Source organism: Thermostichus sp. MS-CIW-25, assembly GCF_054060015.1.
Window position 1 is genome coordinate 1 of the sequence record NZ_JBSSCS010000004.1, and the last position, 55,763, is coordinate 55,763.

The window sequence follows — 55,763 nt, forward strand, 5'->3', positions numbered from 1 at the left end:
TGGCTTGCCAACTGCAGGGCTACCGTTCGCGCCAGCGGGCCGGAGGCCTTAAGCCCGCCCTGTACTGCGAAGCAGTCAGGGTCGGGTAGTTTACAACCCCATCCTTGACCACAGGGATCGGTGGCAGCTCCGCACGGTGAACTGAACAAGGCCAGAACAAGCAGCGTGCTGGAGGAAGAGCCAGGTATGCAATGATTCAAGCGGATCTGCATCTAGTGTGGATCAGTTCCGAATGACTCCGTATATAGTATTGGGTGATGCGGGATCCCCACCCAAAATAGGGGCTTTGCCCCTCGACAGAGGTTGAGCAGATGTTCTAACCTTGGCTTCTAGGGTGGCCCAAGAGCGCTCTTCAAGGTAGGTGTGCCGGGGTGTTGTCAGCGATGGCCAACCGGGATCCTAACGCCGAGAGTGTGCCGCATCGCTAGCCTAGGCCCTGTCGAGCAGGTTTAATCTGGGCAGCTTCTGCTCTGCCCCAGGCTGTTGGTTAGTACTTAAGGGATCTGACCCCATAGCAACCAGAACGAGGCGCGATGCCGGGAGTTGAGATGAGAATGATGCGCTGTAATGTAGTATCGTCTGCGCGATTCCTCTGCCGCCGTGCAGCTCAGGTGAGCAGCATAGCCGGGATCCTGATCGGGACGGCTTGGGGGGGCTTGGCTGTGACTCCCGTTTGGGCTCAGGAGAGTGCTCTACTGGCTCAGGCTGCGGCAGGCCCCATGAGCCGGCAAGAGGTGGCGGAACGGCTGAATCTGGTGCCTGTTTTTGCCATCGTGTCTCAGAACGGCACCCCTGTTGTCGCCAATGTGGAGCGGGATGGCCGCACCATCCAAGTGGTTTCCTTCTGGCTGGATCAAGCCCAAGCCCAGCAAGTGTTGGAGCAGGTGAAAGCCAGCAACCCCGAGATAGCCAGTCAAGCCCGGGTAGTGCCTCTCTCGCTGGGGTATGCCTACGAAAAATCGGAAGAGGAGCGCGCCAAGAACAGCGATCTGTATTTTGAGGTGGTGCCTCGGGCTTCTGATGTGGAGGCAGCTAAGCAGGTGCTGAAGGAAACCGGACAAGATGTGCCCCCGGAGGCAATCGGCGTGCCTCTGTTCTATGGCCGCTCCGGCGAGGGGCTGCTGACCATCGAGCAGGATGGCCATGAGGTGGTACCCTTCTTCTTCGACCGCAACGATTTGCGGAGGGCCTTGGATCGAGCGGCAGCGCAGAACCCGGATGTAGTTGGAAAGACCCAGATTGAAGTGACCTCGCTGGCCATTGTGGTAGAGCGTATGCTGGCTCCCGACGCACAGGCCGATGTGCAGAAGATCGCTTTTATCCCCTCTCGCTCGGCGCTGGAGTATATCCAATCCCTGGCCCGGCCTGCCAATCCTTCTGCAAGTCCCCAGCCTCAGCGTTAACCTAAGCCCCTGATGGGATCCCCGTCTGCTCTGGTGAAGCGGTTAACAGAGTGGCGCGCCCAGGCTCTGAGGGCGGCAAAAGCAGTTGGGATCCCTGCCGAGGAAGTGGACATTTTGCTCAAAGAACGGCTGGGGTGGGGGCCGTTGGAGCGGCTGATGGGTCGCGCTCCGGCTGGGGAGGGGGATCCCCTGGAGGAGGTGCAGACCCTTTGGCGGCAAAGGGTGGAAGAGCGCATCCCCCTACAGTATCTGTTGGGCAAAGTTGAGTGGGCGGGCTTGAGCTTACGGGTGACGCCGGCGGTGCTGATCCCGCGCCTGGAGACCGAGCTGCTGGTGGAGCAGGCTTCCCTCTGGCTGCAGGCTAACCCTCTGCCGTCCGGCTCCTGCTTTGCCGACCTGGGCACAGGTAGTGGAGCGATTGCCATTGCGTTGGCCCATCAGCACCCCCAGTTGCGGCTTCTGGCCGTGGATTCCAGCCCAGAGGCATTGGCTGTTGCGGCAGACAATGTGGTAGCCCACCATCTGCAGGAGCGGGTGAACTTGCTGCTGGGATCCTGGTTTGTACCTTTGGATCCCTGGCGAGGACGGCTGCGCGGCCTGGTTTCCAACCCTCCCTACATTCCCTCTGCCGAGCTGGCCTCTCTCATGCCAGAGGTGCGACTGCACGAGCCGCGACAAGCTCTGGATGGGGGAGAAGACGGCCTAGCCCACTTGCGACTGTTGATTCAAGCAGCACCGGATTACCTGGCCCCGAACTCCTTTTGGGCGGTGGAAGTGATGCGAGGCCAAGCCCCTTGGGTGGCGGAGCAGTTGCGAGATAGGGGCTGTTATCGGCAGATCCAAGTTCACCGAGATCTGGCCGGGATTGAACGGGTGGTCAGCGCCCACTTCGTCGGATAGAAAAGGGTAGGATCCCATAAGACAGGGTATTGCCGCAGCCCGATTGCCTCAGCGGGACGTAGTCCTCGCTGTCCAAAACTCAAAGATCCAAACCCAAGGATCTGAACCTCGACGGGATCCCCCGTCTTTCCTTCGGAGCACCTCTTGAGGAAACCCTTGCCTGCAGCCAAACCCGATCCACTCCCCCAGCAGGCTGCCTCTGCCGACAAGCAAGAGGCTGTGGATTGGCAATTTGCTTTTGAACGCTCTGAGGTGATGCGGGCCTTTCAACAAGAGTTGCTCGTCAGCATCGGCCATGAGCTGCGCAATCCCCTCAGCAGCCAGATGGGATCCCTGCAGTTGGTGTTGTCGGATCTATGTGACTCTCCCGAAGAGGAGCGGGAATACCTTCAAAGTGCCAAAGAGGCGGTAGAGCGCCTGATCAAGCTGCTTGAGGAATACACCCGCCTGGCTCGCCATGACCTGCCCATCCAACCTCTGCGACCGGAACCGACCCGACTACGCCCCCTCCTGCAGGATGTGTACAGCCTAACTCGCCTACAGGCCCAGGATCAGGGCATTCGCTACGAATGGCCGGCCCTACAACCCACCTCGGCCTTTGAGGTGCCCCTTCTCCCCGACAGCCTCACCGTTTGGGCGGATCCCCACGGCTTGGTACAGGCGCTGCTGGGAGTGTGTCGCTGGGGCATCCGCACCCTACGCTACGGTTCGATGGCTTTGCACCCCTATCCCACCGCAGAAGAAGAGGGGCGACTGTGCCTGGGGTGGAACCTTGAGGGGCGATGCCATGTGCCCATTCAAACAGAGGGCTGTGCCGTCTGGCGGGTAAGCGAGCGGCTCCTGAGAGAAATGGGAGGCCAGCTGGAACTCTGCGAAAGCGGCCCCTACCGAGTTGGCATCAAGGTGACCCTGCGCCTCGCCCATTGAACCCCAGGCCAGAGGGACTTGGGCCTATCGGCTTCTCAAAGCTGGCCAGTTGGCATCTGCCCTCTTGATCAACCCGGGGATGTCGCGCTCCCAGTTGCGCTGTACCCGCTGGTTGGCGTTCAGGTACAGCTTGTCATCGACGATTTTCCAGGCAAAGGGATCCACCGGGTAAAGGTAGTTGTGGGCCACGGCCCAGGCACAAAACCCGCCGTACTGGGGGGCAAAGCGCTCTGGGTCGTTGCGAAACCGCTCCCGATTCTCGGCGCTGGCAAACCTCCAGGTCACCCCTCCCCACTCCCATTCATACTCTGGGGATCCCTTGACCGGCTTGCCGTCGATGAAATAGGCCACCGGGTCATAGCCCCGCAGGGCCAGGCCATCCGTTGCAAAAAAGGGGCCCGGGGATCCCTCCTCGACAGCCCCAACGACCTGTCCTTGGGCTGGGAGAGACAGGAGCCAAGCTGGGTGAGAAGCAACAGCCCCAACCATCAGCAGCAGCGGGATCAAAGCCCAACGATTTTTGACCATCACAACCTCCCAAGTCCTCAATCGAAAATCGAAATGAGCAAGAAAGCCTTACTCTTCCTCTTCAGGTTCCAAAAGACATCTGACAAAAGACATCTGAGGAGATGCTGGCTTCCGGGGACTGGGAACAGTTTGGCCACAGCGAGGAGATTTGCCTGTGATTTGGATCTCGGAGATCTAAAAAAGCTCAACCTTCTCGGCGCAGGGCCAATTCGGCCCGATCCAGTTGCATTAGCACCCGCTCCACCTTTTCGGGGTTGAGAGGCCGGTTGGAAGTGCGGTACTGGGAGGCCAGCGTGTTAAACACCGTGCGCAAAGTGGTAAAAGACTGCAGCTTGTCGTAGCGATGGCCGTGGTAGCGCCCAGAAAACTCCTGGATGGCTTGCATGGCTTCCGCTCGCGCCTCCTCTGGGTTCATCAGGGGATCCCCTTCGGAAAGGACGGTGCGCAGGGTTTGAATCAAGGTCATGCTGTCTTCGTAATACTTGCCGGTGAGACGGGCAGCCTGAGCAACTGAACTCCCTGATCCCAGCAAAAGGGCTACAGACAGGAGCAGGCTGACAAGACGCCGAAAAAAAGTTTTGAGCATGGGGAACCTAATGTAACTTATTTTTAAGCATAAGCCACAGCAACACCAGAGGAGTCATCCAAAAGATGCTGTTCACGCCCTTCAGCGACTTTCTGCAGAGGCTAGGCCAGTACGGATCCCATTGGACAATGTTAGCCCTGATCTTGGGGTTTGCCTGTGCTCACAGCGGATTAGCCTACTTGCGGCCCTGGGGGGAAAGCTGGCTGGGATCCCGTCTGTACCGCATCTTCTTTGCTCTGGTGAGCCTCAGTTTGGCACCACTGTTGCTGATCTATTTTTTTAACCATCGCTACGACGGGGTGATTCTCTGGGATCTCCAAGCCGTCCCAGGCATCCGAACCACCGTTACTCTTCTGTCTGCCCTCTCTTTTTTCTTCTTGTATCCGGCCACCTTCAACTTGCTGGAGATCGCCGCCATTCGCAAGCCGGAGATCCACCTGTTTGAGACCGGGATCATCCGCATCACCCGTCATCCGCAAATGGTGGGCCAGGTGATCTGGTGTGTAGCCCATACCCTTTGGATTGGCTCCAGCTTTATGGTGGTGACCTCGCTTGGGCTCATTGCCTACCACCTGTTTGCCGTTTGGCATGGGGATCACCGCCTGGAGCGGAAATACGGGCAGGCCTTCCGCGATCTCAAGGCGCGCACCTCCGTGATCCCCGGCTTGGCCATTCTGCAGAAGCGACAGCAACTGCGCCCGCGAGAGTTTCTGCGCTGGGCCTATTTGGGGGTGTTCAGCTTTGTAGTGATTCTTTACGCCTTCCATCCACAAATGGTTTCTGCAGCCAGCCGAGTTGCCTGGTAGCATGATCCCAAAGAACTTCTTTAGTTTGGGGGCGATGATCTTGCAAGTTGCATTAGATGCTTTTAATCAAGAACTTTTGACAAGTGACGGGTTGGTTTTGGTGGATTTCGGCGCCCCTTGGTGTGGCCTGTGTCGCTTCATCCAGCCGATTACCGACCGTCTCGTAGCCGAGTGGGGAGGGGCGGTCAAGGTGCTGCGGGTGAATGTGGACGACAATTTTTGGCTGCCGCGCCGCTATCGGGTGCGCTCTTTGCCAACCCTAATTTTGTTTGAGAAGGGTCAAGAAGTGCAAAGGCTGGAGCACTTCGCCAATCGCGATGAGGTGATCCGCCGCTGCGAGCAGTTGTTTCTTGACCACCTGCGCTACCTGGGTTCGGGAGCCTGCTCATCCTCGCTTGAGCCCCAAGCTCCGCCGCCGGGCGTGTAGAGGGTGATTACGTCGCCCGCTTTTAGGGGTCGGCTGATTTTGCCGGGTAGGGGATCCCCATTGATGAGGTTGATCCCCACCTGGCCTGGCCCACCCCCCTGTTCTCCTTGGGGGGCATAATGGCGCCGGTCTGTGAGCAGGGAGAGGGTGCAATCTTGTAAAGTCTGGATGGATCGGATCAGTCCCCACCCGCCCCGCTGTTGACCATGGCCGCCGGAATCCTGGCGTAGCTCGTAGCGCAGTACCCGCAGGGGATACTCCAGCTCCAGAGCCTCGATGGGGGTGTTGAGGGTATTGCTCATGCCCACATGCACTCCGTCCAAACCCGGTCGTTGCCGGCTGGCCCCCTGACCACCTCCCAGGGTTTCGTAGTAGGTGAAGTGGCGGTTGCCCAGCACACAGTTGTTCATGGTGCCCTGCCCCTGAGCGATGCTCCGCAATCCGGCCACGGGAGCCAGAGCTTTGAACACCACATCGGCAATGCGCTGCGAGGTTTCCACATTGCCCGCCACCACTGCTGCCGGAAACTGGGCATTCACCAAGCAGCCGGGCGGCGCCACGATCTCGATGGGATCCTCCAAGCCGACATTGCTGGGGGCCGTGGGATCCAACAGACAACGCAGGGCAAACAACACTGCCGAGCGGGTGACGGCCAGCGGCGCATTCAGGTTTCCCGCCATGGCCGGAGCGGTACCGGTGAAGTCCACCCGCAGCTTCTCGCCCCTGACCTCCACCTGCACCCGGATCTCGATGGGTTCGGGCGGATCCCCGTAGCCCTCCAACCAGTCCTCAGCGGTGTAGATCCCATCTGGCAGAGCCTGAATCTGCGCCCGCATCCGTCGGCGGCTGTATTCGATCACCCCCGCAATCAACTGCCAAGCCTCTTCTTCTCCAAAGCGGGCCAGCAGCTCCCGAAACCGGCTCACCCCAACCCCGTTGGCCCCCACTTGGGCCTGCAAATCCCCCCGCCGCTGCTCGGCATTGCGCACATTGGCCAGAATTAGGCGCAGCAGATCTTCTTGCCAGTGCAACGCTCCTTCCAGAGAGAGCCTAGCCAGCCGTACCGGCGGGATCACCAGCCCCTCCTGCCAGATTTCGCTGGAGTCGGCGGGCATGGAGCCGGGGCGCATCCCTCCAATGTCGGCATGATGGGCACGGTTCACGGCATAGGCGCAAATCCGGTCGGGATCCCGCCAGCCGGGAATGGCTGCGACCACCGTGACGTCCGGCAGATGGGATCCCCCCTGGTAGGGATCGTTGAGGACAAACACATCTCCGGGGCAGGGGTCGGCTGCCACCACCGCCCGCACCGCCTGCGAGAGGGCCCCCAGATGTACCGGGATGTGGGCCGCCTGGGCAATACAGGCCCCTTGCGCGTCAAACAGAGCTGTGGAGCAATCCCGCCGTTCCTTGATGTTGGCCGAGTATGAACCGCGGATGAGGCGCACCCCCATCTCTTCGGCGATCCCCGCCAGAGCGTTGGCCATGACCTGCAACCGGATGGGGTTGGAGACAGGACGGTTGCTATCCATACCTCTCCAATCAAAGCCTGCGCCGCAGCCAAACGGCCACCCTGCGGATCCCTTGCCAGAACTGCAAACGACGCTGCCAGCGGTCAAGGGTACGGCGACTCTCGCGCAGACGGTCTCGCAGACGCAGCAACTCAGCCGGGGTGGGAGCCAAAGCCTGCTGAGCTGCTTCTCGCCAATCAGCCATGGCCCGCTCCGTAACCCCAAGAGCCGAGCGCAGGCTCAAGATGATGGGGATAAGGGCGATCAGAGCCAGAAACAGCAGCCCGTTAAGAGCACAAACTGCCCAGACGGCCCATCCTGAAACTCCCATCGGCATTTACGGAGGTCTCCGGGTAGGGATCCCGACAAGCCTCACTGCTGCTGCAGCATCAAGGGGCGCAACACCCGGCCATCCCCCACCACAACCACCGTTGACAGCACCTGCCCGCCGCGACGGAAGGTAATCGGCACCGATTGGCCCACCGGGGTGTTTTGAATGATTTGTTGCACATGCTGCACGGAGGTGACCCGCTGCCCATCCACGCCAATCAGGATATCGCCTTGGGCCAAACCAGCTCGTTGAGCAGGGCCGTCTTGGAGCAGGCCGACCACCTGCACCCCTTGAACTCGAAGTGCGGGGCCGAACAGACGACGGCTGATGGCGCTCTGAGCCTGCTCGCCGTTCACCGTTTCAATGGCAACTCCAATGAAGCCGTTGCCGACAGCAGAGGAGGCAGGCGACCACTGAACCCCGAAGCTGTTGGCGTCGCTGCTGACCTGAACCGTGGAGCTGTAGGGATTGTAAGCTTCACCCCCAACCGAGCCGCAGGGGTAGGCCACAACTGCATCTGCCAGCAAGAAGGAGATGGGCAGGGCTAGGGCAAGCTTGAACAGATGGGTTGGTTTCTGCATGGTTCGACCCTGGAAACGGTGAAGTAGAAATGAGCTTGAATCCGCGAAGCACTTGGGTGGATGCACCAGCCAGGTGTGGGCAGCTTGCACCGCCCCTCCCTCAGTGATAAACCCAAAATCGCCAACTGTCGATAGGCTTGGCCGTGCTTCTGGGCTGGCTCCCGAGGTTTTGCCGGCCTTCCTGTAGCAATTCTTCAAGTCTTGGGATCCCTGGCAGCACTGGGTTGGCTCGGCGGGGCTCACAAACCGGCAAAGCGATCGGTGGCCTCCAGCAGGGCAGCGCGGATTCCGGGCTCGGTGATGGAATGGCCAGCATCGGGGATCATCCGAAACTCTGCTTCTGGCCAAGCCTGATGCAGTTCCCAGGCAGAAATGGGAGGGCACACCACGTCGTAACGTCCCTGGACGATGACAGCCGGCAGATGGCGCAGCCGCCCCACTCCCCTCAGCAACTGATCCTCGGGATCCAAAAAACCGCCGTGGACAAAGTAATGGCACTCAATGCGGGCAAAGGCCTCGGCAAACTCTCCCCGACCAAAGCGCTCGATGAGCTCTGGGCTGGGGATCAACTTGCTGGTGCTGGCCTCCCAGACGGACCAGGCGCGAGCTGCCCTCAGCCGTACCTGGGGATCTGGGTCGTTGAGGCGGCGGTGGTAGGCTGCCAGCAGGTCATCCCGCTCTTCGGGAGGGATCGGCTCCAGGTAATGTTCCCAAGCGTCGGGGAAAAAGTAGCCGGCCCCCGACTGGTAAAACCAGCGGAGCTCAAAAGGGCGCAAGAGAAAAATGCCCCGCAAGACAAACCCTAGGCAGGATTGGGGGTGGGTTTGCCCATAGGCCAGGGCAAGGGCACTGCCCCAGCTGCCCCCGAACACAAACCAGCGATCAATGCCCAGATGCTGGCGCAACTTCTCGATATCCGCCACCAGATCCCAGGTGGTGTTCTCCCGCAGCTCGGCATAGGGGCGGCTTTTCCCGCAGCCCCGCTGATCGAACAGCACCACCCGCCAGCGGCTGGGATCGAAATACTGCCGGTAGATGGGATCGATCCCGCCTCCAGGCCCCCCGTGCAAAAACACCACCGGCTTGCCTGCCGGGTTGCCGCACTGCTCGTAGTACAGGGTGTGGAGGGAGGAAACCGCCAGAAAACCTTGATCGTAGGGCTCGATGGGGGGATAGAGATCGCGCGACATAACTTGAAGCTCTGCTGGTCATCACTCTCAGGGTCTGCGCAGGGCAATGGTGGCCTTGGGCGGGATCCCTTCCTGAAAGGTCTCGCCATCCGCGGCCAGGATGACAAATTGCAGCTCCTGACCCGGCTGGGCGCCCAAATTGCTCCAGGGGATGGCCACCTCCAAACAGGCATCCACCACCGCCTTCACTTGATGGCCGATGGCGTGCCAGGTGTGGTACTCCCCTGCCTGCAAGAGCTGGGCTTGCACCTCTGCCGGATGCTGGCCGGTGCCGGGAGGCGGCAGTGACAACCGCAACAGGTGGCGGTAGTGGTAGTTGAGAGGGGCTTCTGCCGGCAACCCCTGCAGGGGAATGGGGCTGTTGACGGTGACGCGGTTGGGATAGAACCACAGCACCAGCAATTGCCTGGGCCGCTGCACCACCGAGTTAAAATCCAGCCGCAGATAGAGGTTGAAGTGGTCAAACCCGTACCAGAGGCGGCGAACGGCGCTGTTGCGGTGCATGGTGCCTCGGGCCGCTCCAATCTCCACCCGCCCCGCTTGGCTCCACTCCCGTTCTGCCGGACGACCGTTGATGGCCGGGTGGATAAACCCCTGCGGCAGGCGATCCCCTAGGCCGTCATGATCCTCCAGGGGAAATTGCAGCACGGTCGGCACCGCCTCTCCCAAAGCAGTGTAGAGCGCCTGCAGGTGCTCCCGAAACAACTGGTCGAAAACGGCATCATGGGCGGAGGAGTGGCCTGCCCCAAACCACCAGAACCAATCGGATCCCTCGGCGGCCCAGAGGGCCTCCCAGGCTTGGGGATTGGCCCGGGGATGATCCTGAATCACCTGACGGGCTTGGGCCAGAAGCTCCCAAGCGCGGTTTTTGACGGGATCCCCAATCCAGGTGGTGAAGTCCGCCTCGATCCAGGAGCCACTGTGCAGCTGCTCTGCCGGCAAAAACTCGGTGGGCGGAAACTGATCCAGAAACTCCGAAACGGTCACCAGCCGCAGGGAGGAGTGCTGGCTGAGGCGGGTGTAAAGGTTTTCCAAGAAGGGCCGGCCATCTTGGGGGTAGTACTCCCAGCAGTTTTCCCCATCCAGAGCGATGGTAACCAGCCAGGGCTGCTCCTGGGGCAGGCGGTTGCGGATGCTCTCCAGATGGCCGATGAGATCTTTGGCGGCAGCATCGGCGGGCATGGCGCTGTAGCTGAAGCCGATCAAATCCGAAAGGCGGTGATCCCGAAAGACGATGGCCAGATCCCCCCGCTCGGTTTCCAGGCGGTAGGGGCGGTAGAGCTTCTCCGGCTCCAGAATGTGGCCCTGCCCATCGCGGTGAAACGGTTGACCCAGGCTCCACCCCAAAACCCCTTCGTCGGAGATGATCCACTCAAAGCCCTGTTTTTGCACAATCGGCACAATGGCAGGGCTTACGGATTGCTCGGAAGGCCACAGGCCCCGCGGCTCGCGGCCAAAGCGCTCCCGATAGATCTGCTTAGCCCGCTCCAGTTGGCTGTGGACATCCTGCTCCCAGTGAAAGGGGTAGCGAGGCAAAGGCAACCCTGGCCGAGCCACCCGCGCCGAGCGCTCGCTCACCAACAGGGGCAAGATGGGGTGGGTATAGGGGCTGGTGGTCAGTTCCAGTTGGCCGCTGCTCTGCAGTTTGGCGTGCTGGGGCAGGATAGCGCCGAGGATCTGTTGTTGCTTGGCGTAGATCCGTTGCCGATCCGCCAGGGTAAAACCGGATCCCATCTTAATCCAGCCCTCGATCTCAGGATCCTCCTGAAAGAGAGGATCAAACCAAGACAGGTTGTGCCAGGCCAGCAGATCGCTGAAGTCCTGCGGAGTCCAGTACTGCAGACACCAGTTCACCCCCTGAGATTCCCGTTGGTTGTAGAGCTGCCGGTAACGGGGGTAGGGCTCGATCATGGTGGGGTAGTGGCTGTCGAAAAAACGCTCGACCACAAAGCGCAGTTGATCGGGGCTGAGCTTTTCGACAGGGGATAAGGTCAGTTCCAGGTAAGGATCAAAAGCCGAGCCGGCTACGTACTCTTCGATTTGCACAATCAGGGAGGGCACCAAGTTGACCGTTTGGTGCAGGCGGGGATAGCGCTCCAACAGCAACACCAAGTCCAGGTAATCTTTGATCCCGTGTAGGCGCACCCAAGGCATGCGATATTTACCCGCCACCGGACTTTTGTAGAGGGGTTGGTGTTGGTGCCAAACCAGGGCGACGTGCAGCGGGTAAGTCATGGGCGGTACGGGATCCAACCATCACCCGGATACTAGCCCATCTGTCCGGCTGGCGATCGTAAGAAACTCTTGAATGTCTGAGCTCTGCCGGTGTCGATGGCGGTGGGGAAAAGCTTGCCATTCGCAAGATTCCTCAGGAGAATGGCGGCAAAAGGAAGAGCTGAGCCATGACTGCCGCTACCCACCTTCTGGAACAGTCGATCGTTGTCTTTTCCCAAAACTATTTGCCCATCAGCCGGGTCAATATCAAGCGGGCAATCGTGCTGCTGCTAACAGGCAAAGCCGAACCGCTCTCGATGATGGATGTGCCGGTGTGGAAGGTGCGCTCCCCCAGCCAGGTCATTGAAGTGCCCGAACATATTCGCCTGACCATCAAGGGCAAAGAGCGCGCTTGGCGCGTGCCCCCTGTGAATCGGCGGGAGGTTTTGCGGCGGGATCACCACACCTGCCAGTATTGTGGCAGCACCCACAATCTGACCTTGGATCATGTCGTGCCCCTCTCCAAAGGGGGATCCCACAGTTGGGACAATGTGGTGACGGCTTGCGAACGCTGCAATCAACGCAAGGGCAACCGCACCCCTGAAGAAGCCAACATGCCCCTGCGCAGCAAACCCCGTGCCCCTCTCCACCCGACGGTGGCTTTTGCGGAGCAGTTCTGGCGCGAACACCAAAGTCGGCAAGATCGGCAAGATTGAGGGTTGCCGTGCAAGCTAAGATCGGCGAACCCTGTTCCATCGATGAGGATCCGCGTCGGCCATGATGACCGTAATGGAGTTTTTTGCCCTCAGTGCCGGGGAGTGGATGTGCCAGCGCACCAGCCATCATTTGGCTTTTCGCCGCTCTGAGGGGGGGAGGTCGAGAGTCCAAATTGCAACGCTTTCGGCAACCGATCCGGCAGTCATACGGGTTTGCGAGTTGTTCAAGGTGGATCCCCGACGAGCTGTGGGAGCAGCGCGGGTGCAGTGGGATGGCGAGCAGGAGTGGGATAACGAAGAGTACAAGGGAGATGTGGTGCTGGTACCTATCCCCGATGAGACCGATCCCATGCGCGGGCAGTTGCTGCGGGATCAGGGCTACGCCGAGAAAGTGCCGGTGGCCGGTACCTATGTCATGGGATCCGATGGTGCCCTCACCCTCTACACCCAGTATGAGATGACCGAATCGGAAGAGCGCATTTGGTTTGCCAGCCCCAACTTGCGCCTGCGGGCCAGCACTGTCAAGCGGTTCGGCGGCTTCAGCATGGCCTCTTTCTGCTCAGAGGTGCGCAAACTCTCCGCCGGCCCTTCTCCCACCCCTACGGTGGCCGAATCCAGCCCTTTCCGCAGCTAGAGCTGTTTCTCCTCAACTGCAACGCGGGTTGTGCTATGCACCAAGTCTTGGATCTGGGGATTAACCTGCTCCACGCCAATCAACACCAGGCCGACCACAACCGGGAGCATTTTGATGCCTGGGGGGTGACCTGTCTGAACCTCATGAGCGCGCCGGGGGCGGGTAAGACCTCTTTGCTGGAGAAAACCGTGGCCGCTCTGGCTGACTCGCTGCGCCTGGCGGTGATCGAGGGGGACATGACGACCCAACTGGACGCGGAGCGGCTGCGTCGCTACGGGATCCCGGTGATCGCCATCAACACAGGGCGGGCCTGTCATTTGGATGCGGCCATGGTGGCCGGGGGCTTGCGGCAATTGGAAGCACTGCTGGATCCCCAACAACTGGATTTGCTGCTGGTGGAAAATGTCGGCAACTTGGTCTGCCCGGCGGAGTTTGAGGTGGGGGAACACGCCAAGGTAGCCCTGCTCAGCGTCACAGAAGGGGAAGACAAGCCTCTCAAGTACCCGATTATGTTTCGAGAGGCGGATTGTCTACTGATCACCAAGGTGGATCTGGTTCCTGTCTTAGAGGTGGATTTGGAGCGGATCCAGGCCAACATCCGCGAGATCAACCCTTCTGTGCCGATTTTTTGTCTTTCTGCCAAGACGGGCGTCGGGCTGGAGCCCTGGCTGGGCTGGATCCGAGAGCAGATTCTCCTGGCCCAACGCCGACAGCAGCCGCAGTGAAGGGTATCATACTGGGCATCTGGCCGTGGAACTCTCCTCACCTGAGCTGGCCAGGCAGGGGATGAGTTAGCACCTCTGGCGGGTCAATTTCAGATAACGTGTGTGGATGGAAAATCCCGGCTATGGCCAATTTAAGCGACTTTGTACAGGGCATTGAGCAGTTGATCGAGCTGGCTCAGAAGCTGGATGAGAAAAAGCAAAGTGGAGAACTGCGAACCGAAGTCCGCATCCAAACCCGTCCCCTGAGCAGTTCTATCCCCCCTTCCGGCTCCATCCCTCGCCGCCGCAGCCATGCCCAAACGGGGGATCCCCCCTGGAGCAGCGAGCCCCGAGTGGTGTCTGCAACCCGCTTTCAGGAACCATCCCAGGCTGCTGTGTCCGACTCGCCATCAACTTCTGCCGACCGCGCAGAGTCTTGGGCTGGGCCACGTCTCAAGGATGTGGGTGGGCTGAAAGAACAGTTGCAAATCCTGCGGGAGATGGTAGAGCTTCCCCTCAAGCGGCCCGATCTGCTGGCCAAGCTGGGATTGGATCCGCCCCGCGGGGTGTTGTTGGTGGGAGCCCCAGGCACCGGAAAAACCCTCACCGCCCGTGCCCTGGCCGAGAGCTTGGGGGTGAATTACATTGCCATTGTTGGCCCGGAACTGATCGGCAAGTATTACGGCGAGGCGGAGGCGCGCCTGCGACAGCTTTTTGAAAAGGCGGCCAAATCGGCTCCCTGTCTGGTTTTTATTGACGAAATCGATGCCTTGGTGCCCAACCGCGCCACCGTCGAGGGGGAAGTGGAAAAACGCCTGGTGGCCCAAATGCTGGGGCTGATGGATGGATTTGTGGCCCAAAAAGGGATCGTGGTGCTGGCAGCCACCAACCGGCCCGAGGCTTTGGATCCGGCTCTGCGGCGACCGGGGCGCTTTGACCGGGAGGTGATCTTCAAGGTGCCGGATCGGGAGGGGCGGCGGGAGATCTTGGCCATCCACACCCGCGACATGCCCTTGGCGGAGGATGTGGATCTGGACAGCTTGGCGGATCAGACCTTGGGCTTTGTGGGGGCAGATCTGCGGGGGTTGTGTCAGGCGGCAGCCTATGCAGCTTTGCGGCGGCAGGTGCCCGATTTGGGATCCCCCATCCCCGACTCGTTGACGGTCTCGGCGGCAGATTTTCAACAGGCTCTGCAACAGGTGAAGCCGGCGGTGCTGCGCTCGGTGGAGATCGAATCCCCACAGGTGAGCTGGGATCAAATTGGCGGTTTGGATCACGCCAAGCAGATTTTGCAAGAGGCCATCGAGGGATCCCTGCTGCACCCTGAGTTGTACGAGCAGGCTCAGGCCCAAGCACCCAAGGGCATCCTCCTCAGCGGCCCCCCTGGCACTGGCAAAACCCTGTTGGCCAAAGCCATCGCTTCCCAGGCTAAGGCCAACTTCATCGCCGTCTCCGGCCCGGAGCTGCTCAGCAAATGGGTGGGATCCTCCGAGCAGGCGGTGCGGGAGCTGTTTGCCCGTGCTCGGCAGTGTGCCCCCTGCGTGATTTTCATCGACGAGATCGATACCCTGGCCCCGGCGCGAGGCAGCTACTCCGGGGATAGTGGGGTCAGCGACCGCGTTCTGGGGCAACTGCTGGCAGAGCTGGACGGGATCCGCCCCAGCCAAGGGGTATTGGTGGTGGCCGCCACCAACCGCAAGGCCAGTTTGGATCCCGCCCTCACCCGGGCCGGCAGGTTGGAGCTGCACTTGAGCGTGGAGCTGCCAGATCGCAACGGGAGACGGGAAATTTTGGCGGTTCACAACCGCAAGCGTCCCCTGGGGCCCGATGTGGATTTGCAAGGGTGGGCTGAGCAAACCGAAGGTTGGAGTGGTGCCGACCTCGCCCTGCTCAGCAACCGCGCCGCCATCGCTGCCATTCGTCGCCACCGGGCCACCTCAGAGTCGGTGGATGCCAAAACCCTGGTCATCCAACAGGAAGACTTCTGTCGGGCCTTTGCCGAGCTGCAGCAGCAACGCCAAGCCGGCTGACCAGGAAAACCGGGTTCGGCGCTCCGCGCTGCTAAAACGAACAAGCCCCGACTTACCGCTACGCGGTTCGCCTTGGCGGGCCGTAGGCCTTAGCAAGCCAGTAGGGCGGCTTTTGCTTTATCGCTACGCGATGCTTTCGCGAACGCCTCTGGTGGCACAGAGCGCTATGATCTTTCTCGAGGCACTGGTGAAAGTCAGTGTATTGCGTCCGGAGCTGAAGTCAGCGACTTTCCCACAGTTGCACCAGTTGGCTTTGGCCTCTGGAGAATTGTATTTCAGAGCCCTCGTCGCCTTTTGGCGCGTGGTGCGCAAGAAAGGTCTGTGGCTCAAACCCACCGGCCTCCTGCGCTGGTTCCCCAACACCTCAGAGAATGAGCTCCATGCCCATAGCGCTGTTCGCCTCTGGCGGCGCGGAGCGCTTGAAAGAATCCCCTGCTTTTAGGGGGGAATGTCAACTCCTCTTCGGCAAATCTCCATGGCCAGGATCAACGACCATTTCCTTAAGCTCAAAGCCGGCTATCTTTTCCCTGAAATTGCCCGACGGGTACAATCCTTTGCCGCCGCCCATCCCGAAGCTCAGATCATCAAAATGGGGATTGGCGATGTCACCGAGCCGCTGCCGGAAGCCTGTCGGACAGCCATGATCCGGGCGGTGGAAGAGATGGGGGAACGGGCCACCTTCCGCGGCTATGGGCCAGAACAAGGCTATGAGTGGCTGCGCCAGGCCATTGCCCAGCACGACTTCCAAGCTCGCAACTGCGATATCGATGCTTCCGAGATCTTCGTCTCCGATGGCTCCAAGTGCGACTGCGGCAACATCCTGGATATCCTCGGCCACGACAACACCATTGCCATCACGGATCCCGTCTATCCGGTTTATGTGGACACCAACGTGATGGCGGGCCATACAGGGCCAGCCAACGAACGCGGCGAATATGAGGGCCTAGTCTATCTGCCCATCACCGCCGAAAATCACTTCACCGCCAGCCTGCCCAGCCAAAAGGTGGATGTGATCTACCTCTGCTTCCCCAATAACCCCACAGGTGCAGTGGCCACGCGGGAGCATCTGCAGAACTGGGTGGACTATGCCCGTGCCCACAACTCCTTGATCCTGTTCGACGCCGCCTACGAAGCTTACATCACCGAGCCTGGGATCCCCCACTCCATCTACGAGATTCCGGGGGCGCGGGAATGCGCTATTGAGTTCCGCTCCTTTTCCAAAACCGCTGGGTTTACCGGCACCCGCTGCGCCTTTACGGTAGTGCCCAAGTCTGTGCGGGGGCAAGCTGCCGATGGATCCTGGGTGGATCTGTGGAGCTTGTGGTATCGCCGCCAATCCACCAAGTTCAACGGGGTGTCCTACATTGTGCAACGAGGGGCAGAGGCAGTTTATTCCGAAGCGGGGCAGGCGCAGGTGCGAGGTCTGGTGCAGTTTTACCTGGAAAATGCCCGCATCATTCGCGAGCAATTGGCCGAGGTGGGGATCCAAGTCTATGGCGGCGTGAATGCCCCCTACGTCTGGGTGAAAACACCCGCTGGGCTGAGCAGTTGGGAGTTTTTCGACAAGCTGTTGCACACCTGCCATGTGGTGGGTACCCCCGGCTCTGGCTTCGGCAGCGCCGGAGAGGGCTATCTGCGCCTGTCAGCTTTCAACAGCCGCGCCAACGTGGAAGAGGCGATGCGCCGCATCGGCAGCGTGTTTGCGGGGGCTGGAGCCGTTGGTTAATTGGGTCTTGACTCTGGGATCAATCCTGAACGGGAACCACCTGCTGGGTTTGGGCAGATCGCTCGGCTGCCTCGGCCACTGCCAGGGCGTGGAGCATGTTTTCGGTATTGATGTAGAGGGGTCTGCCGTGGCGCAGGTGATCCAGCACCATGCGGGTGTCTTGCTCGAAGAGGCCGTGGCGGGATCCCGTCTCTAGAGAATGGGCGCTGCCGGGCCGCAACAACATTGCCTCTTCGCCGTTGATCAACAGGCCCCCCCGTTGGCCGTGAAACTCCAACAGCCGTTGGGAACACCACAGGGATTCCCCCTTGCCATACGTCAACACCGCCAGCAACCCATTGGCAAAACTCAGTTGGGCTGTGCAGTAGCAACTGCTGTAGCGGTGGGGCAGGTCCGGCCCGTCGTAGCGCAGTTGGCAGCTCACCCGTTCCACCTTGCCCAACAAGTCCACCAAGCGGTGGATGCGAGAAACAGCCCCTATGAGAGGGAAGCCAAACAACTCAGGCCGATAGGTCCAGCGGTCGGGGGCGGGGTGGGCGGCGGTGAGGGTAATGTAGCGGACGGCAAAGAGCTTGCCCAGCCCTTCCAGCTCTCGTTTCAGCAACAGGTGGACGCCGCTGATCAGCTCAATGTGTTCGACGTGCAGCAGCACCTGCCGCTCGGCTGCCAATTGCACCAAAGAACGTGCTTCGGCAGCGCTCAAGGCAAGGGGATATTCCACGACGGTGTGGATCCCGGCCTCCAGAGCAGCACGGGCCATGGCGGCATGATCCCGATTGATGGTGCTGACAAAGACCAGATCCAGCCGGTGATCCTGGAGCAGAGCAGGCCAATCTGGACAGGCCACCGCCCCAAATTCAGCCGCAAAGGAGCTTGCCCGCTCTGGATGTCGACCGGCAATCGCCACAACCTGCGCTCGGCCATCCTTGCTCACTGCCTCAGCCCGTGAGCGAGCGGCATAGCCAGTGCCGATGATCCCCACCCGCAAGGTCTGTTCCCTCCCCTCGCCTAGCCCTGTCTTCAGCATCACACAGCAGGGATCCTTTGTACCACCCGGCAATCCGGATCTCGCTCCGCCTAGGTTTGCCGGAAAACTCCTGCTGCACCCTTTGATTTTGTGCCTACCTCACAGAGCTGTTCGCCGGTGGGGATCCCATGGGCGTTAGGAAGAAGCTGCTGCTTCAACCTCTTGGAGTTGCGGCGAGGAAAGCGGAAAATGCCGCTCCAACAAAGCCGGGATCCCCTGGGGGGAAACGCCGCTATAACGAGCCTTGTCGGGCATAAACACCACATGGGGGCCCCGTTTACAATCTTTCATGCAGCCCACCCCCTGCACGCAAATCGAACCGGAGTAGGCGGCCAAATGGGAGTTCAAGGCTTGCATCACCGCTCCGGCCCCCCGCCGATAACAGTCGGATTTCTGGCAGACCAGCACCTTACCTTTGACCTTTGGGACAACCGGCTCCGTCTCACCCCCGGAAGCTGGAGCTGTCGTCAAAGACATACCCTCCGCCTTCTCTCCGAGGGGAACCACCCGGTAAAGCACCCATTTTTCTCGCCCTTTGTGCAGATCCACTTCTCGCTCCCCCGAGATCTGCACCGCATCGCCAGGTTTGAGGGTGCGGTAAAGGGCAGAACGCAGGGGCTTGGGGATCTTGCCGGAAAAAACGTCCGCTCCGGCTTGCCAACGCAGGTACTTGAGCTTGCCGTCTTTATCGGGAAGAAATCCCAAAAACCGGCCTTCCGACTCAAACGGGATCCCTTGCTTAGGAAACTTGCTCATCTTGACCCCCAGCCTCCGTGTTGAGCTGCCAACAAGCCTCTAGGCCATCCAATAGCTCCTGTCGTCGCGCTGTGTGCTGACGGATCACGCTGCGCACCTGTAGAACGGCCAACGGAGTACTCGCCTCCACCCGCAGACGGCCATCTCCCGTACAAACTGCCGGGATCCCCAATTCCATCAGCCGCCGACCAACGCGCCAGCGCTCGCCCAGAGGAATGTTCAAGAGATAGCCGCGCTCAGAGTCCAGAAAGACGGGGTTCATGGCCGGGATCAGCACCTCAGAGTAAAGAATAGTGAAGAGATGAAACAAATTCTCAATAGCTTTTCAAAAAAAAGCCAGAGGTCGGAAACCAGGCAGGCTCAAGCCCACCTGTGGACCTTCTGGCTAGGCTCTGCCGTTCATCAAGCCAAAGACCAGGCTGTCGTTGGCCAGGAAGTGATGGAGATGGAAGGCGCGATCCTCTGTCTTCAACAGGATCTGCTCGTAGAGGTAGCGGGTGGCCCGATCCCCAAGGCTCTCCGCCTGGGCTGCCTGCCGCCGCAGCAGATCGATGATGGCCTGCTCTGCCGCCAGGTCGTTCATCAACATTTGCCGTGCCTCAAAAGCTCCATCTGGCTCAGGGGTAAAGCAGCAAAGCTGGGCCAAGGTGGCAAAGCTGGCTACCGGCACACCTCCCAGCCCTTCTAGGCGTTCTCCCAGGTCGTGGACATGCTCCCTCGCCTGCTCGTAGTGATCTTTGAAGAGTTGGTGCAGCGGATAGAACTCAGTGCCTTCTACCACGAAGTGATGCTTCTGGTACTGCAAGTACAGCCCCTGAAAGCTGGCCAGCAGGGCGTTCATCCCCTCGCAAACCGGCTGGGTTATCTCAGTGCCAAGCAAGACAGGATTGTCGCGCACGCTGTTGAAAGACTGGCGCAGGGTTGAAGTTTCGTACATAAAATTCTCCAGCACAAGTTAAGAGGAGCTGCGAATCCTAAACTGCCCGCCATAGCGGGCCTGGGATCCTTGGGTGTTTATCTCCAAGTCTAGCATAGTGCAGAAAATGGCTCTTGTGAATAACTCTCAATAAGCCCGTTGTTGCAGATCCCTTTGGAGTGGGATCAGGGCGCGGACAGATTTGCTCTTTGCTGGGGCAGTCTCCTGTATAGGAAGAAACTTGGCGGTAGGATCCCCCCTGGGCTACCCTTGTGGGGCTATCAGCCTCGAGGAAGCCAGAGCAAGAAGCATGTCTCAGAAAAGCCCATCCCTTCTGGACAAACTGATTGACCTAACCCGCCAAACGGTTGACCGTGCCCGAGGCATCCCAGAAGCTTCTGAATCTCTCGAGAAGCCAGAAGCCTTTAAGTCTTTCTGGAATTCGGTGTCTCAGATACTACAGAAGGACCTCCTAGAGGCGCAGACAGAGTTGGGCCACTGCAACATCCTGGTCATTGGCAAAAGCGGGGTGGGCAAGAGCACCTTGGTCAATGCAGTGTTTAGAGATGAGCTGGCCCGTACCGGTGTTGGCAGCCCCGTCACCCGCCACATTCGTCAGTATTCCAAGCCAGGTTGCCCAATCACCATCTACGATACACCTGGCATGGAACTAGACGGTGAACAGAATCAGCAAGTTCGCCTGGAGGTTTCCCAGCTTATCGAGGAGCTGCGCTTTAAGGATCCTGAACATCACATCCATGTTGTTTGGTACTGCCTCCACCACGAACTGAAGCGGTTGGAGGAAGTTGAACGCAAATGGCTAAAGGAGTTGGAACTCAAAGACGTTCCCGTCATCTTGGTCTTAACCCAATGCTTGGAATATCCCAATCCTGAAGAGAGCGAGTTTTTCCGGTATTTGCAGCATCAAAATTTGCCTGTCCGCTACATTGTTCCCGTTTTGGCCCGCAACAAGGCGATTAACCGGCAAATTACCATTCCTGCCCACGGGCTGGAGCACCTAATTGGCTGCACGCTAGAGCTTTTGCCGGAAGTGGCTCGCCTTGCCTTTATCCGCCAGCAATTGCTGCGGGTGGATCTCAAAGCCGAGGCTGCCTTTAAGTACGTATCAGGCTATGTGGCCAGTGCAGCGTTTATCGGGGCAGTGCCCCTTCCCTTTGCAGATGCCCCTCTGTTGGTTACAGCCCAAGCAGGCATGATTGCCAATATCAGCTTTATTTTTGGCTTCGAGGCTTCCCCTTCTTTTTACTACTCTTTGATAGCCGCTTTGGCAGGCACTACAATTACAACAGCAATCGGGCGAACGATTGTGTCCAACTTGCTGAAGATGATTCCCGGCCCGGGGATTGTAGGCAGCGCTATCCAATCCACTACGGCAGCCACCCTCACTCTCTCTCTGGGCCTGGCCTATATCGAGCTGATGAAGGCCATCGCCCGCGCCAAAATCCAAGGGATCCAGCTATCTCCAGAAGAGATGAAAGATATCTTTATACGCGAGTACCAAAGTTATGCTGCCTCGGGATCCAAAACTCTGAAAGATGACTTTTCATCCTAGCTTTTGCGTAGGTACTGAATCTAGGGCAGGGGAAGGTCGTGGGGTCTCAAACCCAAAGGTGCCATCGACCAGGTAGAGGGGGCGGCCTTTCACTTCTTCAAAAACGCGGCCTAAATACTCGCCAATCACGCCCAAGCTGATCAGCTGGATCCCGCCCAAAAACAAGATCATCACCGCTAAAGAGGCATAGCCAGGTACATCGGAGCCAAAGAGCAAGGTGCGGATGATCAGAAAAAGACCGTAGAGCAAAGCCAGCACGGAAATCCCCAGACCCAAATAGCTCCACACCCGCAAGGGCCAGGAGCTGAAGGAGGTGATCCCTTCCAAGGCCAGGTTCCAGAGCCGCCAATAGTTCCACTGGGTTTTGCCGCGAAAACGGGGAGCCCGATCGTAAAAGATGGCCACCTGACGATAGCCCACCCAGGCAAAGATCCCTTTCATAAAGCGGGTGCGCTCCCGCAGTTGCTTAATCGCCTCCACCACCTGCCGATCCAGCAGTCGAAAATCCCCCGTATTGCGCGGGATCCGCACCTGGCTGAGTTGATCGATCACCCAATAAAACCCGTTGGCAGTCAAGCGTTTTAGCCAGCTTTCCCCTTGGCGGCTGCGGCGCACCGCATAAACCACCTGATAGCCCTGCCGCCACTGCTGCAGCATCTCCGGGATCAGCTCCGGCGGATCTTGCAGGTCGGCATCGATGGGAACGACAGCGTTGCCAGAGGCGTGATCGAGGCCGGCGGTGAGGGCGATCTCCTTGCCAAAACACCGGGAAAGGTTCACCACTTTGATGCGGGGATCCTGATGGTGAAAGGCGATCAGCTTTTCCAGTGTGTCGTCTTGGCTGCCATCGTTGACACAAATGATCTCGTAGGGAATCCCTAAAGGATCCAAGGTCTGCCGCAGACGCTCAAACAGGTGTTCCAGGTTATCCGCCTCATTTTTGCAGGGGACAACAACCGATAATTCAACCAACTCAACCGGGGGCTCAGACAACATCGAGAGGTGTCAGAAAACAATGAGGATCCCGTAGTTGGCCATCATTTTGCCATTAGGGGGTGGCCGACATCTCCGCCACAATCGAGCGCAGCTCATCCTCTGAGATGCGATAAACCTCGTTGCAAAAGTGGCAAACTGCCTCTGCCCCCTTATCGGTGTGGATCATATCGAGCAATTCGTCCCGCCCCAACATGCGCAGAGCCCCCTTCACCCGGTCGGAATTGCACTTGCAGTAGAAGCGGATGGTGCGCATTTCCGGCGCAATTTTCAGATCCAGGTCGCCCAGGCAAAGTTGCAACAGCTCCCGCAAGCCGCCGCCGCAAGCCAACATCGGGCTAAACTCTTCCACTTTGGCCAAACGGGCCTCCATCTCCGGAATCAGACTGGCCGGCGCCCCTGGCATCAGTTGCAACAACACCCCACCGGCGGCACGTACCCGCTGCGAGTCAAGGTTTACCCCCAGAAGGACTGCCGAGGGAATCTGCTCTGAGGAGGAGAGGTAGTAGGTGATATCGTCTCCCACCTCTCCCGAAACCAGCTCCACCGCGCTGGTGTAGGGCTGGCCGTACCCCAGATCCCGCAGCACGTGTAGGTAGCCATAGCGCCCAACGGCTTGGCCTACATCCAACTTGCTCTCGGCAGTGAGGGGAAGCTCAATGGCGGGGTTGCTCACATACCCGCGTACCGTGCCATCCAAGCCGGCATCTACCCAGATGTTGCCCAAGGGGCCATTTCCTTTCAGTTGCAGGTTAATCCGCGCCTGGCGCCGCTTCAGGTTGGCCGCTAGCAACAGGGCTGCACTCATGGCCCGCCCCAGAGCCACCGTCGCGACATAGGACAGCTTGTGCCGTTCCCGTGCCTCTTGTACCGCCTGGGTAGACACCAAGCCCACCACCCGAATTTTGCCTTCTGCCGCCGTGGCCCGGATCAGGTGATCCGGAAGAGATGAGGGCGTACCCTCAGAAATGCTTTTCGCTCGCTTCAATCGTTCTGACCCAGAGGCATCCGTCATCGCAACCTCAACGCATGTCTTAAGTCAAGCCTGCAGGGATCCCCTGGCAACTCAACCTTCATTCTCCTTTATTCTAACGTTAAGATTGTATCCCTCTCTTGCCGGACTTTGGGGAAGGAACTGTCCCATCGGGGCGGGAATGAGACTGTCCGCTCTGAAAGACCTACGCAACACTGGTCGCGCCAGCGGGACGGCCCTTTTCTGGGAGAGATTTTAAGAAGTGTGAAGATCTGAGATGGCAGACGGCAAGCATATCGGAAAATAGCTTGCGGGTATGCTCGTCATACTCTTTAAAAAATCGACTTGAGGATGGATATCCATGAGTGTTGTTACGAAATCGATTGTGAACGCGGACGCGGAGGCCCGCTACCTCAGCCCGGGGGAACTGGATCGGATCAAGTCCTTTGTCACCTCGGGCGAGAAGCGGTTGCGCATTGCTCAAGTCTTGACCGAGTCTCGTGAGCGCATCGTCAAACAAGCTGCCGACCAACTCTTCCAGAAGCGCCCCGACATTGTTTCTCCGGGGGGCAATGCCTACGGGGAAGAGATGACGGCGACTTGCCTGCGGGATATGGACTACTACCTGCGCCTGATCACTTACGGCATCATTGCCGGCGATGTCACCCCGATTGAAGAGATCGGCCTGGTGGGTGTCCGCGAGATGTACAACTCCCTGGGCACACCCATTCCGGCGGTGGCCGAGAGCATTCGTCAAATGAAGCAGGTGGCCATGGGTCTGCTCTCTCCTGACGATGCGGCTGAAGCTGGCTACTACTTCGACTTTGTGGTAGGGGCAATGGGCTAGTCCCTCATTGTTCTTGCCGCACAACCTTTTGCTGTTCACCGATTTGGATTTAGGAAGCTCATCATGCAAGACGCAATTACCGCTGTGATCAACAGCTACGATGTCCAAGGCAAGTATCTGGACAGCTCGGCTATGGAGAAGTTGAAAGCCTTCTTCGCCACGGGCGAGCTGCGGGTGCGGGCGGCTGCCACCATTGCTGCCAATGCTTCCACCATCGTCAAGGATGCTGCTGCCAAGGCGTTGCTGTACTCCGATCTCACCCGTCCCGGTGGCAACATGTACACCACCCGTCGCTATGCCGCTTGCATCCGCGACATGGACTACTACCTGCGCTATGCCACCTACGCCATGCTGGCCGGGGATCCCTCTATTCTGGATGAGCGGGTGCTGAACGGACTCAAGGAAACCTACAATTCGCTGGGGGTACCCATTGGGGCCACCATCCAGGCCATCCAAGCCATGAAAGAAGTGACTGCCGCTCTGGTGGGTGCCGATGCCGGCAAGGAAATGGGGGTGTACTTCGATTACATCTGCTCTGGCCTGAGCTAACTGCCAGCGTCATTGCCTCGGCGTGAGGTTCATTGTCCAACGAGCACGACGGGCGATTTGCCACAGGGATCTGGTGTGCTATCTGCGGTACGCGAGCTTTCTGAGGTGAGTCGCCTGTTCTGCTGGTCGAGATAGCCCATTTCGTTGTTGAGCAGGGATCCCATATCATGCGCATGTTTAAGATCACGGCCTGTGTGCCCAGCCAAACCCGGATTCGCACTCAGCGGGAGCTGCAAAATACCTACTTCACCAAGCTGGTGCCCTACGACAACTGGTTTCGGGAGCAGCAGCGCATCCAGAAATCGGGTGGCCGCATCCTGAAGGTGGAGCTGGCCACGGGTAAGCCCGGGATGGATGTAGGACTGTTGTAGTTCCCCTATCCAGTCGTTCCTTTCCCTCAGATACTGAGAATAGCCCTCTCCAGATCCGGTATGCCCAGCTCCAGAAGATTTGCCCTTGGGGTTGGGGTAGCGGGTCTGGCTATTTCGTGGGGGTAAGGACAGATGTCAACTGATGTTCCGACCCGGTTGGAGCCAATCATTGCCGCCCACAACCTGAGCAAAGTTTATCCAGTGGCCGTCAAGGATCCCGGAGTGGTTGGCACCTTGCGCCACTTTTTTCGTCGCACCTATCGCTACATCCCGGCGGTGCAGTCCGTGAGCTTTCAAGTTCAGCCGGGGGAGATGGTGGGATTCTTGGGGCCCAACGGGGCGGGCAAGACCACGACCCTCAAGATGTTGACCGGTTTAATCTATCCGTCCGGCGGCACGGTGCAGGTGGTCGGCCATGTGCCCTACCGCCGGGAGCCGGCTTTTTTGCGGCAGATCACCCTGGTGATGGGACAGAAGCAGCAGCTCATCTGGGATCTGCCGGCGATGGACTCTCTGCGCATCAACGCTGCCGTTTACGAGATCCCCGAAAAAGAGTTTCAAACTCGGGTGGGGGAGCTGGCAGAGCTGCTCGACCTAGAAAGCAAGCTGAAGCAACCGGTGCGCAAGCTCTCGCTGGGGGAGCGGATGAAGGCGGAGCTGTTGGCGGCTCTGTTGCACCGCCCGCAGATTTTGTTTTTGGACGAGCCCACCTTGGGGTTGGATGTCAACGCTCAGGCCGGTGTGCGGCAATTTCTGCGGGACTACAACCGCCGCTACGGAGCAACGGTGCTGTTGACCAGCCATTACATGGCCGATATTACTGCGCTGTGCCAACGGGTGCTGGTCATCAACGCGGGGCAGCTCATCTACGATGGCGACCTCGAGGGGCTGCTGGAGCGCTTTGCCCCCTACCGAGAGGTGAAGTTGGAATTGGCCCGCCCTTGCCCTGTGGCTCAACTGCAGCTCTATGGAGAGGTGCGCACGGATGGAGAGGCCGGCGGCTGTGAGGCGCGGCTTTGGGTGCAGCGGGAGCAGCTTACCCAGACGGTGGCGAAGCTGTTGGCGGAGCTGGAGGTGCTGGATCTAACGGTAACCGACCCGCCCATTGAGGAAGTGATCGGGCGGGTGTTTGCGGACGGGATCCCTTCTGGCAGCCCCCAAAGCGTTCGCACCAGCGGTGCAGAGCACCTTTAGATTTTTTGTGTGGCGGCCTCCCGTTGTTCAGGAGTGGAGCGCGCCGCATGCAGCGCAGAGTAGAGCTTGTTGAGGGCATTCATATAGGCTTGGGCAGAAGCGACAATGATGTCGGTGTTGGCGGCATGGCCGGAAAAGATGCGGTCTTCGTGGCGCAGGCGGATGGTGACTTCCCCAATGGCGTCGATGCCAGCGGTAACCGATTGGACGGAAAACTCGATCAGCTTGTTGGGGATATTGACGATGCGGTTGATGGCCTTGTACACCGCATCCACCGGGCCTGTGCCCACAGCAGCGTCCACCCGCTCTTCTCCTTCCGGGGTTACCAGCCGCACCGTGGCGGTGGGAGCTTCCCGATTGCCACACACCACTTGCACATGCTCCAGGCGATAGAGCTCCGGCACCGGGCGAGTTTCGTCGTTAACAATCGCTTCCAGATCCAGGTCGGAGATTTCTTTTTTCTTGTCGGCCAGTTCTTTGAAGCGCAAGAAGGCTCTGTTCAGATCTTGCTCCGACAGCTCGAATCCCAGTTCTTTCAGGCGGGTGCGGAAGGCATTGCGGCCCGAGTGCTTGCCCAACACCAAGGTGCTCGATTGCAGGCCAATGGTCTGGGCGTCCATGATCTCGTAGGTCTGGCGGTTTTTCAGCATGCCGTCCTGGTGGATGCCGGATTCGTGGGCAAAGGCGTTGGAGCCGACGATGGCCTTGTTGGGCTGCACCAACATGCCGGTGAGGTTAGAGACCAGGCGGGAGGTGCGATAGATCTCCTGGGTTTTGATGTGGGTGAGAGGCTTCTCGGAGTCCACCGGCAGGCCGAAGTAGGGGTTGAAGTAGCTGCGCCGCACGTGCAGGGCCATCACCAACTCTTCCAGCGCTGTGTTGCCGGCCCGCTCACCAATGCCGTTGACCGTCACTTCCACCTGACGTGCGCCCTGCTTGATCGCTTCCAAGAAGTTGGCCACCGAAACCCCCAGATCGTCGTGGCCATGCACGGAAAGGATCGCTTGCTTAATGTTGGGCACATTTTCGCGGATGCCCTTGATCAGTTGGCCAAACTCCTCCGGCATGACATAGCCGACGGTATCGGGGATGTTGATGGTTGTAGCCCCCGCCCGAATGGCCGCCTCAATCACCTGGTATAGGAACTCGGGATCGGAGCGGGTGGCGTCCATCATGGAGAACTCCACATCGTCCACGAAGGACTTGGCGTAGGCCACCATCTCCTCGGCAATTTGCAGCACTTCGGCGCGGGTTTTGCGCAACTGATACTTCAAGTGAATGTCTGAGGTGGAGATGAAGGTGTGGATGCGGGGCTTGGCAGCAGGCTTCAGGGCGGCGGCGGCGGCCTCAATGTCCGGCTTTAGGGCACGGGCCAGGCTGCAAATCACAGGGCCATCGGGGGTTCCCACCTGCTCGGCCACCTTCTGCACGGCCTCAAAGTCACCAGGGCTGGCATAGGCAAATCCCGCTTCGATGATATCGACGCCCAGCCGGGCCAACTGCCGGGCAATGGCCAGCTTTTCTTCGGTGTTGAGGGTGGCGCCGGGGCACTGCTCCCCGTCTCGCAGGGTGGTGTCGAAAATGAGTACGTGATCCAAAGCTTGGCCATCAAACGCAGCGACCGCGGCAGCATCCATAACGGTTACTGAGATAACGAAACATTGCCTTACTATTTTGACATTAACTGGCAGGGGTTCTAACCTGGCTCGGGGGAGATTGGGGTGGGCTCTGTTAAATTGCCATTTGGCTTGTTTTCCCTGCGTTCCTCGGCGGCAGAAGGAGATGGAGAAAGGTGGATCCCGAAGGCGCAAGCGAGCAGTTGTTCATACTCTTTCTCGTCCTTGAGAGGGCGTTCCCGGCGGCCTTCTGGAGTGGTCTCGATCCACTTGAAAGAGCCATTGGCGCGGGCGGTGAGGGTAATCCGTCCGGTTGGAGTGGCTAGGGTGCAAAGGCGGAGCCGAGTAAACATCGATTCTGGCGAAGTTTGGTGGAAGCGGCACATGGGCTCGAACTCCTGCAGGGAGCGTGGGATCCGATCCAGAAGAAACAGAGTTTTCCAGGTGTGATCCGGCTGTTCCTGCTGAACGAGCCAATACCGACGAGCGGTGGGATTCCCTGGCCAAGGGGTGAGGCGGTAGCGTCCTTCAGCCTGGGCCTGAACCCCAGGATCCCCCAGCCGCAGCGGTTCGCGAAAGGCATCCCCATACCCCACATCTGCCAGCCAGGCTGTATCGCCAATGTTCACCTGCACAGCCAAGTGGTCGCACTCAGGCCCAAAGCGGACATCGAACTCCGACCGGCTCACCTGTCCTGAGAGTAGGTGTACCGAAAACCCCATCCCCTGCAGGGCAGCGGCCAGCAGGCTGTTCAGCTCGAAGCAAAACCCACCCCGCCGCTCCCGGACAATCTTGTGAAACAGGGGATCCCGCTCCAGGCGAATGGCACGACCCCGATGAATGTCCAGATTTTCAAACGGCACCCGCAGCAGGTGGGCTAGGTGGATCTGGCGGAGGGTTTGCAGGGTGGGCTGGGTGGGGCCAACGTAGCCAATCCGATCCAAGTAGGCCCTGATTTGGGAGGGGGTCAGTGGCTCTAGCATCAGCACAGAAGCCGGTTGGCTGCCAAGCAAGCTTTTGGCCTACCCTAGCCTTGCCCCGGATCCCCGGCCAGAGCTAAAAGAACAGTTTTGTTTGGGCGACGCCCCAACCCCTCACCGGGATCTAGGAGGCGGGTATTTTTTCGCTTCTCCAGAGCCGATTTTTCTGGGGTTGTGGGGATCCCTGATGAGTAGGAGATGGGCAGAGGATTCTGGTGGACGGCCAGGCCCAAGCTTGCCCAAGATGGTTTACAAGATCGTTCAAAGCAGGTGGGAGCACTGTCGATGGTTGCTGCCCAAAATCCAGCCCCCGATGAGCTTTTTTCCATCACGCTGAAGCTCTTTGCCATCTATCAAGAAGTGATCGGACAAACTGAAATGTGCCTGCAGGTGAGCCCCGGTACCACCGTCGGGCAACTGTGCGATCAACTGATCCAGCGCTACCCCAGCTTGGCTCCTTGGCGCTCCCAAACGCGCTTCGGTCTCAACCTCAATTTTGTAGCTGCCGACACTCCCCTATCGGCGGGAGACGAAGTCGTTCTGATCCCTCCGGTCAGCGGGGGCTGAAAAGGAGCAAAAGGAGAATGCTACGATAGCGGCAAGAAAAAAAGAAGGCGAAGCGTTACATGGCAGAATACACTCGGTCGATTTCCTTTTATGGGCGGGAAATTGACATCAATATTGGGCTGATGGCCCCCCAGGCAGGGTGCGGGGTTTGGCTGACTTCGGGCGAAACCTCGATTTTGGTTACCGCCACACGGCAGCCAGGCCGGCCTGGCGTTGATTTTATGCCCTTGTTGGTCGATTACGAAGAGCGCCTCTACGCAGCGGGGCGGATCCCAGGGGGATATCTGCGGCGAGAAGGCCGGCCACCGGAACGGGCCACTTTGATCTCTCGCTTAATAGACCGACCCATTCGTCCGTTGTTCCCGGAATGGCTGCGGGATGATGTGCAGGTGGTGGCCACCACCCTCTCGGTGGACGATACGGTGCCGCCCGATGTGTTGTGTATTTTGGGAGCCTCGTTAGCCATTCACGGCGCTCGCATCCCCTTCAATGGCCCCGTGGCGGCGGTGCGGGTGGGCTTGGTCAAGGATGAATTTATCCTCAACCCCACCTATGCCGAAATTGAGGCGGGCGATCTGGATCTGGTGGTGGCCGGCTGTGCCGATGGCGTGATCATGGTGGAAGCCGGGGCCAACCAACTGCCGGAAAAGGATGTGGTGGAGGCCATCGAGTTTGGTTTTGAGGCCATCCAGGAGCTGCTCAAAGCCCAACAGCAAGTCCTGGCGGATCTCAACATCACCCCGGTAGAGCTGCCCCCTCCCCCCAAAAACGAGGAGCTGATTGCCTTTGTAGAAGAGCAGGCTCAGGAGGGCATTCGCTCCATTCTCAGGCAGTTTTTGGACAAGACCAGCCGGGAACAGCAACTGGAGGAGCTCAAGGCCAAGCTGGAGGCCCAAATCCAGGAACGGCCAGAGGGGGATCCCTTGCGGCTCTATCTTCTGGAAAACCCCAAAGAGTTGGACAACCAGTTCAAGGCTCTGCTCAAGAAGCTGATGCGCCAGCAAATCCTGCAAGAGGGGGTGCGGGTGGATGGACGCAAGCTGGACGAGGTGCGACCGGTCTCTTGCCGGGTGGGTTTGATCCCAAGGGTTCACGGCAGTGCCTTGTTCAATCGCGGCCTCACCCAAGTCCTTTCCATCACTACCCTCGGCACCCCCGGCGATGCCCAGGAGCTGGACGACTTGCACCCGGTGGATGAGAAGCGCTACATGCACCACTACAATTTTCCGGGCTTTTCGGTGGGAGAAACGCGGCCTTCACGCTCGCCGGGACGGCGGGAGATCGGTCATGGGGCGCTGGCGGAGCGGGCCTTGGTGCCGGTGCTGCCCAAGGAAGAGGAGTTTCCCTACGTGGTGAGGGTGGTGTCGGAAGTGCTCTCCTCCAATGGTTCCACCTCGATGGGATCCGTCTGTGGCTCTACTCTTTCCCTAATGGATGCTGGGGTGCCGATCAAAGCGCCGGTCAGCGGGGTGGCCATGGGCCTTATTAAGGAGGGGGACGAGGTGCGCATCCTCACCGACATCCAGGGGATCGAGGACTTTCTGGGGGACATGGACTTCAAGGTGGCCGGTACGCGGGCGGGGATCACTGCTTTGCAAATGGACATGAAAATCACCGGCATCACCGTTGACGTGGTGGAGCAGGCCATTCGGCAAGCCAAGGCCGGGCGCGAGTTCATCCTCGACAAGATGCTGGAGACCATTGCCGCCCCTCGACCCCAGTTGGCCAAAACAGCTCCCCGTCTGCTCACGTTCAAGGTGGATCCCGAGGATATCGGCAAGATTATCGGCCCTGGCGGCAAGACGGTGCGCGGCATCACCGAAGCGACGGGGGCCAAGGTGGACATCAGCGACGATGGCACGATCACCGTGTCTTCCTCGGTGGGGGGGCAAGCCGAAGCCGCTCGGGAGATGATCGAAAATCTGGTGCGGCGGGTGGAAGAGGGGCAGGTGTATTTGGGCAAGGTGACCCGCATCATCCCCATCGGCGCTTTTGTGGAGTTTTTGCCCGGCAAAGAAGGCATGATCCACATTTCGCAACTGGCGGAGTACCGCGTCGGCAGGGTGGAAGATGAGGTGGCTGTGGAGGATGAGGTGGTGGTCAAGGTGCGCAGCATCGATCACAAAGGCCGCATCAACCTCACTCGCCTCGGCATTAGCCCTGAGGAAGCAGCGCGGGTGCGCAACCATCACCACTGAGGCTGCGGTTTTCCCCCAGCAACGGGGGGGCCAGGGATCCCCTCGACAGCCGCCGGCAGCGGCCAAAATGGCAGAGAAAACTCCATCGCGACAGCGGTGCGGAGCGCTTTTTAGCTGGCTCGCGTCTGCACTGCCGTTCGTGTGGTCGCGTCAGCGGTGCAAAGCCCTTTGCAATATGCCGGATCCCGTCCCTCCCTTTCTCGTTGGCCAAGGCTATACTTCTCCAGCTCGACTGTCCCCCTCCCGGCGGCGGCTGGGCTGGGCGTTGGCTTGGGGCTTGGGTTGGGCTGCTCTGCTTAACCTTTCTGCTCAGCATCCTTTGTTGGTGCGGATGGAGAGCGACGCCCAGGAGTGGCTGTACGCTTGGCGTGGCCCTCAGCAGCCTTCTCCCGAGGTGGTGATCGTCGGCATTGATGGTCGTATAGGACTCGATCGCGACAGCGGTGCGGAGCACGTTCCCGCTAACGGGAACAGCGGACAGGGGGAAAGCAATGGCCGCACCAGTGGTGCAGAGCACCTTGGCCAACATCAAGTTGACTTCCTTCTGGAACGGGCCAACTACGCCGGCCTGACGTTGCGTCTACTGGAAGAAGCTGAGGCCAGGGTGGTGGTGCTGAACCTGCCCAGCAGCTTTGTGGTGCCGCAAAACCTGGGCAACGAGAACTTAGATGCCCCTCTACGTCAGGTGGTACAGCGCTACCCAGATCGCTTGGTCCTGGCCACCCGCAGCAGCGAGAGCTTTGGCCGCTCCGAGATTAACATCTACAACCATTTTCTGCCCTTCTCTTCTCTGCGGCTGGAGTACTTGGTGCCGCCAGAACATGTGCAGGGGGTGGTGCAACATCGGGTAGACAGTGCCGGGATCCTGCGCCAGGCCCAGTTGCGGGGGCTCTACCTGCGCCGCGACAGCCAAGAGGAGCAGATGTTCGCCTCGGTCGAGGCTCTGGCTTTTGCCAAATACGACCCGGAGCGGGCCAGCCGCTGGTTTCGAGAACGGGGTTTGCAGCCGATCCAATTCAACCCCCTCGGATCCCAGCACGGGATCCCCATCATCCCCATCGAACGGGTTTGCCCTCCGGCTGTTCCACAAGCAGGATCCGGGTCTGCTGGCTCAGTCGCGACAGCGGTGCGGAGCACTTTGGTCAACCCCAGCCAAGCCTGCCGCGGCCAAGAAGGGATCCCTCCCCTTGACCCCGAAGTTGCCGACCAACTGCGGGACAAAATTGTCCTGGTGGGCTTTGTGGGCGGCTATCCAGAGACCTTCCCGGTGCGGACTGCGGATGGATCCCAGATTGCGGCGGTGGAGTTGCAGGCGCAAATCCTCTCCAGCCTGCTCACCGGAGAGGTCTACCAATCTGTGCCAGAGGGGGTGGCGGCTGCGGTGGTTTTGCTGCTGGGAGTGGGAACGGGACTGCTTTTGGTGCTTTATCGTCCCCCCCTACGTTCGCGTCAGCGGTGCGGAGCACTTTTGAGCCATTGGGGCTGGAAGCAACAGCAGTTTCTCCTGCGACCCATGGTAGGGCTTGCCGTTTACGAAGGGTGGGCTGTGGCCCAGTTTCTGCTGTGGCGTTGGGTTTGGCCTCTCGTCTTGCCAGCCTTGGCCAGTGGGCTAACGGGGGTAAGCCTGCTGCTCACTTTGATCATTGTGGAGAATCAGGAGCGGCTCTTGGCCCAACAGCAGGAATTGGAGCGTCTGCGTCGGGCCGAACAGGAGGCAGCTATCGACCAAGCCCGCAAGTTGCTTTACCGGGTAGCCACCGACATTCACGATCGGGAACTGCAGGAGTTGAAGGTGGTGATGGACGACTTGGAGAGCTTGCAATGGCAGCAGCAGCAAGGCAGGTCGCCCGACCCCGCCGTCTACGATCACCTGCTCGAACAACTGGAGAGGATCGGACGCGGGATCCGGAATCAGCTCAACGATGTGCGCACCCTAGCCGCCAAGCTGCGCATCTCCCCCAGCTTGCGAGAGGGGTTGCATCGCGGCATCGAGATCTATCTGGACGAGCTGATCCAAGCGGGCAGCCTGACGCTGTCTGTGGAGCGCCAACTGCAACCTCTGCAGGAGCCCAACACCGGCGAGTGGTTTGATCAGCGAGAAGACATCTTGCGCTTCTTGCGAGAGGCCATCGGCAATGTCATCGCCCACGTGCAACCCCCCAAAGGCAATGCTTCCTTTGTCAGAGTGTCGCTGGCCCAAACGAATCGCCACTGCTGCCTTTCTGTGGTCAATGACGGCATCGAGTACGCTCCCGGCCTCAGCGGCGGCTACGGCAGCAAGGCCATGAACACCATCGCCCGCTATCTACCCAAGGGATCCTGGCATCGCACCCGCACCCCAGAAGGCCATACCCATGTCGAGCTGCACTGGGAGATGCCGCTCTGAAAGACCTACACAGCACTGAACAGAACAGATTTTTGCTCAGCGCTGTTGCTTTCTTCCTGCTTCAGCAACCCTTGACTAGCGGTAGGTTTTAGACCTACCACCCCGCCAGAGGAGTCTCCACAGGCGTTAGCTTGTCGGGGTGTGGGGTTAGCTAAGCCCCGCACTGTACCCGTAGCGTCAGTGTCGGGATACAGATACCCCCACATGGTGTATGGTGAGAGTAGTTGCACAAAACGGCTTTTGCCGGAATCTGGTGCAGCTACGCGGTGGGACATCCCGTGTCTGCTCGCAGAGGGTTCTTGCGTAGGCTCCCCAATGAAGCGAGAAGCCCACACTGTACCCGTAGGGTCAGTGATGGGAGTATGTCACTTCCCCCAGAGCTTGGGGTACATTTCAAACGGTAGCTGGGGTCTAGAAACATAAACCTAACCACCCGCTCCCTGCACACTCGCACAACTGCCTAGCGTTTGCACATCAGGTTGTAGAGAATTGTGCAGCAAAGTGAGGACTCCGTCCCACTATCGCGAACAGTCAATCGGCGATTAGAGACAGCCCTCTTCCTAGGAAGCGTTCTTTGGCTTATCGGCCCAGGGATTGCAGCCAGCCGAGCAGGGTGGTACCGGACAGAGCTTCAAACAGGATCAGGGCAACAAAGCCGATCATTGCCAAACGCCCGTTCAAGCGCTCTGCATATTCGGTGAAGCCCACGCGGGGGGTGCTGTCCACATACATTTCCGGCTCGATGGCGTAGTTGTTCAGCCGACCACCTTCTTCGACGACAACGGAGCGATATCGGGTCATAGGGTTCTCCTTGTGCTTTCTTCACCAGCGTAGCTCGCTTTGCATAGGATTGTAAAGTTTTATTTACAACGTTGTTGACGCCCAATGTTCCGAGCTGCCGGGCAGAGTTCAACCAGGCCAGGAACAGCCTGTAAGCAGGGTTGTGGCTCTTGTCCCAGTACAGGGGAGCTGATAATAGCAAGGGGACTGGAGGACAACCATGTCGGTGCTGGAACAGTTAAATATGCTGCTGGATGGCCAGCCGGTGGCCAGCTTGGCGGTGCTGGAGCAGGGATCCCCGGCGGTGTCGTTGGTGCCTTTTGTGGTGCAGCGGGATCCCTTGCGCTTTGCCATTGTCATCAGCGATCTTTCTGGCCACACCCAGGCTTTGCGGGCAGATCCCCGTGCCAGCCTGCTCATCCACGAGCCGCCCACCCCAGGGGATCCCCGCAGTAACCATGCCCTGTCGCGGGTGATGGTGAGCGGAGAAGCCCAGTTTCTCAGCCGCGAGGAGGCGCAGGCGCAGGGGTTTGAAGCCCTCTACCGCGCCAAGTACGAGATTGCCGAGATGATCCTGGGCTTGGCGGATTTTCACTTCTGTCAGATCATCCCCAAAGCTGGCAGCTTCATCCAGGGGTTTGGCCAGGCATTCCGGCTGAGCGGCCCCAACCTGGATCGACTGGAGCACCTCGGTCGGGCGTAGGTACGAGGATTCCAAGGGCAGCCCATGCCATTCCCCAGCACGGGGAAGCTCCTGCTGCGCCACTTCCTAGCTCTCCTCTTGCAGGGGGGGTGAGGGGATCCCGGCGGAACGAACTCCTTTTTCAGGTTTTTTGGTGGGATCCCGGATCCAATCCAAAAGCAGCGGGTTGACCAGCTCGGGGGCTTCATCCTGGGGGCAATGGCCAACCCCCGGCAACGGGATGAACCCCACCACGCAAGGAAACTGTGCCAGGGCCCGCCCCAGAGCAATGGGTTCCCAGGGATCCGCTTCCCCCCACAAGATCAAGACGGGACAGGTGAGCTGAGGCAAGAGATCTTCAGCCAAAGGCCCCTGAGAATAGCGCACAAAGGCCAAAAAGACCTCTGCCGCCCCCGGCTCCAAAGCGGGTTTGAGCAAAAGCTGGATCAGCTCCTCGGTAACCGCTTCTTTGCGCCCGTAGGCTTGGAGGAGGATATTGCGAATGGCCCTAGCCTGGGCCACCTGAGCAAAGAAGAAACGACCAAAGGGGGGCCACCCCAGCAGGGATTGCAGCAAAGGGGTAAACTGGCGGCGCAGCCAGGAGACCTGGCCCCGTTTCCGCTCGTGCAATAGCCGCAGCGAGGGATCCAACATCGCTACCCCTAAAACCTGGGCTGGATCCAGAACCGCCGCCTGCAAAGCCACGATGCCCCCAATCGAGTTGCCCACCAGATAGACTGGCTGGCCCACCACCTCTCGGACAAAATCGGCCACCAGGGATCCCCAGGTCTCGAAGGTGTAGGGCAAAGGGGATCCCGGCAGGGGCTTGGCGGATCCCCCAAACCCCAACAAATCAATCGCATACACCTGACAGTGCTGCCCCAGCTCCGGCAAATTTTTCCGCCAATGGTCGCTGCTGGCCCCGAAGCCATGGATGAGCAACACGGCTGGGCCTGCGGATCCCGACTGTTGGTAGCGAATGGGCTGGTCACGCCAGAGCCAGCGATGCTCTGTGTTCGCGTTAGCGCTGTATGGCAACATTGGGAGTGCAGTTTGGGTTTGCGTCAGCGTTGCGATCGTGACATACTTCTGCACTCATGCTGACGCATAGAGTGCGGGGCTTCTCGGCGGTCTAGCTAACCTGAAATGACTGTGAATCCCACCTCAAGCTTCCGGGAGAAAGTGGGCAATACTGGCAGTTGAGGGGTTTGCGGTAGGTCGGCTTTGATTTGGCTGGTTGGCCTCAGCTTGTTTGGCAGCGCTTTTTGCCTCTTTTGGGGACAGTTGCTGCTGGGCAAGTTGCTGTTGCCGCTGTGGGGGGGATCCCCCCTGGTGTGGAATACCTGCCTGGCCTTTTTTCAGGCCACCCTGCTGCTGGGCTACCTGTGGGCAGACCGGCTGGGGCGCGGGCTCAATCCCAGGATGGGGGTGCTAATCCACGGGATCCTGTTGCTGGCCGGTCTGAGGCTTTTGCCCTTTCAATTGGGGATCCCCGGCCAACCGAAAGAAGTGTGGCCCCCTCTCGCTCTGTTGGCAGACTTGACTTTGGGAGCTGGAGTGCCGCTGTTTCTCCTGTCGGCGACGACGCCGTTGCTGCAACGGGGGTTGGCAGCAAGAGGGGGCGCGGAACAACAGGGGATCCCGGATCCCTACTTTCTCTATGTGGCCAGCAATGCCGGCAGCTTGGGCGGGCTGCTGGGGTACCCGCTGTTGTTGGAGCCCCGCCTGTCTTTGGCTGGGCAAACTCACCTGTGGACGGGATCCTACGCGCTGGTGGCAGCCCTGGTGCTGCTAAGCGGGGTGGGTCTGCTGCTCAGTCGCAACAGCGTTGCGGAGCAACAAGAACGCGGGGCAGATTCCCAGGGATCCGGCGCTGCTCCGGGGGATTTGACTGTTTCCTGGCGAGAGCGTTGGCGCTGGGCGGGTCTGGCTTTTTTGCCGGCGGGCCTGTTGGTGGCGGTCACCACCTTGTTGACCACCGATGTGGCGGCAGTGCCCCTGTTGTGGGCCATTCCTCTGGGGATCTATCTGCTGACACTCATGCTGGCTTTCGGGGGGATCCACCCCAATGAGTGGGTTTTGGGAACAACAGCTCTTCTGGCCTGCGGGGCGGTGGGGGTACAGGTCTTGGGCTGGGTGAGGCCCGGTTTTTTGCTTCTGCCGCTGCATCTGATCACCTTTGGGCTGGTGAGCTGGGGCTGCCACAGCCGGTTAGCTTGCCGTCGCCCGCCGGTGAAGCAGTTGACGCAGTTTTACCTGTGGCTGGCTTTGGGGGGGAGTTTGGGGGGAATGTTCTCTGCCCTCTTGGCACCGCAGGTGTTCGAGACGGTGCTGGAATATCCCCTGTTGCTGGGGATGTCGCTGGCCGTGCTGGGGGCGCAGGGGGGGCGGGTGGGCCTGTGGCTGGGGCTGGGGCTGCTCCTGCCTTTGCTGCTGTTGCACTTTCAACCGCAGGCGTTGCTGCAGGTGGGCGCTGGGGTGGGTTTGGCGTTGGGCTGGGCGGTGCTGGCGCTGTTGGTGTCAGGGGAGAGCCGTTCACAGCAGCAGAGCGGAGCCCCTGGCTGGCAGGCCAAGGTCGGTTGGGTGGGAGCAATGGCGGGGTTGGTTGTGCTGCTGGGGCAACCCTGGCTGCAGCCGGGACTGCAGGTGATCCACAGCGAGCGCAGCGCCTTCGGCCTCAACCGGATCGTGGAATACCAAACTGAGCAGGGATCCTTCCGCAGCCTTCTGCACGGCACCACTCTACACGGCAGCCAAAACTTGGATCCGGAAAAAGCGCTGGAGCCGCTGACCTATTTCGCTCGGCCTGGGCCCGTTGGGCAGGTGTTTGCGGCGTTCAGAGCCCAGACTGTGGATCCCACGCCCGCCATTGCGGTGTTGGGGCTGGGGATCGGCACGTTGGCCGCCTATGCCGAGCCAGGGGATGAGTGGACGTTTTTCGAGTTGGATCCCACCGTGGTCGATTGGGCGAGCCGCTATTTTTCCTATCTCCGGTGGGCTCAGGCACGGGCGCAGGTGCAGGTCATCCTCGGCGATGCCCGGCTCAGCCTCAAGGGGATCCCAGAGGGCAGCTACGACCTGATGGTGATGGATGCCTTCAGCTCTGACGCGGTGCCGGTGCATTTGCTCACGCAAGAGGCTTTGGCCCTCTACCTGAGCAAGCTCAAGCCCCAGGGCTGGCTGCTGTTCAACATCACCAACCGCCACCTCGACTTGGCCCCGGTGTTGGCCGGCCTGGCCGGATCCCTGCAGCTTCACGCTTGGCACCAAGACCACCGGGATCTCTCCCCTGAGCAACGCCAGGCGGGGCTGGCCCCTTCCCACTGGGTGCTGTTATCGCCGCGCGACGCTTCGACGACCGCCTCAGTAGGGCGGAGCCCTTTGGCCCAAAACTCTGGAGTCCTGCAGGAACTGGATCCCTGGCAGCCCCTTTTGCCCCAGGCCGGGGATCCCGTCTGGCGGGATGACTTTTCCAACCTGCTGCAGGTGATCCGCTGGCCTTGGATCCCTTTGCCGAGAGGTATCCAGATCCCCAGTTCTGGATAGGAATCCGGCTGTTATCGCTATGCAACGCTTCGGCGAATGCATTAGGGTTGGGGAGCAGAAAAGTTAAAGAAATCTTTACAACTCGGAGTTGGTATGAGTTATGATTGTTTGCAACGTAACTAATGTCTGCTCAGGAACCCGGCTCATGTCTCCTCTGCAAGCCCTTACTGTCGATCCTCAAACCACCATGGCTGAAGCCTCTGAGGCCCGTTTCGTGGCAATCGGGGGCAGCTTGCGGCCCAATTCCCTGACGTACCAGGCGCTGGAGGTGGCGCGGCGCGAGTTTGAGAAGTTGGGGATCCCGTTGCACATCCTCGATCTGCGGCAGATGAAGTTGCCCTTTGTGGATGGCTCGGAGTCCTATGCGGATTATCCCGATGTGGCAGTCCTACGAGCAACCATGAAGCGGGCGGATGGGATCATCCTAGCCAGCCCGGAGTACCACGGCGGCATCAGCGGCAGCCTGAAAAATGCACTGGATCTGTTGAGTTTTGAGCAACTGGAGGGTAAGGTCTTTGGGTTAATCAGCGTTTTGGGCGGCGAGAGCAACAGCAATACCCTGAACCAGATGCGCTTGATTGTGCGTTGGGTGCATGGCTGGGTGATCCCAGAGCAAATCGCCATCGGTCGGGCTTGGAACGCTTTTGACGAGCAAGGCAATCTCAAAGACGAGAAGCTACAACAGCGCTTTCAACACTTTGTCCAGAGCTTGGTGACCCATACTCACAAGCTGCGCGGGATCCCAGTTGTGAAGCCTTCCCACAATTAACCCCAAATTAATTACTTAATCACTTACCAAAAAACTGGGTCTAAAGCCCCGCGCTTTAGGGCGGCTGTGTGCTATGCTGCCCGCAGCGGCAGGGTAATCAACCGCTCTATTCGCGTAAGCGGGCCGTAGGCCTTAAGCCCAACAGTCTCACGACTGGATGCAACCTCAATAGGTTTTTTAGTTGTTGTTCGCAACGGTACCTAAGGGCATAAGGATTCTGTCCCGCTGGCGCGAGAGGAAACCGCCCTGCGCTTGCATCAGTGGCGCGTAGCGCTTGGGGGAACGCCTGGGGAGATGAGCACCGCTGTTGTGGAGGGGCAACCCAACACGGCAAGTTGTCGCAGAACCAGGAACCGGAATCCCCTGCCTTTAGGCGGGGGAGCATGTCAAAGACTTCGGCTGCCCCTATTGCTACCCAGCCTTTCATCTGGGGGCTATAGTTGTTTCAAACAGCAACAAGTCCGGGCTCGCTTCTCCTCGCTTTTTTGTGTCAGTGTTGCCCAGTAACAAGGAAGCAGGGAGACGAGAAGGCTCATAACAGAGACGAGCTGAAGTCTGGCTGATACGGCATTGGCTTGCAGAGGAACCTGCGGAATAGATCCACACAGGTATGGTTCAGTCTGTTCCCCCTTATTCTTCGGATAGAGCTGGGTCAATATCTCCCCTGGTGGCCCTGCAAGCGACATTGCAACAGATGCGAGAGCAAACGGATGCCAATGGGCTGATTCAGCTCACCCTCGACTATGTCGGGGCGGTGTTTGGGGCGCCGCTGGTCTGGCTGGCCTTTTACGATTATCAAAATCACCAGTTGGTGGGCCAGGGGGGAGTGACCCTTCTTGAGGATCAAACCCTACTGCGGGCGGTGCATCCTCTACAGCCGGGGGAGATCCTGGAGCAGGTGGTGATCGAGCAGCGACCGATCAGCCTGCCCGACCTCTCTCAGGAACCGCGCATGGGCATTTGGCAGCGGGAGGCCAGGCGACTGGGCGGGATCCAGGGCTGTTTCATTTATCCCTTCTCGGCCTACGGCCCGCTGTCGCGAACGGCAGTGGGACGGCGGCGCTGCTTGGGGATCCTGATGTTGGGATCCCAAATGTGGGGGGTTACCACCCATGAGGACGAAAAGGCTCTCTTGGGAATTTTGCTGGGGCAGTTGGCAGCCTCTCTGCAGGAGTTGGAAAACGCTTGGCAGCAGCAGACCGAAAAGCGCCTTGAGGATCCACTCCTGAGGTTGGGAACGGCGATGCGCCAGGCGGGATCCCTGCAGGAACGGGTCAGCTGGGTGAAGCAAGAGCTACAGTCTTTCCTGGGCGCCGTCCACATTCAGGTGTATTGGCACGAGCGCGGCCAGGGGCAGTTCGTCCCCCATGGAAGCGCCCCCAAAGCTGTTGGCAACAGCGGGGGGACGGAGTCCTCTCAGCCCCCTGTTCCCAAAGGGGCTAAAGTCGGAGCAGGGCCAACAGGGGAGGTCAGCCTTTCGCTGCGGGAATTGGGGGACATGTACTACACCCTCGCCGATGGCCAGGTGGTGGTGGGCGGCACAGGGACGACTCGCTCTGAGGTTCCCCCCAAGCTGATGCAGCAGTTGCGAGCCCAGGCTGTTTTGGCAGCCCCGATTTTGCTGGAGAAGGATCTGCTGGGGTTTATCTGGGTGCAATCCGATGTGCCCCGTACCTGGCAAGCCGCTGAGCGACAGTTGGTGGCCGCTGCCGCCAATGGGTTGGCCCTGGCCAGCCCTCTGGAAAATCTGGATCGCCGCATTCGCCAGTTGGCCGATGACCAAGAGTTTGTGCAGCAGGTGGGCCGCTCGCTTTACAACCCGGCAGAGCTGCAACAGGCTCTCCAGCAAGCCATTGTCGGCCTGGGCCAGCGTCTGAAAGTCGGTGCAGTAGCCGTGTTGACGGTGGATAGCGACAGCTCCATCCCCCGCCTCTTCTACGAGTACCGCAGCGTCGCGGAGCAACAGGGCAAGCAGACTTTGCCGCAGCAGTTCAGCCCTCTGAGCGACCAGGACTGGCAGGATCTCATGCGCAGCGAGGTGGTGGTGGCAGAAAACTACGACCAAGATCTGCGCCTGCTCTCTTGGCGGCAGGAACTGGCAGGAGTTCGTTCCCTGATGCTGACCCATACCGGGGCCAACACACCCGTGGAAGGGCTGCTCTTGGTGTTGCATCCCCAGCTACGGGCCTGGAGCCGGGAAGAGCGGCAACTGCTGCGGGGGATTGCCCAACAGGTGGGGGTGATCCTGCGGCAAATTCGGTCAGAACAACGCCGGCAACGACAAGAGCAGTTGCTCAAGGGCCTGATCACCACTTGTTTAACCTTGCAAAACTCGGCCACCTTGTCAGATCTGTACACCACTACCACTCGACAGACGGCCCAATTGCTGGGGATCCCTCTGGCGCTCATGGTTAGTTGGCAGCCGGGGGAGAGCCGGGCTCAGCTCCAGCCATCTTTTGCTGCCGGGACGGAGACCGGCCCCACCGAGATCGATCTGCAAGATCCCCTACTGGCCTACGCGCTGCAGTCAGCAGAACCTCTCCCGCTCACCCAGATCCCCCCTGCCAGCCGCACTTGGCTCAGTCGCGTCAGCGGTGCGGAGCACTTTGCTACCGGCCTGGGATCCTGGCTGCTGGTCAACACTGTCCCAACGGAATCTCAGGCGGGAGCTTTGGGAGTTTTGATCTTGGGGGCAGAAGCGGGCAAGGTTTGGGATCCCGACGAGCGGGCGGCTGTGATGTTGATCGCCCAGACCTGCGGCTGGACGGTGCGGCGCTTGCTCTGGATGCAAACTTTGCAAGAGCAGCAGGAGGTGCTCAGGGAGTTGAACTGGTACAAACACCGCCGCCTGATGGACATGCAGAATGCCCTTCTGGACAGCCTGCGCCGCCTGGGTCAGGTGCCGGAGATTCCCGGAGACGAAGCCACCCGCTGGCAAAAGGTGGTGGAGATCGGCAGAGGGCTGCGGGATCTGACCGTCTCCACAGGGCCGTTGTTGCAGTCGGAAACTTGGCAGGTGCAGCCGCAGTCGCGGTCGGTGCCCTTGGCAACCTTGGTGCGCAAAAGCCTACGCCGAGTGGAGGCCCTGACCCAAAAACGCAAGTTATGGCCGCGGGCCCATGGGGACATGAGCCTTACCATCCAGGGGGATCCCGAACGACTGGAGATGGTGCTCTGGGAGGTGTTGACAGCCGCTATTTTGCGCAGCCCGGAAGGGGGGCGGCTGGATCTGTGGAGCCAAGCCAGCGTTCGCGATAGCGATGCGGAGCCCTTTGGCTATGCAGAGCTGCTGGTGGTGGATCAGGGCAGCTTCGACCCTCACCTGATGGCCGCCCTTCAGTTGGATCCGAACCAGGTGATCTACGCAGATCCTCTGCTCAAGTCGCCTCTATCGGTAAGTCCTGGTCTGGAACTCAGCCTGTGTCAACGGGTGGTGCAGCGGATGGGGGGCCAGCTCTCCTTTTACCTCTCTTCCGATGGGCGTTGTGTCTCTCGGCTGCTCATGCCGATGGGCAGCGACGAGCCCCATCCCCCTGGGTAGGAAAAAGCTGTGTTGCCGGTCACCTTAGGGGGACAAGGTTCTGAGCAGCCAAAACAGGGGCAGTAGAGCCAGTAGGCCGCGATCCAGCCGCCGCAGTTGTAGGCGGTGCCAGCGCAGGGGATGGTCTGGGCCGGTCAGCCCACGGGCCTGCATTGCCATAGCCGTCTGTTCGGCACGCAGGAGCAAGTTTTCAAAAAAGCGCTCCACCAAGGCCAGCAGGGTTTGCATCCCGCCCCGGAAACTCAGGGATCCCCAGCGCACATCCCGAGTTCGCACCGCCCGCGCCAAGTTTTGCACCTCTTCCATCACCAAAGGCAGAAAGCGCAGCGCCAAGGTGAGGGTGAGAATTACTTCGGCAATCGGCCATCTCCAACGCTTGAGAGGCTGCAACCATTGGCCGATCCCCTCGGCAATTTCTTCGGGGGCCGTGGTCAACAAAAACAAATGGGTAGCGTAGAGCAACGTAAAAATGAGGGTGCCCAGCCGCAGCGCCACCGATAGAGAACGGCGGGAGACCTGAAAGGTTCGCCCCAACAGGGAAAACTGAACCAGGCGGTAGCGGTAAGGGGTTTGCCAAGCACGGGTTTGCTCCCGCCAGGCACGGTCTGGGGATCCCTGTTCTACAGCCAAAAAGGAATCCCTCCCGCTGTCGCGAACAGAGCGCTCGGCACCGCTAACGGGAATCAGCCCATAGCCTACCACCTGCATATCCTGCCGTTGCGGTTGGGGAAAAACCCCCAATCCATCCGGCGCCAAGCTGGTGATCCCAAAGGTGAGCAGGCTCAGGGCCAGCACCAGGGAGAGTTGGCCCGACCAAACCCGGCGCGGCAGACGGGCCGCCACAGTTAGCAGCAGAAGAGCCACCACCACGGCCAAGCGCCAACCATTGCCGGCCAAAATGGGGCTGAGGAGAAAGCTGAGCAGCCAGGCCAGCTTAACCCGCGGATCCAGGCAATGTAGCCAGGTGCGAGGCTCTTCCAGATAAATCCCCAGCGGGGCATTGCGCAGAATATCCACAACAGTTGAGAAGGAAGCAGACTATACCCCTTAAAAGGGCGGGACCGAGAACTCCGTCCCCGTAGCGCGGTCGCAGCAGCGTTGCGGAGCAATAACAGCTGGCAGCAAGGGAGAGCTAGAGCCGTTCCACCAGACGGGTGGAGCCCGACTGGGCGGCGACCCATCCCCCGGGCGCGCCATCTCGCTCAATGCGCAGCCAGACGGGCACCTGTCCCTCCCCAGCCTGCACCTCCACCACCCGCAGCAGGGCTTGGCGTGGGGCTGTCCCGACAATGGCTCCCGTCAGGCTGGGTTGCTGGCGAATGTTGAGGCCATCGTTGGAGACCACCCGCACCTGTTGTACTCCTTGCCACTCCGCCAGAGGGCCGGTTAGCTCAGGCGTGGGAGTGAGTTCCGTCTGGCCGGGATTGTCGTTCGCGGAGGCGTCGCGTAGCGATATGTCAACCGGCGGCTGCTCAATTTGCACCTGGGGTTGCTCCAGCGGTGGTGCCGGCGGCGGCGTGAAGAGGCCCCGCAACATTTGCCAGATGACCAATAGGGAGAGGATGCCCACACCGACCACCCCGGCCATTCGCGCCAGCGGTGCGGAGCCCAAACGAACGCCAGCGGGAAAGGTAGGACGCTTACGGCCCCCCAAGCGGCTGCGGCGGTAACGCTCCACATCCTGCAAACCGATCGCGCCAGCGGACCTTAGGCCCTGGACTCCGTCCCCCTGAGGGGAACGGTCTTGGGCACTAGAACTCTCATCCGCAAGAGCAGAGACGCCCGCCTTGGGGGTGCTCCGGTAGGAGGGCAAATCCGAGAGGCGCGGGGGTTCTGGCGGGGGCATCACTCCTCCCCATTGCCAAGGGGTGGGGGGGCGCTGCAATTCTTGGGTTGGATTAGGGGGGCGCACGCCACCCACCACGGCAGGCAAATGAGGTGGGGGATGGGGGACTTGGGGAGAGAGCATCCCTGCCGGCGGGTCTTCGCGGCTGGGCATTTCGTCCAGGTAAGCTTGTACTTGGGGGTTGTCGAAGTAGGCTTGCAACGTCACTTGGGCGGCTTCCAGACCGCGGAACTCCGGGAACACCTCCTCCTGAAACCATTTTTCTGTGAAGCGGCACAGACCCGGCAGATGGTCGGGAGAACCGGCGGAGTGTTCTTCGATAAACTGCAAGGCCTCTACTTCTTGGGTGGAGCGCAGATGGGCGAGCGCGTCTTCGGTCTGCCCCAGCAACAGACTACAGATAGCCTGCTCCAGATGCACATCCTGCCGCTGCGCCAGACGAGCCAGGTAGCCGCGAGCACGCCGCACCAGAGCCGGGCGGTTTTCCAGATAACCTGCCGCCAGCAACACCTGCACGGCCAAGTAGGCGGCCACCATCGAGGGACGCTCAGCCTCCCGCTCGAACAACTCCTGCTGTTCTTTGAGGGTGAGGTGGCGACGTACCCGTTGGATAAAGCGCAGGAAATCTTCGGTGCTGAGGCCAGAGCCATCTTGCCCCATCCCCTCGATGCCGCCCCGTTCGTCCAGCATGGCTTTGAGGAGAGCCAGTCCCTGCTGTCGCTCCCCGTTCCCATCAGCGGTGTGTCTTCCAGCTTGGGCGGGAGCACTTTGGCTGAGGAGTTGCAAAATGCGATAGGGACGCAGCTTGCCCAAATCGATACGGATCTCCGCTTGCATCTGCGGAAAGGCCTGATACTCCTCCAGCTCCGCCAAGCCCGCCTGTAGGGAACGCGCCGCCTCTTCATAGGATCCCTGTTGCCAGGCTTCTCGACCCAGTTCCAGACGAGCGATGGCCCGCGCCAAAATGGCATCGGAACGAGCAGGGTGGCCCTGCTCCAGCATATGTTGAGCCAAGTCCAAGGCAGCTTGGTATTCTCCGGCTTCGCAATACAAGCACAGCACTCCCGGCAAGCGTGTTTCCTCCACCGTTAAGGTGGGATCCGCCGGCATGAGATGTTCGTCGTAGTTTCGCCGTGCCTCAGGGTTAAGCAGCACAGAAGCTGCCTCTTGGATCATTTGAGCGCGAGCTTCCACAGCCTGTGGCGAGAACTCCAGCAGCCAGGAGCGCTCGCCCGGCTTGAGATCGATTCGCTCCCGGTATGCCTGCTCAATCTGATGCTCATCTGCCCGTGCCGACAGCATCAAAACCCGATAATAGTCGAGGGGCACCCGCACCGTCATGGTTTTTGTCCGCGCTCTCCTGTTCGTGCCAGCGGGACGGAGTCCTTGGACAACTTACCCGCATCGACTTAACTGTAGTCCTTTTCGTGGGTAAAAGGGATCCCCCCTCGGGAATCGCTGCTCCGCCCCTACCAGTTCCAGCTACCCGGCTCTCCTTTGAAAGGGCCTACGACCTTTGAGGTGATCCAACCGCCGTAGAAATCTCCGGGTTGAGGCCGGACTCGTTCTCCACCTACCCGGCACTCCTGCACACGGCCTGGATAAAAGGCAAGGTAGTCGCGGATGGGCAAAAACGCCGGGCTGGGATCCGGATAGCTCCAGGCGGCATCTACGGCTGTTTGGGATCCGACCTGAACTGTCCAGTAGCAGGCAGCCCCTTTGAACTCACAGAAAGAGGTGCGAGAGCTGGGGCGGAGATACTGCAGTCGAACGTCGGTGGGGGGAATGTAGTAGGTGGGCGGGTGGCTGGTTTCCAGGACGCGGTAGCAACGGCGGCTTTGGGCAATGAGCTCGCCATTGAAGAGAACTTCCACCAGTTCTGTGGTGGGCTCCAGACGAGGTGGGCGCGGATAGTCCCAGACAGATTCTTGTCCTGGATGGGGAGAAATCGGTTGGGGAGACATGGGTCAATATCTTCAATATCTAAAGCAGACGGGTGGCCTCTACCAGTTTGGCGTACTGGATCAGCAGCAAAGACTGTTGCTCCGGCAAAGGCTGAATAACTCCCTGCTGCTGCAGACGGCTTAGCACCGCCGTGGCTGTCTCTCGGCTAACCTGGCTGAGATCGGCCAAATCCTGGGGGGGAGGGTAGACAATGCGCATCCCCTGGGCGGTCTTCTCGCCAAAAGCTTCCGCCAGTTGCACCAGTGTATGCACCACCCGCACCGGGGGGCTCTGCTGGTCGAGATCCGCCTGCAAGTTGGCCAGGCGCAGGCGACGGGAGAGGCTGCAGGCCAGTTGGTAGCACAGTTGCGGCTCCTGCAGCATCAGTGCTTTGAAGGTTGCCGCCGGGATCCCGGCCACCCGCAGCGGGGTTAGGGCCAGCACATCTCGCGAGCGGGGAGCTTCGTCCAGTACCGCCATTTCCCCCACCCAAGCGCCCGGCCCCAGCAAGGCAAGGGTTTTGGTGCTGTCTTGCGCCCGCAAAGCCCGCCGCACCTTAGCCCAGCCGGCGAGGATCAGATAAACTACGCTGCCCCAGGCATCTTGCATGAAGAGGGCCTGTCCCGCCGGGATATCCCGCAGCTTGACCTGGGATCCCAGCCATTGCAAGGACGTTGCCGAAAGTTCGGCCAACATGGGTACCGCCTTGAGCTCGGAGAGGACGGCAACAGGAGCATCGGAAGTCATGCCGGGTCGGGGTTTTACCATACCGCAAGCCCACTGTAGCCCAGTTATCAACTCAAGAGCTATCCTGCAAAAGTGCTCCTGTGTCCACCGTCCTGCCATGTGCGCCAAGATCCAATGAGGAGGTGGTCTTGCCGGTATGGCCCTCAGAGCCTCTGGAGCTACCCTCGGTTTGAGGGTGGGGGGAACCCAAACTCTGCCATTTCGTCTGGGCAACAGAGGTTTTGTCGGCGAGGGGATCCCTCCGCTGTTGCTGTTGTTACAACCTATGGATGCCTATGGATGCTGCCCTCAGCGACATCAGTGGCCAGCGCTGGTCCGTCTTGGTGAAGAACGTGCCTGTGCGGCCCGAAAAGCTCGCTGATGCGGATCTGGTGCTGCTCTGTCAGCAGGGATCCCAGCCCCATCGGGAGGCTTTTGCCGAGTTGATGCGTCGCCATCAGGCCCATGTGGACAAGGTGCTCTATCATCTTGCCCCGGACTGGCAGGACCGGCATGACTTGGCCCAGGAAGTTTGGATCCGGGCCTACCGCCACCTGAAACGCCTACAGGAGCCGGCAAAATTTCGCAGCTGGCTGGGGCGGATCGCCACCAACCTGTTTTACGACGAGCTGCGCAAGCGCAAACGACAGCAGCAGCCCCTTTCTCTGGATGCGCCGATTCAGATGCGGGATAGCGAGATGGAGTGGGAGCTGCCCAGCGAGAGCCCCAGCCCCCATGAGCACCTCGCCACCTGCGAGTTCTACGAGCGATTGCACCAAGCCGTCCGCGACCTGCCGCAGGCCTTTCGCCAGACAATCCTGCTGCGGGAAATTCAGGGAATGGCTTATGAGGAAATTGCCGAGATCACAGGGGTGTCTTTGGGCACTGTTAAGTCTCGCATTGCCCGTGCCCGCGCCCGCTTGCAATCCACCCTAAAACCCTACCTTAATGGTGAATGACCATGGTTCGCGGCAACCCCAACCCCGACCCCAGGGATCCCCAGCAAGAGCTGCCGGTGGTGGATGAGCGCTTTGAACAGTTGAGCGCCTACTTGGATGGGGAATTGTCGTCTCAAGAGGCGCGGCAGGTGGAAGATTGGCTGGCCAGCGATCCTCAGGCGCGGCAACTGTACAGCCAACTGGCAGCTTTACAGGCCGGTTTGGCCAATCTCAAGGCCCCCACCTTGAACTCCACCCAGACGGAGCTGTTGATCAGCCGTGTGTTCGCTGAGCTGGATCGGCGGCCAATGCTCGACCTGGGCTGGCGGCAACGTAAGGGCACCCCTTGGGGACGGGTGGCAGCGGCTGTAGTGGCCTTGGCAGGGGCGGGCTGGGCGGGATGGCGTTGGTCTCATCCCCAGCCTTTGGTATCGCTGGAAGATCCGCCGGTGCGCGTGGCCATCGTGCCTGCCTCTGCTCGTGTTGCCCAACGCTATCTTTTCGAGGCGGGGCAAAAACAAGATGCCTACTCGATTTTGTTTGAGGCAATGCCCGACCGTGGATCTCGCTCCGCCAACGGGACCGGAGCCGTTCGCATCAACGGGACGGAGTCCTTGGTGGGCTGGGAATGACCTGAGCAGGCTTGAGAAAGACTGAGGAGCGCAGGGTGGAAAAAGCAGTTCGCTGGGCTTGTGGGCTAGGAGTCTGCCTTTGGCTATGCAGTCTGGGATCCCTGTCGGCCCAGGCAGATCCCAGCAGTAGCCATCTGGCAACGCCGTCCGCGCCGGCGGGACGGAGTCCGAAGCAGTTGCACTCCTCTCCCAGTGGACAGGAGCCTGCCCCCCAGCCCACAAACCTGCCTTCACCCGGATCCCGTCTCACCCCTCCGGTGGCTCGCCCTCAACCCCCCGCCCCCGATCAAACAGATCCATTGCTTTTTCCGGATTTCCCCCTCCTCAAGGAGTTGGATCCGTCCCCGCCAAGCTTGGCCGACCTGGGCATCCATTGGGATCGCCTGGCCCTGCTGCCGGATTCCGAGCTGGCAGAGGAAATGGATGTGGAGTTCAGCCGCCGCCTAGCCCGCCTAAACCGGCAAATTGCCGACCAACAAGAGCGCCTCTACCGCCTTTTGCAAACCTGGGACTCCGACGAGGCCGATATCCGCCAAATTCAGGCCCAACTGAGCCAGTTGCGGACAGAACGGGATCGCCTAGCTCTGGAACACCTGTTGATGCTGCGGCAGCTGCAAGAGAACTTCGCCCTACCTCTACCCAATCGCTCTGCTGCCAGCCCTCCCTGAGGAGTCCTTGGGTTCGGGTTATGATCTGAGGGAGGGGCAGACGCAACCACCAACGGAGCTGAGGGATGGCCAAAGTGCCCAGCAACCCAGACATTGAGCAATTGGCCGCTGCCATTGGTAAAGAAGTTTACATCGATGTGGCCCGCTGGCATCTTTACCTGCGCGATGCCCACCTGCATACCCTTTTGGCGGAGCGACTGGCACCCCAGGTGATGGCAGGCAAGGTGGATGAGGACGCCGTCACAGAGATCTTGCAAGGGATCCCGGTGAAAGTGGGGGGTGGGCGCAAAGAATTGCCCCTGGCCGATCTCCTGCCGATGCAAAGCCTGCTTAACCTGCTGGACGTGCTGGAGGAGTTCAGCCGCAAATGGGCCCAATAGAGACCAATAGAGAAAGGTAGAGCGGTGCATCATCAGTCTAAACCTATGCGGCCTGGCCCCTGGCTCAAGCTCGGCAGCTTTGTTTCGTTGCTCTGGCTGTTGTCGGCTTGCCAGGGAACCGAGTGGGGAGAACAGCTAGAGCGCGCTGTACGCCCAGTGGGCCCGCCCACAGCCCAATCTGAGCCGCTGGCACCTCCCTCGCCTCAACCTTCGCCGGGATCCATCCCACCCTCTATCTCGATCCCCACTGCTCCCGCCCCCTCTTCACCTCTGCCCAGCCAGGACAGCAGCCGCTTTACAGACTTGGAGCCCGGATCTCTGGTGGCCCGTTCGGTGGGATACCTAGATCGGTTGGGAGTTTTTGCCGATATCTCCAGCAGCGAATTTCAGCCGCAGCGCAGCGTTCGTCGCGGAGAATTTGCCCGTTGGCTGGTGTTGGCCAACAACGCCATCCACGCCGATGAGCCCAGCCGGCAAATCCGCCTGGGATCCCCCTCGGAACGCCCCCTCTTTTTGGATGTGCCGGAGGAGGATCCCAACTTTCGCTACATTCAAGCCCTGGGAGCTGCCGGCATAATTGCCGGAGATGCCAATCGAGAGTTTCGCCCCAACAGCCTGCTGTCGCGGGCAGAGTTGATCCGCATGAAGGTGCCTCTGGACTTACCTCCCGGCCAGATCAAGGGATCCCGAGCAGAGCTGGAAGAGCGCTGGGGGTTTACCGATGCGGCGCAAATTCCTCCTGAGGTTGTTCCTGCTCTGGTAGCGGATCGCAGTCTGGAGAATGCCTCCACCGTGCTGCGCACCTTTGGCCCCATCCGCACCTTCAACCCCTTCGAGCCGGTCAGCCGCGGGGAAGCTGCCATTGCCTTATCGGCTTTTGGGGAACGAACAGCCCAAGACGCCCTACCCCAGCCGCCAGCCCTGCCAGACCCAACCCCTGAGCCTCAGCCTTCTCCCCCTGCCGCAGAACCGCAACAAACGGCCTCTCCTGAGCCGGATCCCACCCCTGCCTCTCCCTCGGATGCTGCTGATGAGCCCCCTGGGCAGACCCGACCCAACCCCCCGGAAGTCGCCCCAGGAGAGGGTAGGATCGTTACCCCACGCCAAACCCAACCCTGAGGTGAGAGGGATCCCATTGGCGTATGCTGTTGGGCTCTGTCAGCAGATAGAACGCCTCAGAACCCCAGCAGGGATCCCTGCTACGGCTCTTACAAGGAGCAAAAGGAGCCATAACAATAAAAACTATCCCTAACTCCCTTCGGGAGAGGGGCTGTACAGCGCAGAGGACTTCCGCCCCCATTCCCCAGGCGGCTCTAGCTCTTGCCAGTCCCCTGAGCGCCCCTCTGCTGGGGAAAACCCTTGCCGCCCATAGCCTATAGAATGGGGGAAGCCAGCCTTGGAAAACCTGCAGGGATCCCAACTGTGTCCGCCATTGTTCCTGAAATCCGTTCTGACGATTTGCTGCGCTACACCGTGATTGGGTCGCGGCGGCCCAGCGTGTACTTTTGGGCGGTGGCGCTGACGGGGGGAGGGCTGGGCTTTACCTTGGCCGGCCTTTCCAGCTATCTCCACCGCAATTTGCTCCCCTTTTCCGATCCCGCCAGCCTGGTGTTTATTCCCCAAGGCATTGCCATGCTCTTTTACGGGGTGCTCGGATCCCTGGCGGGGCTATACCAGTGGCTGAGTTTGTATTGGAACTTGGGAGGCGGCTACAACGAGTTCGACCGGCGCACGCAGAAGATAACTCTGGTACGGCGAGGCTTTCCGGGCAAAAACCGTGAAGTCCGCCTGGAGTATGACTTTGCCGATGTGCAAAGCTTACGGGTGGAGCTGAGAGAGGGGCTTAACCCCCGCCGAGCCATCTACTTGCGAGTGAAAGGACGTGGTGACATCCCCCTCACCGGAGTGGGCCAGCCTCCCCCCCTGATGGAGATCGAAAACCAGGCAGCCGAGATTGCCCGCTTTCTCAACGTCAGCCTAGAGGGCATTTGATTCCCTGCGGTGCCATTGCTTTGACCCCGCCCTGCTGGTCGCTTGAGCGAGACGGAATCCCATCCTTGGGCAACAGTGAAACCATTGAGGGGGATCCAGAACTGTGGAGTCGAATAGAGAGTTGTCGAGATTGTTTTCAATGTAGCGGGATCTCTTCGAGGAATGATCTACCCTTGATGCCAGCGCAGTTGTTGCCTGGGAGAAGCCTGTGATGGCCAACCTGAACCCCTTCATTCCCCTACAGGCCAAGAAGCTGGGGTCTATTCTGTTTCGCCTCTGGCTAACTCTTCTGCTCTCATTGGGCTTGGCCTTGCTCACGCTGCTGCTGACCTCCCATTCCGCCCATGCTGCTCGCGGGCCCCTGTATCGCTTGGGCCGCCCAGAGGGGGCGGTCTCGATTGTGGCCTGGGCAGGCTATATCGAACGGGGAGAAACGGATCCCGCCTATGACTGGGTGACCGAGTTTGAGAAAGAAACCGGCTGCCAAGTCAGCGTTAAGGTGGCGGCAACCTCCGATGAGATGGTAGCCCTGATGAATGAGGGCGGCTTTGATCTGGTGACGGCCTCCGGCGATGCCACCCTACGCCTGATCAAAGGGGAACGGGTACAGCAGATTAACCCCCGCCTGATCCCCAGTTGGGAGACCATCGACCCGCGCCTGCGGGATGCTCCCTGGCATACCGTGGATGGCAAGCATTACGGCGTGCCCTATCAATGGGGATCCAACGTGTTGATGTACAACACAAAGGTTTTCCCGGAACCCCCCACCAGTTGGGATGTGGTGTTTGAAGAAAAAATCCTGCCAGACGGCAAATCCAACAAGGGCCGCATCCAAGCCTACGATGGCTCCATCTACATTGCCGATGCCGCCCTCTACCTGAAGGCCCACCGCCCAGAATTGGGCATCACGGATCCCTACGAGCTGACCCGCGAACAGTTCAATGCTGCTCTAGCTCTATTGCGACAGCAGCGGCAACTGGTTGGACGCTACTGGCACGATGCGGCGGTGCAGGTGGATGACTTTGTCAACGAAGGGGTAGTGGCCTCCAGCTCTTGGCCCTTCCAGGTCAATCTGTTGCGATCCGAAGGTCAACCTGTCGCCAGTGTGATACCGGAAGAGGGAGCCACCGGCTGGGCAGATACAACCATGCTCAGCGCTACCGCCAAACACCCCAACTGTGCCTACCTGTGGATGGAACATTCCTTGAACCCGAAGGTGCAGGGGGATCTGGCGGCTTGGTTTGGCTCGGTGCCGGTGGTGCCCGCCGCTTGTCAGGCCAGCGAGCTGCTGGGGCCAGAGGGATGCAAGACCAATGGCATCGACAATTTTGAGCGCATCTTCTTCTGGAAAACTCCTGTGGCCGATTGTGGCGATGGACGTATGGATTGCGTGCCCTACTACGAATGGGTGACCAACTACATCGCTGTGATCGGTGGGCGCTAATAGGCCGACCTTGAAGGGATCCCTCTGGGGAGACAGACCCTCGGCCCTGAGGAGCTAGCCCCATGCGCTGCCCAGCACTGCTTTCCAAAACTTCGAGGCAGAGAGAATCCCAAAAACTATGCTTCGCCAGTCTGAGCAGACGCACCCAGGGATCCCTCGACTGCCACCTGAAGTCTTGCCGACTCTGGAAGGAAGGCTTGTGCGGCTGGGAACCCCAAGAACGGGCTTTGCTCCACTGCCTGGATGGAGAGGGTAAAGAGGGGATTGGAGAGGATCCCGGCAAAGATGGTGGCCACCAAAGTGAACACCAGGCCCACCCGCAGAGCCTGCATGCCTTCCGCCTGCCAGTTGGTCTCGGGGTAATTCCGCACCGAAAGCGACATCTCCTGCGGCTCTTTCACCACCATGGTTTTCACCACCCGCACGTAGTAGTAGATGGAGATGACGCTGGTGACCAACCCCACCAACACCAAGGTATAGGCCCCCGCCTGCCAACCGGCCCAGAACAGATACAGCTTGCCGAAGAAGCCCGCCAGAGGGGGCAATCCACCCAACGAGAGCAGACAAATGCTCAAGCACAGGGTGAGGAAGGGATCCTTCTGGTAGAGGCCGCTGTACTCGTTGATTTCGTCGGTGCCGGTCTTCAGGCTGAACAGGGTGATGCACAAAAAGGCCCCCAAGTTCATGACCAAATAGACCATCAAGTAGAAGATCAAGCTGGCATAGCCGGCCTCAGTGCCCGCCACCAAGCCAATCAAAACGAAGCCCGCCTGTCCAATGGAAGAATAGGCCAGCAGCCGTTTGAGGCGGGTTTGGGCAATGGCCACCACATTGCCCAGCACCATGGTCAAAATGGCCAGCACCGAGAGCACCGCCCGCCACTCTTCCGTCATGGCCGGAAACACGGTGGCCAGAAAGCGCACCGCCAAGGCAAAGCCTGCCGCTTTGGATCCCACCGACAAAAAGGCCACCACCGGCGTTGGGGATCCCTCGTAGACGTCGGGAGTCCACTGGTGGAAGGGCACCGCCGCCAACTTAAACCCGATACCACCAATGCAGAGCACCAAAGCGATGATCCCTGCCAAGCCGGCATCCCCCATAGAGGAGGCAATGGCTTCCAGCTTCGTTTGCCCACCCGAAAGGCCGTAGAGCAGCGACATGCCGTAGAGAAAAATGGCTGTGCTGCTGGCCCCGATCAAGAGATATTTCAGGGCTGCCTCCGAAGAACGGGGATCCCGCTTGGTATAGCCGGCCATCAGGTAGCTGGCAATGCCCAGGGTTTCCAGAGATACAAACACTAGGATCAAGTCCGTCGCCCCGGAGAGGAACATGCCCCCCAAGGTGGCCGTGAGCAGCAACACATAAAACTCGCCTGTGGGCGCTCCGGACTGAGAGATGTAGCGCTCCGCCATCATCACCGTCAGTACCGCCGTCCCCACCACCAGGCCACGGAAGAGAATGCTGACGGGATCCGCTGCAAAGCTGCCCAAGAAGCTCTCCAACTGGGGCTGCTGCCATTGCAACACCAAGGTCACCAAGGCCCCGATCAAGCCAAAGATGGAGAGGGCCGGAAGACTTTTGCGCGCCGCCGAACCACCGACCAAATCCACCACCAAGACGAGCAAGAGGGTGAGGGTAACCACCACTTCTGGCCAAATGGCACCGGCATACAGGTTTCCGGTTGGGGCAAAGACATCCATAGGGGAAGACATGAA

52 protein-coding genes are annotated in these 55,763 nt (G+C 59.8%); 30 read left to right on the forward strand and 22 right to left on the reverse strand.

Annotation, left to right across the window (positions count from 1 at the left end; all coding sequences use genetic code 11):
- Positions 1-554: 554 nt before the first annotated feature.
- The 3 genes from ACVWZ1_RS02395 (at position 555) to ACVWZ1_RS02405 (ending at position 3,230) form a co-directional block, all read left to right on the forward strand.
- A complete protein-coding gene (locus ACVWZ1_RS02395; RefSeq protein ID WP_457502433.1) occupies positions 555-1,403 on the forward strand; it encodes a Tic22 family protein in 849 nt (282 codons plus the stop codon).
- A 12-nt stretch (positions 1,404-1,415) separates the two neighbouring features.
- Complete coding sequence (gene prmC / locus ACVWZ1_RS02400; RefSeq protein WP_457502434.1) at positions 1,416-2,303, forward strand: peptide chain release factor N(5)-glutamine methyltransferase; 888 nt, start codon at positions 1,416-1,418, stop codon at positions 2,301-2,303.
- Between the two features lie 156 nt (positions 2,304-2,459).
- A complete protein-coding gene (locus tag ACVWZ1_RS02405; protein WP_414419073.1) occupies positions 2,460-3,230 on the forward strand; it encodes a sensor histidine kinase in 771 nt (256 codons plus the stop codon).
- Positions 3,231-3,254: 24 nt separating this feature from the next.
- Here the strand turns inward: ACVWZ1_RS02405 and ACVWZ1_RS02410 are convergent, their stop codons facing one another.
- A complete protein-coding gene (locus tag ACVWZ1_RS02410) occupies positions 3,255-3,758 on the reverse strand; it encodes a YHS domain-containing (seleno)protein (protein WP_457443243.1) in 504 nt (167 codons plus the stop codon).
- A gap of 184 nt (positions 3,759-3,942) precedes the next feature.
- Entirely contained in the window at positions 3,943-4,344 is a 402-nt protein-coding gene (psb27, locus tag ACVWZ1_RS02415) for a photosystem II protein Psb27 (protein ID WP_414329352.1), read from the reverse strand.
- A gap of 65 nt (positions 4,345-4,409) precedes the next feature.
- Here psb27 and ACVWZ1_RS02420 point away from each other — a divergent pair, with 65 nt between their 5' ends.
- Both ACVWZ1_RS02420 and ACVWZ1_RS02425 read left to right on the forward strand, forming a co-directional pair.
- Positions 4,410-5,150 carry an NnrU family protein gene (locus tag ACVWZ1_RS02420; RefSeq protein ID WP_457466054.1) on the forward strand — a complete coding sequence of 247 codons (741 nt, stop codon included), beginning with the start codon at positions 4,410-4,412 and terminating at the stop codon, positions 5,148-5,150.
- A gap of 34 nt (positions 5,151-5,184) precedes the next feature.
- Positions 5,185-5,577, forward strand: coding sequence for a thioredoxin family protein (locus ACVWZ1_RS02425; RefSeq protein WP_457502435.1), 393 nt, complete (start codon positions 5,185-5,187; stop codon positions 5,575-5,577).
- On the opposite strand, the gene ACVWZ1_RS02430 is transcribed toward ACVWZ1_RS02425, so the two are convergent.
- The 5 genes from ACVWZ1_RS02430 to ACVWZ1_RS02450 all read right to left on the reverse strand — a co-directional run bounded on the left by ACVWZ1_RS02430 (position 5,514) and on the right by ACVWZ1_RS02450 (position 11,425).
- Positions 5,514-7,109: a hydantoinase B/oxoprolinase family protein gene (locus ACVWZ1_RS02430; RefSeq protein ID WP_457502436.1), complete on the reverse strand. Its 1,596-nt coding sequence runs from the start codon at positions 7,107-7,109 to the stop codon at positions 5,514-5,516. The two genes, ACVWZ1_RS02425 and ACVWZ1_RS02430, sit on opposite strands and share 64 nt — an antisense overlap.
- Positions 7,110-7,119: 10 nt before the next feature.
- Positions 7,120-7,425, reverse strand: a complete 306-nt coding sequence (locus tag ACVWZ1_RS02435) for a hypothetical protein (RefSeq protein ID WP_414373389.1) — start codon at positions 7,423-7,425, stop codon at positions 7,120-7,122.
- Positions 7,426-7,460: 35 nt separating this feature from the next.
- Positions 7,461-8,000 carry a PDZ domain-containing protein gene (locus ACVWZ1_RS02440; RefSeq protein ID WP_457466048.1) on the reverse strand — a complete coding sequence of 180 codons (540 nt, stop codon included), beginning with the start codon at positions 7,998-8,000 and terminating at the stop codon, positions 7,461-7,463.
- Positions 8,001-8,239: 239 nt separating this feature from the next.
- On the reverse strand, positions 8,240-9,190 hold the full coding sequence (gene pip, locus ACVWZ1_RS02445; protein WP_457466046.1) for a prolyl aminopeptidase: 951 nt from the start codon (positions 9,188-9,190) through the stop codon (positions 8,240-8,242).
- A gap of 27 nt (positions 9,191-9,217) precedes the next feature.
- Complete coding sequence (locus ACVWZ1_RS02450) at positions 9,218-11,425, reverse strand: glycoside hydrolase (protein WP_414357857.1); 2,208 nt, start codon at positions 11,423-11,425, stop codon at positions 9,218-9,220.
- Between the two features lie 167 nt (positions 11,426-11,592).
- On the opposite strand from ACVWZ1_RS02450, the gene ACVWZ1_RS02455 reads away from it, so the two are divergent.
- From ACVWZ1_RS02455 to ACVWZ1_RS02480, 6 genes are all read left to right on the forward strand, one after another.
- Positions 11,593-12,120 (forward strand): HNH endonuclease, encoded by a 528-nt coding sequence (locus ACVWZ1_RS02455; RefSeq protein ID WP_457466044.1) that lies wholly within the window; start codon positions 11,593-11,595, stop codon positions 12,118-12,120.
- Between the two features lie 64 nt (positions 12,121-12,184).
- Positions 12,185-12,754 (forward strand): phycobiliprotein lyase, encoded by a 570-nt coding sequence (locus ACVWZ1_RS02460; protein ID WP_457502483.1) that lies wholly within the window; start codon positions 12,185-12,187, stop codon positions 12,752-12,754.
- A 35-nt stretch (positions 12,755-12,789) separates the two neighbouring features.
- Entirely contained in the window at positions 12,790-13,479 is a 690-nt protein-coding gene (hypB, locus tag ACVWZ1_RS02465) for a hydrogenase nickel incorporation protein HypB (protein ID WP_414373376.1), read from the forward strand.
- 122 nt (positions 13,480-13,601) lie between these two features.
- Complete coding sequence (locus ACVWZ1_RS02470) at positions 13,602-15,488, forward strand: AAA family ATPase (RefSeq protein WP_457466043.1); 1,887 nt, start codon at positions 13,602-13,604, stop codon at positions 15,486-15,488.
- A gap of 166 nt (positions 15,489-15,654) precedes the next feature.
- Positions 15,655-15,930 (forward strand): hypothetical protein, encoded by a 276-nt coding sequence (locus ACVWZ1_RS02475; RefSeq protein WP_414358425.1) that lies wholly within the window; start codon positions 15,655-15,657, stop codon positions 15,928-15,930.
- 33 nt (positions 15,931-15,963) lie between these two features.
- Complete coding sequence (locus ACVWZ1_RS02480; protein ID WP_414373488.1) at positions 15,964-17,214, forward strand: LL-diaminopimelate aminotransferase; 1,251 nt, start codon at positions 15,964-15,966, stop codon at positions 17,212-17,214.
- A 19-nt stretch (positions 17,215-17,233) separates the two neighbouring features.
- Here the strand turns inward: ACVWZ1_RS02480 and ACVWZ1_RS02485 are convergent, their stop codons facing one another.
- The 4 genes from ACVWZ1_RS02485 to dpsA all read right to left on the reverse strand — a co-directional run bounded on the left by ACVWZ1_RS02485 (position 17,234) and on the right by dpsA (position 19,934).
- Entirely contained in the window at positions 17,234-18,241 is a 1,008-nt protein-coding gene (locus ACVWZ1_RS02485; RefSeq protein WP_414408186.1) for a Gfo/Idh/MocA family protein, read from the reverse strand.
- A 135-nt stretch (positions 18,242-18,376) separates the two neighbouring features.
- The gene (locus ACVWZ1_RS02490; RefSeq protein WP_457502437.1) at positions 18,377-18,997 is read right to left on the reverse strand and encodes a (2Fe-2S) ferredoxin domain-containing protein; all 621 of its coding nucleotides are present in this window, start codon (positions 18,995-18,997) and stop codon (positions 18,377-18,379) included.
- Positions 18,981-19,259 carry an Asr1405/Asl0597 family protein gene (locus ACVWZ1_RS02495; protein ID WP_457466041.1) on the reverse strand — a complete coding sequence of 93 codons (279 nt, stop codon included), beginning with the start codon at positions 19,257-19,259 and terminating at the stop codon, positions 18,981-18,983. The genes ACVWZ1_RS02490 and ACVWZ1_RS02495 overlap by 17 nt, the downstream gene beginning before the upstream one ends.
- Before the next feature lie 123 nt (positions 19,260-19,382).
- Positions 19,383-19,934, reverse strand: a complete 552-nt coding sequence (gene dpsA, locus ACVWZ1_RS02500) for a DNA starvation/stress protection protein DpsA (RefSeq protein WP_457502438.1) — start codon at positions 19,932-19,934, stop codon at positions 19,383-19,385.
- Between the two features lie 289 nt (positions 19,935-20,223).
- Between dpsA and ACVWZ1_RS02505 the strand changes: the two genes are divergently transcribed.
- Positions 20,224-21,486: a YcjF family protein gene (locus ACVWZ1_RS02505; protein ID WP_457466039.1), complete on the forward strand. Its 1,263-nt coding sequence runs from the start codon at positions 20,224-20,226 to the stop codon at positions 21,484-21,486.
- Here ACVWZ1_RS02505 and ACVWZ1_RS02510 read toward each other — a convergent pair.
- Entirely contained in the window at positions 21,478-22,482 is a 1,005-nt protein-coding gene (locus tag ACVWZ1_RS02510) for a glycosyltransferase family 2 protein (RefSeq protein WP_457466037.1), read from the reverse strand. The two genes, ACVWZ1_RS02505 and ACVWZ1_RS02510, sit on opposite strands and share 9 nt — an antisense overlap.
- 52 nt (positions 22,483-22,534) lie before the next feature.
- Positions 22,535-23,494 (reverse strand): Hsp33 family molecular chaperone HslO, encoded by a 960-nt coding sequence (hslO, locus tag ACVWZ1_RS02515; protein ID WP_414357280.1) that lies wholly within the window; start codon positions 23,492-23,494, stop codon positions 22,535-22,537.
- A 319-nt stretch (positions 23,495-23,813) separates the two neighbouring features.
- Between hslO and ACVWZ1_RS02520 the strand changes: the two genes are divergently transcribed.
- From ACVWZ1_RS02520 to ACVWZ1_RS02535, 4 genes are all read left to right on the forward strand, one after another.
- Entirely contained in the window at positions 23,814-24,299 is a 486-nt protein-coding gene (locus ACVWZ1_RS02520) for a globin family protein (RefSeq protein ID WP_414373368.1), read from the forward strand.
- Between the two features lie 63 nt (positions 24,300-24,362).
- Complete coding sequence (gene apcB / locus ACVWZ1_RS02525) at positions 24,363-24,848, forward strand: allophycocyanin subunit beta (RefSeq protein WP_414373367.1); 486 nt, start codon at positions 24,363-24,365, stop codon at positions 24,846-24,848.
- Between the two features lie 167 nt (positions 24,849-25,015).
- Positions 25,016-25,219 carry a phycobilisome linker polypeptide gene (locus ACVWZ1_RS02530; RefSeq protein WP_414373364.1) on the forward strand — a complete coding sequence of 68 codons (204 nt, stop codon included), beginning with the start codon at positions 25,016-25,018 and terminating at the stop codon, positions 25,217-25,219.
- Between the two features lie 132 nt (positions 25,220-25,351).
- Positions 25,352-26,413 carry an ABC transporter ATP-binding protein gene (locus tag ACVWZ1_RS02535; protein ID WP_414373362.1) on the forward strand — a complete coding sequence of 354 codons (1,062 nt, stop codon included), beginning with the start codon at positions 25,352-25,354 and terminating at the stop codon, positions 26,411-26,413.
- Here ACVWZ1_RS02535 and ACVWZ1_RS02540 read toward each other — a convergent pair.
- Entirely contained in the window at positions 26,410-28,050 is a 1,641-nt protein-coding gene (locus ACVWZ1_RS02540) for a 2-isopropylmalate synthase (RefSeq protein ID WP_414373361.1), read from the reverse strand. The genes ACVWZ1_RS02535 and ACVWZ1_RS02540 overlap by 4 nt on opposite strands.
- A 59-nt stretch (positions 28,051-28,109) precedes the next feature.
- Entirely contained in the window at positions 28,110-29,012 is a 903-nt protein-coding gene (locus tag ACVWZ1_RS02545; protein ID WP_457466031.1) for an arylamine N-acetyltransferase family protein, read from the reverse strand.
- 282 nt (positions 29,013-29,294) lie between these two features.
- On the opposite strand from ACVWZ1_RS02545, the gene ACVWZ1_RS02550 reads away from it, so the two are divergent.
- The 3 genes from ACVWZ1_RS02550 to ACVWZ1_RS02560 all read left to right on the forward strand — a co-directional run bounded on the left by ACVWZ1_RS02550 (position 29,295) and on the right by ACVWZ1_RS02560 (position 34,160).
- Positions 29,295-29,576: a MoaD/ThiS family protein gene (locus tag ACVWZ1_RS02550; RefSeq protein WP_414408120.1), complete on the forward strand. Its 282-nt coding sequence runs from the start codon at positions 29,295-29,297 to the stop codon at positions 29,574-29,576.
- A gap of 59 nt (positions 29,577-29,635) precedes the next feature.
- Positions 29,636-31,774 (forward strand): polyribonucleotide nucleotidyltransferase, encoded by a 2,139-nt coding sequence (locus ACVWZ1_RS02555; protein WP_414349690.1) that lies wholly within the window; start codon positions 29,636-29,638, stop codon positions 31,772-31,774.
- Between the two features lie 175 nt (positions 31,775-31,949).
- Positions 31,950-34,160, forward strand: coding sequence for a CHASE2 domain-containing protein (locus ACVWZ1_RS02560; RefSeq protein ID WP_457502439.1), 2,211 nt, complete (start codon positions 31,950-31,952; stop codon positions 34,158-34,160).
- A gap of 579 nt (positions 34,161-34,739) precedes the next feature.
- Here the strand turns inward: ACVWZ1_RS02560 and ACVWZ1_RS02565 are convergent.
- Positions 34,740-34,961 (reverse strand): high light inducible protein, encoded by a 222-nt coding sequence (locus tag ACVWZ1_RS02565; RefSeq protein ID WP_414349692.1) that lies wholly within the window; start codon positions 34,959-34,961, stop codon positions 34,740-34,742.
- A 199-nt stretch (positions 34,962-35,160) separates the two neighbouring features.
- Between ACVWZ1_RS02565 and ACVWZ1_RS02570 the strand changes: the two genes are divergently transcribed.
- A complete protein-coding gene (locus tag ACVWZ1_RS02570; RefSeq protein ID WP_414357271.1) occupies positions 35,161-35,643 on the forward strand; it encodes a pyridoxamine 5'-phosphate oxidase family protein in 483 nt (160 codons plus the stop codon).
- Positions 35,644-35,709: 66 nt separating this feature from the next.
- On the opposite strand, the gene ACVWZ1_RS02575 is transcribed toward ACVWZ1_RS02570, so the two are convergent.
- Positions 35,710-36,663: an alpha/beta fold hydrolase gene (locus ACVWZ1_RS02575; RefSeq protein WP_457482332.1), complete on the reverse strand. Its 954-nt coding sequence runs from the start codon at positions 36,661-36,663 to the stop codon at positions 35,710-35,712.
- A gap of 183 nt (positions 36,664-36,846) precedes the next feature.
- On the opposite strand from ACVWZ1_RS02575, the gene ACVWZ1_RS02580 reads away from it, so the two are divergent.
- The 3 genes from ACVWZ1_RS02580 (at position 36,847) to ACVWZ1_RS02590 (ending at position 43,478) form a co-directional block, all read left to right on the forward strand.
- Entirely contained in the window at positions 36,847-39,168 is a 2,322-nt protein-coding gene (locus tag ACVWZ1_RS02580) for a spermidine synthase (protein WP_457502440.1), read from the forward strand.
- A gap of 187 nt (positions 39,169-39,355) precedes the next feature.
- Positions 39,356-39,937, forward strand: coding sequence for an NADPH-dependent FMN reductase (locus tag ACVWZ1_RS02585; RefSeq protein ID WP_457502484.1), 582 nt, complete (start codon positions 39,356-39,358; stop codon positions 39,935-39,937).
- 610 nt (positions 39,938-40,547) lie between these two features.
- A complete protein-coding gene (locus tag ACVWZ1_RS02590; RefSeq protein ID WP_457502441.1) occupies positions 40,548-43,478 on the forward strand; it encodes a GAF domain-containing protein in 2,931 nt (976 codons plus the stop codon).
- Between the two features lie 24 nt (positions 43,479-43,502).
- Here ACVWZ1_RS02590 and ACVWZ1_RS02595 read toward each other — a convergent pair whose 3' ends face one another.
- The 4 genes from ACVWZ1_RS02595 to ACVWZ1_RS02610 all read right to left on the reverse strand — a co-directional run bounded on the left by ACVWZ1_RS02595 (position 43,503) and on the right by ACVWZ1_RS02610 (position 48,015).
- Positions 43,503-44,495, reverse strand: coding sequence for an energy-coupling factor transporter transmembrane component T family protein (locus tag ACVWZ1_RS02595; RefSeq protein ID WP_457466018.1), 993 nt, complete (start codon positions 44,493-44,495; stop codon positions 43,503-43,505).
- A gap of 115 nt (positions 44,496-44,610) precedes the next feature.
- The gene (locus ACVWZ1_RS02600; protein WP_457502442.1) at positions 44,611-46,665 is read right to left on the reverse strand and encodes an SH3 domain-containing protein; all 2,055 of its coding nucleotides are present in this window, start codon (positions 46,663-46,665) and stop codon (positions 44,611-44,613) included.
- Positions 46,666-46,793: 128 nt separating this feature from the next.
- On the reverse strand, positions 46,794-47,288 hold the full coding sequence (locus ACVWZ1_RS02605) for a DUF427 domain-containing protein (protein ID WP_011433071.1): 495 nt from the start codon (positions 47,286-47,288) through the stop codon (positions 46,794-46,796).
- Between the two features lie 19 nt (positions 47,289-47,307).
- Positions 47,308-48,015 (reverse strand): Crp/Fnr family transcriptional regulator, encoded by a 708-nt coding sequence (locus ACVWZ1_RS02610; RefSeq protein ID WP_457502443.1) that lies wholly within the window; start codon positions 48,013-48,015, stop codon positions 47,308-47,310.
- Positions 48,016-48,290: 275 nt separating this feature from the next.
- On the opposite strand from ACVWZ1_RS02610, the gene ACVWZ1_RS02615 reads away from it, so the two are divergent.
- The 7 genes from ACVWZ1_RS02615 (at position 48,291) to ACVWZ1_RS02645 (ending at position 54,048) form a co-directional block, all read left to right on the forward strand.
- Positions 48,291-48,953: a sigma-70 family RNA polymerase sigma factor gene (locus ACVWZ1_RS02615; protein ID WP_414399934.1), complete on the forward strand. Its 663-nt coding sequence runs from the start codon at positions 48,291-48,293 to the stop codon at positions 48,951-48,953.
- Positions 48,950-49,564 carry an anti-sigma factor family protein gene (locus tag ACVWZ1_RS02620; RefSeq protein WP_457502444.1) on the forward strand — a complete coding sequence of 205 codons (615 nt, stop codon included), beginning with the start codon at positions 48,950-48,952 and terminating at the stop codon, positions 49,562-49,564. The genes ACVWZ1_RS02615 and ACVWZ1_RS02620 overlap by 4 nt, the downstream gene beginning before the upstream one ends.
- Before the next feature lie 35 nt (positions 49,565-49,599).
- Positions 49,600-50,232, forward strand: coding sequence for a hypothetical protein (locus tag ACVWZ1_RS02625; protein ID WP_457502445.1), 633 nt, complete (start codon positions 49,600-49,602; stop codon positions 50,230-50,232).
- A gap of 65 nt (positions 50,233-50,297) precedes the next feature.
- Positions 50,298-50,612 (forward strand): DUF3181 family protein, encoded by a 315-nt coding sequence (locus tag ACVWZ1_RS02630; protein WP_011433076.1) that lies wholly within the window; start codon positions 50,298-50,300, stop codon positions 50,610-50,612.
- A gap of 45 nt (positions 50,613-50,657) precedes the next feature.
- Positions 50,658-51,731 carry an S-layer homology domain-containing protein gene (locus tag ACVWZ1_RS02635; protein ID WP_457502446.1) on the forward strand — a complete coding sequence of 358 codons (1,074 nt, stop codon included), beginning with the start codon at positions 50,658-50,660 and terminating at the stop codon, positions 51,729-51,731.
- A gap of 303 nt (positions 51,732-52,034) precedes the next feature.
- Positions 52,035-52,604, forward strand: coding sequence for a photosystem I assembly protein Ycf4 (locus ACVWZ1_RS02640; RefSeq protein WP_457466006.1), 570 nt, complete (start codon positions 52,035-52,037; stop codon positions 52,602-52,604).
- Positions 52,605-52,815: 211 nt separating this feature from the next.
- Positions 52,816-54,048, forward strand: coding sequence for an ABC transporter substrate-binding protein (locus ACVWZ1_RS02645; protein WP_414356713.1), 1,233 nt, complete (start codon positions 52,816-52,818; stop codon positions 54,046-54,048).
- A gap of 116 nt (positions 54,049-54,164) precedes the next feature.
- Here the strand turns inward: ACVWZ1_RS02645 and ACVWZ1_RS02650 are convergent, their stop codons facing one another.
- A complete protein-coding gene (locus ACVWZ1_RS02650) occupies positions 54,165-55,748 on the reverse strand; it encodes an NAD(P)H-quinone oxidoreductase subunit N (RefSeq protein WP_457466066.1) in 1,584 nt (527 codons plus the stop codon).
- Positions 55,749-55,763: the final 15 nt, after the last annotated feature.

Excerpts from the sequence above, each read along its gene's own strand:
- ACVWZ1_RS02620 (WP_457502444.1), top strand. The coding sequence starts at position 48,950 with ATGACCATGGTTCGCGGCAACCCCAACCCCGACCCCAGGGATCCCCAG.
- ACVWZ1_RS02530 (WP_414373364.1), top strand. The coding sequence starts at position 25,016 with ATGCGCATGTTTAAGATCACGGCCTGTGTGCCCAGCCAAACCCGGATT.
- ACVWZ1_RS02585 (WP_457502484.1), top strand. The coding sequence starts at position 39,356 with ATGGCTGAAGCCTCTGAGGCCCGTTTCGTGGCAATCGGGGGCAGCTTG.
- ACVWZ1_RS02590 (WP_457502441.1), top strand. The coding sequence starts at position 40,548 with ATGGTTCAGTCTGTTCCCCCTTATTCTTCGGATAGAGCTGGGTCAATA.
- ACVWZ1_RS02475 (WP_414358425.1), top strand. The coding sequence starts at position 15,655 with ATGATCTTTCTCGAGGCACTGGTGAAAGTCAGTGTATTGCGTCCGGAG.
- ACVWZ1_RS02420 (WP_457466054.1), top strand. The coding sequence starts at position 4,410 with ATGCTGTTCACGCCCTTCAGCGACTTTCTGCAGAGGCTAGGCCAGTAC.
- ACVWZ1_RS02470 (WP_457466043.1), top strand. The coding sequence starts at position 13,602 with ATGGCCAATTTAAGCGACTTTGTACAGGGCATTGAGCAGTTGATCGAG.
- ACVWZ1_RS02395 (WP_457502433.1), top strand. The coding sequence starts at position 555 with ATGATGCGCTGTAATGTAGTATCGTCTGCGCGATTCCTCTGCCGCCGT.
- ACVWZ1_RS02490 (WP_457502437.1), bottom strand. The coding sequence starts at position 18,997 with ATGAGCAAGTTTCCTAAGCAAGGGATCCCGTTTGAGTCGGAAGGCCGG.
- ACVWZ1_RS02645 (WP_414356713.1), top strand. The coding sequence starts at position 52,816 with ATGGCCAACCTGAACCCCTTCATTCCCCTACAGGCCAAGAAGCTGGGG.
- ACVWZ1_RS02425 (WP_457502435.1), top strand. The coding sequence starts at position 5,185 with ATGATCTTGCAAGTTGCATTAGATGCTTTTAATCAAGAACTTTTGACA.
- ACVWZ1_RS02485 (WP_414408186.1), bottom strand. The coding sequence starts at position 18,241 with ATGCTGAAGACAGGGCTAGGCGAGGGGAGGGAACAGACCTTGCGGGTG.
- ACVWZ1_RS02410 (WP_457443243.1), bottom strand. The coding sequence starts at position 3,758 with ATGGTCAAAAATCGTTGGGCTTTGATCCCGCTGCTGCTGATGGTTGGG.
- ACVWZ1_RS02535 (WP_414373362.1), top strand. The coding sequence starts at position 25,352 with ATGTCAACTGATGTTCCGACCCGGTTGGAGCCAATCATTGCCGCCCAC.
- ACVWZ1_RS02430 (WP_457502436.1), bottom strand. The coding sequence starts at position 7,109 with ATGGATAGCAACCGTCCTGTCTCCAACCCCATCCGGTTGCAGGTCATG.
- ACVWZ1_RS02555 (WP_414349690.1), top strand. The coding sequence starts at position 29,636 with ATGGCAGAATACACTCGGTCGATTTCCTTTTATGGGCGGGAAATTGAC.
- dpsA (WP_457502438.1), bottom strand. The coding sequence starts at position 19,934 with ATGTACGAAACTTCAACCCTGCGCCAGTCTTTCAACAGCGTGCGCGAC.
- ACVWZ1_RS02650 (WP_457466066.1), bottom strand. The coding sequence starts at position 55,748 with ATGGATGTCTTTGCCCCAACCGGAAACCTGTATGCCGGTGCCATTTGG.
- ACVWZ1_RS02450 (WP_414357857.1), bottom strand. The coding sequence starts at position 11,425 with ATGACTTACCCGCTGCACGTCGCCCTGGTTTGGCACCAACACCAACCC.
- ACVWZ1_RS02495 (WP_457466041.1), bottom strand. The coding sequence starts at position 19,259 with ATGAACCCCGTCTTTCTGGACTCTGAGCGCGGCTATCTCTTGAACATT.
- ACVWZ1_RS02550 (WP_414408120.1), top strand. The coding sequence starts at position 29,295 with ATGGTTGCTGCCCAAAATCCAGCCCCCGATGAGCTTTTTTCCATCACG.
- ACVWZ1_RS02630 (WP_011433076.1), top strand. The coding sequence starts at position 50,298 with ATGGCCAAAGTGCCCAGCAACCCAGACATTGAGCAATTGGCCGCTGCC.
- pip (WP_457466046.1), bottom strand. The coding sequence starts at position 9,190 with ATGTCGCGCGATCTCTATCCCCCCATCGAGCCCTACGATCAAGGTTTT.
- ACVWZ1_RS02545 (WP_457466031.1), bottom strand. The coding sequence starts at position 29,012 with ATGCTAGAGCCACTGACCCCCTCCCAAATCAGGGCCTACTTGGATCGG.
- ACVWZ1_RS02520 (WP_414373368.1), top strand. The coding sequence starts at position 23,814 with ATGAGTGTTGTTACGAAATCGATTGTGAACGCGGACGCGGAGGCCCGC.
- ACVWZ1_RS02570 (WP_414357271.1), top strand. The coding sequence starts at position 35,161 with ATGTCGGTGCTGGAACAGTTAAATATGCTGCTGGATGGCCAGCCGGTG.
- ACVWZ1_RS02460 (WP_457502483.1), top strand. The coding sequence starts at position 12,185 with ATGACCGTAATGGAGTTTTTTGCCCTCAGTGCCGGGGAGTGGATGTGC.
- ACVWZ1_RS02615 (WP_414399934.1), top strand. The coding sequence starts at position 48,291 with ATGGATGCTGCCCTCAGCGACATCAGTGGCCAGCGCTGGTCCGTCTTG.
- ACVWZ1_RS02560 (WP_457502439.1), top strand. The coding sequence starts at position 31,950 with ATGCCGGATCCCGTCCCTCCCTTTCTCGTTGGCCAAGGCTATACTTCT.
- psb27 (WP_414329352.1), bottom strand. The coding sequence starts at position 4,344 with ATGCTCAAAACTTTTTTTCGGCGTCTTGTCAGCCTGCTCCTGTCTGTA.
- ACVWZ1_RS02565 (WP_414349692.1), bottom strand. The coding sequence starts at position 34,961 with ATGACCCGATATCGCTCCGTTGTCGTCGAAGAAGGTGGTCGGCTGAAC.
- ACVWZ1_RS02435 (WP_414373389.1), bottom strand. The coding sequence starts at position 7,425 with ATGCCGATGGGAGTTTCAGGATGGGCCGTCTGGGCAGTTTGTGCTCTT.
- ACVWZ1_RS02455 (WP_457466044.1), top strand. The coding sequence starts at position 11,593 with ATGACTGCCGCTACCCACCTTCTGGAACAGTCGATCGTTGTCTTTTCC.
- apcB (WP_414373367.1), top strand. The coding sequence starts at position 24,363 with ATGCAAGACGCAATTACCGCTGTGATCAACAGCTACGATGTCCAAGGC.
- ACVWZ1_RS02605 (WP_011433071.1), bottom strand. The coding sequence starts at position 47,288 with ATGTCTCCCCAACCGATTTCTCCCCATCCAGGACAAGAATCTGTCTGG.
- ACVWZ1_RS02575 (WP_457482332.1), bottom strand. The coding sequence starts at position 36,663 with ATGTTGCCATACAGCGCTAACGCGAACACAGAGCATCGCTGGCTCTGG.
- ACVWZ1_RS02510 (WP_457466037.1), bottom strand. The coding sequence starts at position 22,482 with ATGTTGTCTGAGCCCCCGGTTGAGTTGGTTGAATTATCGGTTGTTGTC.
- prmC (WP_457502434.1), top strand. The coding sequence starts at position 1,416 with ATGGGATCCCCGTCTGCTCTGGTGAAGCGGTTAACAGAGTGGCGCGCC.
- ACVWZ1_RS02600 (WP_457502442.1), bottom strand. The coding sequence starts at position 46,665 with ATGACGGTGCGGGTGCCCCTCGACTATTATCGGGTTTTGATGCTGTCG.
- ACVWZ1_RS02635 (WP_457502446.1), top strand. The coding sequence starts at position 50,658 with ATGCGGCCTGGCCCCTGGCTCAAGCTCGGCAGCTTTGTTTCGTTGCTC.
- hypB (WP_414373376.1), top strand. The coding sequence starts at position 12,790 with ATGCACCAAGTCTTGGATCTGGGGATTAACCTGCTCCACGCCAATCAA.
- ACVWZ1_RS02480 (WP_414373488.1), top strand. The coding sequence starts at position 15,964 with ATGGCCAGGATCAACGACCATTTCCTTAAGCTCAAAGCCGGCTATCTT.
- ACVWZ1_RS02440 (WP_457466048.1), bottom strand. The coding sequence starts at position 8,000 with ATGCAGAAACCAACCCATCTGTTCAAGCTTGCCCTAGCCCTGCCCATC.
- ACVWZ1_RS02610 (WP_457502443.1), bottom strand. The coding sequence starts at position 48,015 with ATGACTTCCGATGCTCCTGTTGCCGTCCTCTCCGAGCTCAAGGCGGTA.
- ACVWZ1_RS02505 (WP_457466039.1), top strand. The coding sequence starts at position 20,224 with ATGTCTCAGAAAAGCCCATCCCTTCTGGACAAACTGATTGACCTAACC.
- hslO (WP_414357280.1), bottom strand. The coding sequence starts at position 23,494 with ATGACGGATGCCTCTGGGTCAGAACGATTGAAGCGAGCGAAAAGCATT.
- ACVWZ1_RS02540 (WP_414373361.1), bottom strand. The coding sequence starts at position 28,050 with ATGGATGCTGCCGCGGTCGCTGCGTTTGATGGCCAAGCTTTGGATCAC.